Annotated in this window: 53 protein-coding genes and 2 pseudogenes (2 of these 55 cut by a window edge); 31 read left to right on the plus strand and 24 right to left on the minus strand. The window is 73.1% G+C overall.

The window, feature by feature from the left end:
• From pta to ACFYPS_RS19745, 3 genes are all read right to left on the minus strand, one after another.
• Positions 1-229: the beginning of a phosphate acetyltransferase gene (gene pta, locus ACFYPS_RS19735; protein ID WP_354963774.1), read on the minus strand. The gene continues 1,841 nt to the left of window position 1, outside the view; only the first 229 of its 2,070 coding nucleotides appear in the window; the start codon lies at positions 227-229; its stop codon lies beyond the left edge, outside the window.
• Between the two features lie 81 nt (positions 230-310).
• Positions 311-496 (minus strand): DUF6104 family protein, encoded by a 186-nt coding sequence (locus ACFYPS_RS19740; protein ID WP_088987811.1) that lies wholly within the window; start codon positions 494-496, stop codon positions 311-313.
• 106 nt (positions 497-602) lie between these two features.
• A complete protein-coding gene (locus ACFYPS_RS19745; RefSeq protein WP_387325985.1) occupies positions 603-4,358 on the minus strand; it encodes a multifunctional oxoglutarate decarboxylase/oxoglutarate dehydrogenase thiamine pyrophosphate-binding subunit/dihydrolipoyllysine-residue succinyltransferase subunit in 3,756 nt (1,251 codons plus the stop codon).
• Between the two features lie 265 nt (positions 4,359-4,623).
• On the opposite strand from ACFYPS_RS19745, the gene ACFYPS_RS19750 reads away from it, so the two are divergent.
• Entirely contained in the window at positions 4,624-4,971 is a 348-nt protein-coding gene (locus tag ACFYPS_RS19750) for a hypothetical protein (protein ID WP_354963776.1), read from the plus strand.
• Entirely contained in the window at positions 4,968-5,375 is a 408-nt protein-coding gene (locus ACFYPS_RS19755; RefSeq protein ID WP_354963777.1) for a hypothetical protein, read from the plus strand. Before ACFYPS_RS19750 ends, ACFYPS_RS19755 begins: the two co-directional genes overlap by 4 nt.
• Positions 5,376-5,461: 86 nt before the next feature.
• Here ACFYPS_RS19755 and ACFYPS_RS19760 read toward each other — a convergent pair whose 3' ends face one another.
• The 3 genes from ACFYPS_RS19760 to ACFYPS_RS19770 form a co-directional block, all read right to left on the minus strand.
• Positions 5,462-6,286, minus strand: coding sequence for an ABC transporter permease (locus ACFYPS_RS19760; RefSeq protein WP_354963778.1), 825 nt, complete (start codon positions 6,284-6,286; stop codon positions 5,462-5,464).
• Positions 6,283-7,218 (minus strand): ATP-binding cassette domain-containing protein, encoded by a 936-nt coding sequence (locus ACFYPS_RS19765; RefSeq protein WP_354963779.1) that lies wholly within the window; start codon positions 7,216-7,218, stop codon positions 6,283-6,285. Before ACFYPS_RS19765 ends, ACFYPS_RS19760 begins: the two co-directional genes overlap by 4 nt.
• A 141-nt stretch (positions 7,219-7,359) precedes the next feature.
• Complete coding sequence (locus tag ACFYPS_RS19770; protein WP_354963780.1) at positions 7,360-8,007, minus strand: hypothetical protein; 648 nt, start codon at positions 8,005-8,007, stop codon at positions 7,360-7,362.
• A gap of 154 nt (positions 8,008-8,161) precedes the next feature.
• Between ACFYPS_RS19770 and ACFYPS_RS19775 the strand changes: the two genes are divergently transcribed.
• The 9 genes from ACFYPS_RS19775 (at position 8,162) to ACFYPS_RS19815 (ending at position 17,491) form a co-directional block, all read left to right on the plus strand.
• The gene (locus ACFYPS_RS19775; RefSeq protein ID WP_354963781.1) at positions 8,162-8,941 is read left to right on the plus strand and encodes a GNAT family N-acyltransferase; all 780 of its coding nucleotides are present in this window, start codon (positions 8,162-8,164) and stop codon (positions 8,939-8,941) included.
• Positions 8,938-9,864, plus strand: a complete 927-nt coding sequence (locus ACFYPS_RS19780; RefSeq protein WP_354963782.1) for a lysophospholipid acyltransferase family protein — start codon at positions 8,938-8,940, stop codon at positions 9,862-9,864. Before ACFYPS_RS19775 ends, ACFYPS_RS19780 begins: the two co-directional genes overlap by 4 nt.
• A gap of 141 nt (positions 9,865-10,005) precedes the next feature.
• Positions 10,006-10,830 (plus strand): DUF4097 family beta strand repeat-containing protein, encoded by an 825-nt coding sequence (locus ACFYPS_RS19785; RefSeq protein WP_354963783.1) that lies wholly within the window; start codon positions 10,006-10,008, stop codon positions 10,828-10,830.
• On the plus strand, positions 10,827-11,438 hold the full coding sequence (locus ACFYPS_RS19790; protein WP_354963784.1) for a PadR family transcriptional regulator: 612 nt from the start codon (positions 10,827-10,829) through the stop codon (positions 11,436-11,438). The genes ACFYPS_RS19785 and ACFYPS_RS19790 overlap by 4 nt, the downstream gene beginning before the upstream one ends.
• A gap of 97 nt (positions 11,439-11,535) precedes the next feature.
• A complete protein-coding gene (locus ACFYPS_RS19795; RefSeq protein WP_030336721.1) occupies positions 11,536-12,237 on the plus strand; it encodes a response regulator transcription factor in 702 nt (233 codons plus the stop codon).
• Positions 12,234-13,793 (plus strand): HAMP domain-containing sensor histidine kinase, encoded by a 1,560-nt coding sequence (locus ACFYPS_RS19800; protein WP_354963785.1) that lies wholly within the window; start codon positions 12,234-12,236, stop codon positions 13,791-13,793. Before ACFYPS_RS19795 ends, ACFYPS_RS19800 begins: the two co-directional genes overlap by 4 nt.
• Positions 13,794-13,856: 63 nt before the next feature.
• Positions 13,857-15,431 carry a trypsin-like peptidase domain-containing protein gene (locus ACFYPS_RS19805; protein ID WP_354963786.1) on the plus strand — a complete coding sequence of 525 codons (1,575 nt, stop codon included), beginning with the start codon at positions 13,857-13,859 and terminating at the stop codon, positions 15,429-15,431.
• Between the two features lie 178 nt (positions 15,432-15,609).
• Positions 15,610-16,281 carry a BON domain-containing protein gene (locus ACFYPS_RS19810; RefSeq protein WP_354963787.1) on the plus strand — a complete coding sequence of 224 codons (672 nt, stop codon included), beginning with the start codon at positions 15,610-15,612 and terminating at the stop codon, positions 16,279-16,281.
• A gap of 100 nt (positions 16,282-16,381) precedes the next feature.
• Positions 16,382-17,491, plus strand: a complete 1,110-nt coding sequence (locus ACFYPS_RS19815) for a glycosyltransferase family 4 protein (RefSeq protein WP_387325995.1) — start codon at positions 16,382-16,384, stop codon at positions 17,489-17,491.
• A gap of 31 nt (positions 17,492-17,522) precedes the next feature.
• On the opposite strand, the gene ACFYPS_RS19820 is transcribed toward ACFYPS_RS19815, so the two are convergent.
• Positions 17,523-17,891, minus strand: a complete 369-nt coding sequence (locus tag ACFYPS_RS19820) for a hypothetical protein (protein WP_387325997.1) — start codon at positions 17,889-17,891, stop codon at positions 17,523-17,525.
• 62 nt (positions 17,892-17,953) lie between these two features.
• A complete protein-coding gene (locus tag ACFYPS_RS19825; protein WP_354963789.1) occupies positions 17,954-18,856 on the minus strand; it encodes a serine/threonine-protein kinase in 903 nt (300 codons plus the stop codon).
• A 165-nt stretch (positions 18,857-19,021) separates the two neighbouring features.
• On the opposite strand from ACFYPS_RS19825, the gene ACFYPS_RS19830 reads away from it, so the two are divergent.
• The 6 genes from ACFYPS_RS19830 to ACFYPS_RS19855 all read left to right on the plus strand — a co-directional run bounded on the left by ACFYPS_RS19830 (position 19,022) and on the right by ACFYPS_RS19855 (position 27,198).
• Positions 19,022-19,855 carry a patatin-like phospholipase family protein gene (locus ACFYPS_RS19830; RefSeq protein WP_354963790.1) on the plus strand — a complete coding sequence of 278 codons (834 nt, stop codon included), beginning with the start codon at positions 19,022-19,024 and terminating at the stop codon, positions 19,853-19,855.
• On the plus strand, positions 19,855-20,871 hold the full coding sequence (locus ACFYPS_RS19835; RefSeq protein WP_354963791.1) for a 1-acyl-sn-glycerol-3-phosphate acyltransferase: 1,017 nt from the start codon (positions 19,855-19,857) through the stop codon (positions 20,869-20,871). Before ACFYPS_RS19830 ends, ACFYPS_RS19835 begins: the two co-directional genes overlap by 1 nt.
• Before the next feature lie 9 nt (positions 20,872-20,880).
• Entirely contained in the window at positions 20,881-21,201 is a 321-nt protein-coding gene (gene cutA, locus ACFYPS_RS19840) for a divalent-cation tolerance protein CutA (RefSeq protein WP_354963792.1), read from the plus strand.
• A gap of 48 nt (positions 21,202-21,249) precedes the next feature.
• Entirely contained in the window at positions 21,250-24,678 is a 3,429-nt protein-coding gene (locus tag ACFYPS_RS19845; RefSeq protein WP_387326002.1) for an SCO7613 C-terminal domain-containing membrane protein, read from the plus strand.
• 131 nt (positions 24,679-24,809) lie between these two features.
• Positions 24,810-25,862, plus strand: coding sequence for an acyl-CoA desaturase (locus ACFYPS_RS19850; protein ID WP_354963794.1), 1,053 nt, complete (start codon positions 24,810-24,812; stop codon positions 25,860-25,862).
• A gap of 184 nt (positions 25,863-26,046) precedes the next feature.
• The gene (locus tag ACFYPS_RS19855) at positions 26,047-27,198 is read left to right on the plus strand and encodes an FHA domain-containing protein (RefSeq protein ID WP_354963795.1); all 1,152 of its coding nucleotides are present in this window, start codon (positions 26,047-26,049) and stop codon (positions 27,196-27,198) included.
• Positions 27,199-27,248: 50 nt separating this feature from the next.
• Here ACFYPS_RS19855 and rocD read toward each other — a convergent pair whose 3' ends face one another.
• The 3 genes from rocD to ACFYPS_RS19870 all read right to left on the minus strand — a co-directional run bounded on the left by rocD (position 27,249) and on the right by ACFYPS_RS19870 (position 30,655).
• A complete protein-coding gene (gene rocD / locus ACFYPS_RS19860; RefSeq protein ID WP_354964008.1) occupies positions 27,249-28,463 on the minus strand; it encodes an ornithine--oxo-acid transaminase in 1,215 nt (404 codons plus the stop codon).
• The gene (gene ddaH / locus ACFYPS_RS19865) at positions 28,463-29,278 is read right to left on the minus strand and encodes a dimethylargininase (protein WP_354964009.1); all 816 of its coding nucleotides are present in this window, start codon (positions 29,276-29,278) and stop codon (positions 28,463-28,465) included. The genes rocD and ddaH overlap by 1 nt, the downstream gene beginning before the upstream one ends.
• Positions 29,279-29,827: 549 nt before the next feature.
• Complete coding sequence (locus tag ACFYPS_RS19870; protein ID WP_387326006.1) at positions 29,828-30,655, minus strand: thrombospondin; 828 nt, start codon at positions 30,653-30,655, stop codon at positions 29,828-29,830.
• Between the two features lie 131 nt (positions 30,656-30,786).
• Here ACFYPS_RS19870 and ACFYPS_RS19875 point away from each other — a divergent pair, with 131 nt between their 5' ends.
• Positions 30,787-31,596, plus strand: a complete 810-nt coding sequence (locus ACFYPS_RS19875) for a DNA-formamidopyrimidine glycosylase family protein (protein ID WP_354963797.1) — start codon at positions 30,787-30,789, stop codon at positions 31,594-31,596.
• A 12-nt stretch (positions 31,597-31,608) separates the two neighbouring features.
• Here the strand turns inward: ACFYPS_RS19875 and ACFYPS_RS19880 are convergent, their stop codons facing one another.
• Positions 31,609-32,475 carry an aminoglycoside phosphotransferase family protein gene (locus tag ACFYPS_RS19880; protein ID WP_354963798.1) on the minus strand — a complete coding sequence of 289 codons (867 nt, stop codon included), beginning with the start codon at positions 32,473-32,475 and terminating at the stop codon, positions 31,609-31,611.
• A gap of 81 nt (positions 32,476-32,556) precedes the next feature.
• Between ACFYPS_RS19880 and ACFYPS_RS19885 the strand changes: the two genes are divergently transcribed.
• From ACFYPS_RS19885 to ACFYPS_RS19900, 4 genes are all read left to right on the plus strand, one after another.
• Positions 32,557-33,408 (plus strand): LLM class flavin-dependent oxidoreductase, encoded by an 852-nt coding sequence (locus ACFYPS_RS19885; protein WP_354963799.1) that lies wholly within the window; start codon positions 32,557-32,559, stop codon positions 33,406-33,408.
• On the plus strand, positions 33,405-33,830 hold the full coding sequence (locus tag ACFYPS_RS19890; RefSeq protein WP_354963800.1) for a nucleoside deaminase: 426 nt from the start codon (positions 33,405-33,407) through the stop codon (positions 33,828-33,830). The genes ACFYPS_RS19885 and ACFYPS_RS19890 overlap by 4 nt, the downstream gene beginning before the upstream one ends.
• A gap of 253 nt (positions 33,831-34,083) precedes the next feature.
• Complete coding sequence (locus ACFYPS_RS19895) at positions 34,084-35,349, plus strand: AGE family epimerase/isomerase (RefSeq protein WP_354963801.1); 1,266 nt, start codon at positions 34,084-34,086, stop codon at positions 35,347-35,349.
• Positions 35,346-36,299 carry a carbohydrate kinase gene (locus ACFYPS_RS19900; protein ID WP_354963802.1) on the plus strand — a complete coding sequence of 318 codons (954 nt, stop codon included), beginning with the start codon at positions 35,346-35,348 and terminating at the stop codon, positions 36,297-36,299. The genes ACFYPS_RS19895 and ACFYPS_RS19900 overlap by 4 nt, the downstream gene beginning before the upstream one ends.
• Positions 36,300-36,351: 52 nt before the next feature.
• Here the strand turns inward: ACFYPS_RS19900 and ACFYPS_RS19905 are convergent, their stop codons facing one another.
• The 3 genes from ACFYPS_RS19905 to ACFYPS_RS19915 all read right to left on the minus strand — a co-directional run bounded on the left by ACFYPS_RS19905 (position 36,352) and on the right by ACFYPS_RS19915 (position 39,944).
• Entirely contained in the window at positions 36,352-37,332 is a 981-nt protein-coding gene (locus ACFYPS_RS19905) for a LacI family DNA-binding transcriptional regulator (RefSeq protein WP_354964010.1), read from the minus strand.
• 72 nt (positions 37,333-37,404) lie between these two features.
• Positions 37,405-38,784 (minus strand): FAD-dependent oxidoreductase, encoded by a 1,380-nt coding sequence (locus ACFYPS_RS19910; RefSeq protein ID WP_354963803.1) that lies wholly within the window; start codon positions 38,782-38,784, stop codon positions 37,405-37,407.
• Between the two features lie 23 nt (positions 38,785-38,807).
• On the minus strand, positions 38,808-39,944 hold the full coding sequence (locus ACFYPS_RS19915) for a glutamate--cysteine ligase (protein ID WP_354963804.1): 1,137 nt from the start codon (positions 39,942-39,944) through the stop codon (positions 38,808-38,810).
• A gap of 229 nt (positions 39,945-40,173) precedes the next feature.
• Here ACFYPS_RS19915 and ACFYPS_RS19920 point away from each other — a divergent pair, with 229 nt between their 5' ends.
• From ACFYPS_RS19920 to ACFYPS_RS19930, 3 genes are all read left to right on the plus strand, one after another.
• Entirely contained in the window at positions 40,174-40,467 is a 294-nt protein-coding gene (locus ACFYPS_RS19920) for a DUF6412 domain-containing protein (RefSeq protein WP_354963805.1), read from the plus strand.
• A 99-nt stretch (positions 40,468-40,566) separates the two neighbouring features.
• Complete coding sequence (locus ACFYPS_RS19925) at positions 40,567-41,322, plus strand: membrane protein insertase YidC (protein WP_354963806.1); 756 nt, start codon at positions 40,567-40,569, stop codon at positions 41,320-41,322.
• A 71-nt stretch (positions 41,323-41,393) separates the two neighbouring features.
• Positions 41,394-42,800 (plus strand): carbohydrate-binding protein, encoded by a 1,407-nt coding sequence (locus ACFYPS_RS19930; RefSeq protein ID WP_387326013.1) that lies wholly within the window; start codon positions 41,394-41,396, stop codon positions 42,798-42,800.
• Between the two features lie 30 nt (positions 42,801-42,830).
• Here ACFYPS_RS19930 and ACFYPS_RS19935 read toward each other — a convergent pair whose 3' ends face one another.
• Together ACFYPS_RS19935 and ACFYPS_RS19940 are read right to left on the minus strand one after the other, a co-directional pair.
• Entirely contained in the window at positions 42,831-43,502 is a 672-nt protein-coding gene (locus ACFYPS_RS19935) for a DedA family protein (protein WP_354963808.1), read from the minus strand.
• Between the two features lie 100 nt (positions 43,503-43,602).
• Positions 43,603-44,217 (minus strand): DUF1349 domain-containing protein, encoded by a 615-nt coding sequence (locus ACFYPS_RS19940; RefSeq protein WP_354963809.1) that lies wholly within the window; start codon positions 44,215-44,217, stop codon positions 43,603-43,605.
• Positions 44,218-44,310: 93 nt separating this feature from the next.
• On the opposite strand from ACFYPS_RS19940, the gene ACFYPS_RS19945 reads away from it, so the two are divergent.
• Positions 44,311-45,969: an alpha-amylase family protein gene (locus ACFYPS_RS19945; RefSeq protein WP_354963810.1), complete on the plus strand. Its 1,659-nt coding sequence runs from the start codon at positions 44,311-44,313 to the stop codon at positions 45,967-45,969.
• Positions 45,970-46,005: 36 nt separating this feature from the next.
• Entirely contained in the window at positions 46,006-46,764 is a 759-nt protein-coding gene (gene fabG, locus ACFYPS_RS19950; RefSeq protein WP_354963811.1) for a 3-oxoacyl-ACP reductase FabG, read from the plus strand.
• Positions 46,765-46,825: 61 nt separating this feature from the next.
• Here fabG and ACFYPS_RS19955 read toward each other — a convergent pair whose 3' ends face one another.
• Together ACFYPS_RS19955 and ACFYPS_RS19960 are read right to left on the minus strand one after the other, a co-directional pair.
• The gene (locus ACFYPS_RS19955; RefSeq protein WP_121657381.1) at positions 46,826-47,242 is read right to left on the minus strand and encodes a hypothetical protein; all 417 of its coding nucleotides are present in this window, start codon (positions 47,240-47,242) and stop codon (positions 46,826-46,828) included.
• Positions 47,235-47,630: a hypothetical protein gene (locus tag ACFYPS_RS19960; RefSeq protein ID WP_354963812.1), complete on the minus strand. Its 396-nt coding sequence runs from the start codon at positions 47,628-47,630 to the stop codon at positions 47,235-47,237. The genes ACFYPS_RS19955 and ACFYPS_RS19960 overlap by 8 nt, the downstream gene beginning before the upstream one ends.
• 242 nt (positions 47,631-47,872) lie before the next feature.
• Between ACFYPS_RS19960 and ACFYPS_RS19965 the strand changes: the two genes are divergently transcribed.
• Positions 47,873-48,775: a Gfo/Idh/MocA family oxidoreductase gene (locus ACFYPS_RS19965; RefSeq protein ID WP_354963813.1), complete on the plus strand. Its 903-nt coding sequence runs from the start codon at positions 47,873-47,875 to the stop codon at positions 48,773-48,775.
• Positions 48,776-49,266: 491 nt separating this feature from the next.
• Complete coding sequence (erm, locus tag ACFYPS_RS19970; RefSeq protein WP_354963814.1) at positions 49,267-50,064, plus strand: ErmE/ErmH/ErmO/ErmR family 23S rRNA (adenine(2058)-N(6))-methyltransferase; 798 nt, start codon at positions 49,267-49,269, stop codon at positions 50,062-50,064.
• Between the two features lie 11 nt (positions 50,065-50,075).
• Here the strand turns inward: erm and ACFYPS_RS19975 are convergent, their stop codons facing one another.
• On the minus strand, positions 50,076-50,267 hold the full coding sequence (locus ACFYPS_RS19975; protein WP_354963815.1) for a DUF2795 domain-containing protein: 192 nt from the start codon (positions 50,265-50,267) through the stop codon (positions 50,076-50,078).
• A gap of 118 nt (positions 50,268-50,385) precedes the next feature.
• Here ACFYPS_RS19975 and ACFYPS_RS19980 point away from each other — a divergent pair, with 118 nt between their 5' ends.
• Complete coding sequence (locus ACFYPS_RS19980; protein ID WP_354963816.1) at positions 50,386-51,642, plus strand: erythromycin esterase family protein; 1,257 nt, start codon at positions 50,386-50,388, stop codon at positions 51,640-51,642.
• 21 nt (positions 51,643-51,663) lie between these two features.
• Here the strand turns inward: ACFYPS_RS19980 and ACFYPS_RS19985 are convergent.
• The 4 genes and pseudogenes from ACFYPS_RS19985 to ACFYPS_RS20000 form a co-directional block, all read right to left on the minus strand.
• Positions 51,664-52,806, minus strand: a pseudogene (locus tag ACFYPS_RS19985) (MMPL family transporter); the annotation flags it as partial.
• A gap of 6 nt (positions 52,807-52,812) precedes the next feature.
• Positions 52,813-53,880 (minus strand): annotated as a pseudogene (locus ACFYPS_RS19990) (MMPL family transporter); the annotation flags it as partial.
• Complete coding sequence (locus tag ACFYPS_RS19995; protein WP_354963818.1) at positions 53,880-54,467, minus strand: helix-turn-helix domain-containing protein; 588 nt, start codon at positions 54,465-54,467, stop codon at positions 53,880-53,882. The pseudogene ACFYPS_RS19990 and the gene ACFYPS_RS19995, both read right to left, overlap by 1 nt.
• A 101-nt stretch (positions 54,468-54,568) precedes the next feature.
• The gene (locus ACFYPS_RS20000; RefSeq protein WP_354963819.1) at positions 54,569-54,997 is read right to left on the minus strand and encodes a helix-turn-helix domain-containing protein; all 429 of its coding nucleotides are present in this window, start codon (positions 54,995-54,997) and stop codon (positions 54,569-54,571) included.
• Positions 54,998-55,073: 76 nt separating this feature from the next.
• Here ACFYPS_RS20000 and ACFYPS_RS20005 point away from each other — a divergent pair, with 76 nt between their 5' ends.
• Positions 55,074-55,516: the beginning of an MFS transporter gene (locus ACFYPS_RS20005; protein ID WP_354963820.1), read on the plus strand. Its footprint extends 1,009 nt past the window's final position; 443 of the gene's 1,452 nt are visible here — the first part of the coding sequence; its start codon is at positions 55,074-55,076; its stop codon lies off the right edge, out of view.

Raw genomic sequence — 55,516 nt, forward strand, 5'->3', positions numbered from 1 at the left:
GTGCGGTGGCCTCGGCGTAGCTCATCCCACTTAGTTCGGTCAGCGGTTGCTCGATCCGGTAGCGCTCGCTGAGCAGGGCGAGGATCGGGTCCGGGCCGGAGCCGGCGACCAGCGGCCGGAACGCGCCGATCCGCCCGACCTGGCGGGACAGCAACTCGGCCAGCCCGAGGGCGACGGTCGACTTACCTCCGCCCGATCCCACACTCGTCAGATACACGCTCCGGGCCACGCCCCAACCCTAGAAGATCGCAAGACCTCCCGCCCGGGTCCTCCGGCCCCTCCAAGCTCGATCACCGGCAGCCGCCGGGGTCTAGGCGTCGTCGTCGTCGGGGTCGTCCAGTCGGGCCAGGTAGGTGGCCAGGCGCTCGATGGGGGTCTCGAAGTCGGGGTTGAGGTCCACGAAGTCGCGCAGGCGTTCGCCGAGCCACTCCAGGGTGACCTGCTCGTCGCCCCGGCGCTCGACCAGCTCCTCAATGCCGCGGTCGGTGAAGTACATGGGTACGTCCTCTTGCTCGTCCCGGCTCGGCCGGGCGGGTGGACCGACGGAGCCGGGGCAGGGCCGTTGTGAACGGTCCTGCCCCGGCTCGCGCGGTGCGGTCAGATCACGGGCGGGGGAGGGCTGCCTCGATCAGGGCGTTCTGCTCGACCTCGTGGGTCTTGGCGGAGCCGACTGCCGGGGCGGCTGCGGCCGGGCGGGAGATCCGCCGCAGCCGGACGTCCGTGAGGTGCTCCAGCAGGTTGAGCGCGACGAACGACCAGGCCCCCTGGTTGGCCGGCTCCTCCTGCACCCAGGCGAAGTCCTCCGCGTTCGGGTACTGCGCCAGGGCGGCCCGGATCTCCTCCACCGGCAGTGGGTACAGCTGCTCGATCCGGAGGATCGCGGTGTCGGTGACCTCGCGCTGCTGCCGGGCCTGGAACAGGTCGTAGTAGATCTTGCCGGAGCAGAGCAGCACCCGCTTCACCGCCTCCGGTGCCGGGGCGGCCGTGTCGCGCAGCACCGGCTGGAAGGTGCCGGTGGTGAAGTCCTCCACCGACGAGACGCAGAGCTTGTGCCGCAGCAGCGACTTCGGCGTGAAGACCACCAGCGGCTTGCGCTTCGGCGACAGAGCCTGACGGCGCAGCAGGTGGAAGTAGTTCGCCGGGGTGGTCGGGATGGAGACCCGCATGTTGTCCTCGGCGCACATCTGCAGGAACCGCTCGGGGCGGCCGGAGGTGTGGTCCGGCCCCTGACCCTCGTGGCCGTGCGGCAGCAGCAGGGTGACCGCGGAGCGCTGACCCCACTTCACCTCACCGGAGGAGATGAACTCGTCGATCACCGACTGGGCACCGTTGACGAAGTCGCCGAACTGGGCCTCCCAGGCGACCAGCGCGTTGATGTTCTCCACCGAGTAGCCGTACTCGAAGCCCATCGCGGCGTACTCGCTGAGCAGCGAGTCGTGCACGAAGAACCGGGAGCGCTCGCCGTCACCGGTGAGCGACTTCAGCGGCAGGTAGTCGTCGCCGGTGCGGGCGTCCACCACCGAGGCGTGCCGCTGGACGAAGGTGCCGCGGCGTGAATCCTGACCGGCGAGCCGGACGGTGATCCCGTCGTGCAGCAGCGCCCCGAGCGCGATGATCTCGCCGAAGCCCCAGTCGATGTTGCCCTCCACGGACATCTTCGCCCGCCGGTCGAGCAACTGCTGGATCCGCTTGTGCGGGGTGAAGCCCTCCGGCAGGTTGATGTGCGCCTCGCCGATCGCCTTCACCACGGCGGCGTCGGTGGCGGTGTCGACCTGCGGCTCCGGCTCCTCCTCACGGCGCGGCCGGTTGAGCTGGCGCGGCGCCGAGGCGGCGTCCCGGGTGGCCTTGAAGACCCGCTCCAGTTGCGCCTGGTAGTCGCGCAGCAGCTCCTCCGCGTCCTCCACGGTGATGTCGCCGCGACCGATCAGCTCCTCGGTGTAGAGCTTGCGGACCGAGCGCTTCGAATCAATGATCTTGTACATCTGCGGGTTGGACATCGACGGGTCGTCGCCCTCGTTGTGCCCGCGCCGGCGGTAGCAGACCATGTCGATCACGACGTCCTTGTTGAACGCCTGCCGGTACTCGAAGGCCAGCCGGGCCACCCGGACCACGGCCTCCGGGTCGTCGCCGTTGACGTGGAAGATCGGCGCCTGGATCATCCGGGCCACGTCGGTGCTGTAGAGGCTGGACCGGCTGTACTCCGGGGCGGTGGTGAAACCGACCTGGTTGTTGACCACCACGTGCACGGTGCCGCCGGTGCGGTAGCCGCGCAGCTGCGAGAGGTTGAGGGTCTCGGCGACCACACCCTGCCCGGCGAACGCGGCGTCACCGTGCACCGCCAGCGGCAGCACGGTGTAGCCCTCCAGCTTGAGGTCGATCCGGTCCTGCTTGGCCCGGACGATGCCCTCCAGCACCGGGTCGACGGCCTCCAGGTGCGACGGGTTGGCCACCACCGACACCTTGACCGCGTGCTCGCCGTCGGGGGTGGTGAACTTGCCGTTCTGGCCCAGGTGGTACTTCACGTCGCCGGAGCCCTGCGTCGAGCGCGGGTCCAGGTGTCCCTCGAACTCGGAGAAGATCTTCTCGTACGGCTTGCCGACGATGTTGGCCAGCACGTTGAGCCGACCCCGGTGGGCCATGCCGATGACGACCTCGTCCAGCCCGCTCTCGGCGGAGGACTCCAGCACCTCGCCGAGCAGCGGGATCAGCGACTCGCCGCCCTCCAGCGAGAAGCGCTTCTGGCCGACGTACTTGGTCTGCAGGAAGGTCTCGAACGCCTCGGCGGCGTTGAGCCGGTTGAGCACGTGCTTCTGCTCGTCCGGGGAGGGCTTCTCGTACTTGCGCTCGATCCGCTCCTGGATCCAGCGCCGCTCCTCCGGGTCCTGGATGTGCATGTACTCGATGCCGACCCGGCGGCAGTACGAGTCGCGCAGCACGCCGAGGATCTCGCGCAGCTTCATCCGCTGCCGACCGGCGAAACCGTTCACCGGGAACTCGCGGTCGAGGTCCCACAGGGTCAGCCCGTGTTGGAGTACGTCGAGATCCGGGTGCTTGCGGATCTTGAACTCGAGCGGGTCGGTGTCGGCCATCAGGTGCCCGCGCACCCGGTAGGCGTGGATCAGCTCGTGCACCCGCGCGGTCTTGTTGATCTGGCCCTCGGAGTTGACCGCGACGTCGCGTACCCAGCGGACCGGCTCGTACGGGATCCGCAGCGAGGTGAAGATCTCGTCGTAGAAACCGTGCTCGCCCAGGATCAGCTCGTGCATCACCTTGAGGAACTCGCCGGACTGCGCGCCCTGGATGATCCGGTGGTCGTACGTGCTGGTCAGCGTGATGATCTTGCTGACCGCCAGCTCGGCCAGGGTGGCCTCGGACATGCCCTGGTAGGGGGCCGGGTACTCCATCGCGCCGACGCCGATGATCGCGCTCTGCCCCTGCATCAGCCGCGGCATCGAGTGCACGGTGCCGATACCGCCGGGGTTGGTCAGCGAGATCGTGGTGCCGGAGTAGTCCTCCATGGTCAGCTCATTGCGCCGCGCCCGCCGGACCACGTCCTCGTACGCCTGCCAGAACTGCCGGAAGTCCATCTGCTCGCAGCCCTTGATGGAGGGGACCACCAGGTTGCGGGTGCCGTCCGGCTTGGCCAGGTCGATGGCGATGCCGAGGTTGACGTGTGCCGGGCGGACCACCGCCGGCTTGCCGTTGGCCTCGGCGAAGGAGTTGTTCATCTCCGGGTGCTGGACCAGCGCCCGGACCATCGCGTAGCCGACCAGGTGGGTGAAGCTGACCTTGCCACCGCGCCCGCGGGCGAGGTGGTTGTTGATCACGATGCGGTTGTCCACCAGCAGCTTGGCCGGGACGGCGCGCACGCTGGTCGCGGTGGGCACGCTCAGCGAGGCGTCCATGTTCTGGACGATCTTCGCGGCGACCCCGCGCAGCGGCGTGGTCTGGGGGCCGTCGGCGCTCGGCGCGGCGGCCTTCTCGGCCGGCTTGGCCGGGGCGGCCTTCGCCGGGGCGGCGGCCTTCGCCGGAGCGGGTGCGGCCTTGGCCGGTGCCGGCTGCGCGGCGGCCGGCTTGCTGGCGGCCGCCGGCTTCGCCGCGGCGCTGGGCTGGCTGACCGAGGCGGCCGCCTCGGGCTGGCCGTCCGGCTCCGGCGCCGCGGCCGGCGTGCCCGTCGACTCACCGCCGCGCGGGGTGGCGGCACCCGGCGCGGGTCGGTAGTCGGCGAAGAAGTCGTGCCAGGCCGAATCGACGCTCGTTGGGTCGGCGAGGTAGCGCTGGTACATGTCCTCGACGATCCACTCGTTCGGGCCGAAACCCGCCAGTGGGTTATCCTGCGAAGTCTGCTGGGTCGACACGGCCGGTAATCGCCTCTTTCACGCGGGTTTATGTGTCACGCGGTGTCCGTCGCGCCCGGTTCGGAGCACGGACAGGACGGCTCCCAGGCTACGCCGTACGGATCCCGCAGGCATTTCCGCCTCGGCCGCGTGGTCCGATTCACAGAAGATGCCAGAAGTTCAGCAAGTGCTGCGGGTCGGCCCGAGGGCTGATAGGTCGGCCGGCGCCGGCGCCTGAGTACCGGTACGGATGTCCGCACGGGCGCTCCTCGGCAGGATCGGCCGCATGGATGACACGGGGGAACGGAAGCGGTACGGCCCGAGCATGGCGGTCGCGTTCGGTTGGTACGCCACCGCGATCGCGGCGGTGGTGGTGGGTGTGAACAGCGTGCCGAGCGCCCCGCGGCGGGACTGTTCGGCGATGTTCAGTTGCCTCTCCCCGATGGAGTCACTGGCGCTGGCCGGGCTGGTCTGGGGCGGGCCGGTGCTCGTCGGGTTGCTGATCGTCACGGCGGTGATCAACGCGCTGTTGGTCCGCCGGATCACCTCGCCGGTGCTGGCCGGCACTCTGTCCGTGGCGGTCAGCCTCGCGGTCTGCGCCGTCGTGGCCGCCGCGTACCTGGGCCGGTCGTGAAGCGGCTCGGGCTCGGCGGGCTCTTCTTCGCCTGGCTCTACGGGGTGCCGTTCCTGCTCGTGGTGGCCCTGATCCGGCGGACGTCCACGCCGTACACGCCGACCCAGGACGTGGCGCGGGCGTTCGGCGCGACGACCGACGCCCTGCTGACCGCCGGGCTCCTGCTGAACGCGGCGCTGCCGCTGGCCGGCCTGCTGCTCGCCGGGTGGGCGGGGGAGCAGGGCTGGCGGCGGCACTTCGGCTGGGCGTTCGGTGGGATGGCGCTGCTCTACGTGGCGGTCGCGCTCGCCGGCAGCATGGCCACCAGCACCCTGGTCGGCCACACCCCGGCCGACCAGGAGCCGGACCCGCCGGTCGGCCACTGCGTCCCGATCAGCGGTGGCCGGGGCTGCCCGGGCGGGTGAGTCGACGGAGCCGGGGCCGGCGGGGTCGGGGGTCCGGGACGCCCCGGGGTGGCGACCGAGCCGCCGCCACCCCGGGACGATCCGGGTCAGGAGATGTCGCGCCGGCGCATCAGCAGGGTGCCGACCAGGCCGGTGATCACCGCGTACCCGATCAGCACGAGGGCGCCGGCCCAGCGCGGCGGGTTGCCGGGGATGTCCGCCCCGGTGACCATCAGCGACGAGGCGAGCGACGGCACCAGCAGTTGCAGGTTGTTGATCCAATCGCCCCAGCGGGCGGCCAGGATGCTGATCACCACGATCGCGCCGATCGAGCCACCCAGGTAGAGCAGGATGCCGGTCACGGTCGCGCCGATCTGGCTGCGGATCAGCACCCCGATGCCGACGCCGAACACCGCCCAGAGCAGGTACGCGAGCAGGTTCAACCCGATCGCGCGCCAGGCCGCGTCGTTGCCCAGTTGCGAGCCCACCCCCACGGCGTTCAGCACCGCCGCACCGGCGAGCAGGTTGAGCGCCGTGGTGACCAGCCAGAACAGCAGCGCCAGCACACCCGCCGCGGCGAGCTTGGCGCTCATCACGGCGGTGCGGTGCGGCGTGGTGAGGAACGTGGTGGTCACCGTCTGGTGGAAGAACTCACTGGTCACCACGATGATGCCGAGCAGCATCACGATCAGCAGACCGAAGAACTGCCCGGTGGTGAACAGGTTCGACGAGAGGGCGTCCGGGCTGGCCGCGGCCGCCAGGGTGTCGACCTGGTCGGGTGGCACGTCGCCGAGGTTCCCGCTCGTCAGGGCATCGGCCTGCAACCAGTTGATGAGCAGGGTGAGCGCCCAGAGCGGCAGGCTGATGAGCGCGAAGATCCACCAGGTGTTGGTGGTACGGATCTTGAGCAGTTCGGCTCGGATCAGGTTCATCGGATGCCCGCCTTTCCGGCCGTCAGCTCCAGGAAGACCCGTTCCAGGTCGGGCCGTTCGGTGGTCAGTTCGTGCAGCTCGACCCCGGCGGCCAGGGCGGCGCGGCCGATCGTCGGGGCGTCCACCCCGCCGACCAGCAGGACACCCTGCTCGTCGGTGTCGACGGTGGCCGACTGCGCCTTCAGCGCGGTGATCAGCGCCTCGGTGTGCGGGGTGCGGACGCGGACCCGAGCGCCCTGCGCCATCGACCCGAGGACCTGGTCGACCGGGCCCTGGCGGACCAGCTGCCCGGCCGCGATGATCACCACGTCGTCGGCGAGCAACTGCATCTCCGACAGCAGGTGGCTGGAGACCAGCACGGTGCGACCCTCGTGGGCGAGGTTCTTGAGGAACCCGCGCATCCACCGGATGCCCTCCGGGTCGAGCCCGTTCGCCGGCTCGTCCAGGATCAGCACCCGGGGGTCACCGAGCATGGCGGCGGCGATGCCGAGCCGCTGCTTCATGCCGAGCGAGTAGCCCTTGAACTTGCGCTTCGCCGCCGGGGTCAACCCGACCAGGGCCAGCGCCTCGTCGGCCCGCTGCCTGGGCAGCCCGGCCGCCGCGCAGATCACCCGCAGGTGGTTGATGCCGGTGCGGCCCTTGTGCGCGCTGGACGCCTCCAGGATCGCGCCGACGTGCCGCAGCGGGTCGGAGAGGTCGGCGTACCGGTGGCCGCTGATGGTGGCCGTACCGGCGGTCGGCGTGACCAGGTTCAGCAACATGCGCAGCGTGGTGGTCTTGCCGGCGCCGTTCGGGCCGAGGAAGCCGGTCACCCGTCCCGGCGCGACGGTGAAGGACAGGTTGTTCACCGCCCGGACGTTCTTGTACTGCTTCGACAGACCGGACACCACGATCTGACCGTCGCTGGTGGGGCTTCGCTGCCCGTCAGTCATCGTTCTCCTCCCGTGTGTGGCGTCGAGGTACGCCGTGGCACAGCGTGACGGCCCCGGGCAACAAGGTCAATCAGGCGCGGTCCGTACGGCGTGGTCCGCCTCGGGGTGGAGGCGGGTCCTCCCTGCGGACGACGGAGCGGTTCAGCGGGAGATCCAGGTGGCACGGGCCAGGCCGAGCAGCGCGCCGTCCGGTCCGTACAGGCTGGTGTGCACGAGGGCCTTGCGCCCATCGGCGCGGATCAGCGCACCGGTCACCACGCACTCGTCGCCCGGCTCCGGCAGCGCGGTGACCACGGCGGCGATCCGGCCCAGCAGGTACGGACGGCCCGGCGCGAGCACCGTCCACCCACCCGGACAGTCCAGCGCCGCCCAGACCGTGGCGTCGCTGACCCTCTCGGGCGCCCGGAACGGCGCGGCGGTCCGACCGTCCGGCAGGCGGCCAGGGAAGATCCGCAGCCCGTCGGCCCGGTGCGGACCGCAGACGTAGCAGTCGGGGAACGGGTGCTCGACCAGCCCGGGGTAGCGGCTCGCGGCGTCGATCGCGGTGTCCCGGTCGACCGGCGGTACGACGGCGTCCACCGCCCCGTCCGGGCGTACCTCGGCCACCAGCTCGCCGGCCGGGTCACGGACCTCGCCGTCGACCATCCTCAGCGCCGTCTCCAACGGTGGTGGCCGGCGCAGCGTCACCTCGACGGGGCCGGGGCCGCCGGCCTCGGCGGCGAAGACTCCGGCGCTCCAGCCGCCGTTGCCGGAGCCGGACGGCCCGTTGTAGCGGGACTCGATGCGCATCGTCGACCTCCGGTGTCGGGGCGTGCCGGCGCCGTCGCCGGGTCCGTCCGGCAGCCTCGCACGGCCGCCGTCGGGCGCATCCGCCGGCCGGCGTTCACCCGAGCGACACCGGTGGTCACCTTGGATGGCAACCCGGGGCACCTACACAGATCCCATGGCTGTTCTGCATGCCGCTGGCGCACCCCTGACGACCAGCGGATACACCCTGCTGATCGCCGACGACCCAACCCAGGTCGCGGCCGCGCAACGCCTGCGTCACGAGGTGTTCGCCACCGAGCTCGGCGCCACCCTCCGCCCGGGTGAGGCCGGGATGGACGTGGACCCCTTCGACGCCCACTGCGACCACCTGATCGTCCGCCAGGAGAGCACCGGCGAGGTGGTCGGTACGTACCGGCTGCTGCCGCCCGGTCGCACCAACCGTCGGTACGCCGAGGGCGAGTTCGACCTCGCCGCGCTCGACCCGCTGCGCGACGACCTGGTCGAGGCTGGGCGGTCCTGCGTGCACCCGGACCACCGCTCGGGCGCGGTGATCAACCTGATGTGGGCCGGCATCACCCGGTACCTGCACCTGCGCGGCTCACGCTGGCTCGGCGGCTGCGCCTCGGTGCCGGTGGCCGACGGCGGTCGGGCGGTGGCCGAGGTGTGGGCGCAGGCCCAGGCCCGGCACCTGGCGCCGCCTCCGCTGCGGGTCCGCCCGCTCCGGCCCTGGTTCGCCGAGCCGGCCGCCGGCGCTGGCCCGGTGGCCGCCGCCGATCCGGTCGGCCGCGCGGCGGTGCCGCCGCTGCTGCGTGGCTACCTGCGGCTCGGCGCGTGGATCTGCGGCGAGCCGTCGTACGACCCCGACTTCGGGGTCGCGGACTTCTACGTGTTGTTCTCGCTGGACCGGATGAACCCGCGCTACCTGCGGCACTTCCTGGGCGGGGAGGAGCGGTGACCGCCGCGCCGCACGACCTCTGGCGGCCCTCGTCCGGCTGTGACGAGGGGTGCCTGCCGGCGGCCGGCGAGGTGCCCACGGTGCCGGTGGCCCGCCGGGTGCTCCGGTTGGTCGCGGCGGCCGGCATGCTGCTGGCCGGGGTGGGCCTGGTGGTGCTGCTGCCCCTGCTGCCGGCACCGGAGCGGCAGGCGGCGGTCCGTGGCTGGGCCCGGGGCACCGCGCGCGCCTTCGGCGTCCGACTGGTGATCCGGGGCCGACCGCCCCGGCGGCGTGCGCTGCTGGTCGCCAACCACGTCTCGTGGCTGGACATCCTCGCGGTGCTGGCGGTCGCGCCGACCCGGATGGTGGCGAAGCGGGAGATCCGCTCCTGGCCGGTGGTGGGCCTGCTCGCGGCGGCGGCGGGCACGGTCTTCGTGGACCGGTCCCGGCCGCGGGCGCTGCCGGCCACCGTGCGCCGGGTCGGCGACGCGCTACGCGCCGGCCGCTCGGTAGCGGTCTTTCCGGAGGGTACGACCTGGTGCGCCGGGGACCGCGCGGTCGACTGCCGTCCCGGCGGCGGGTTCCGGCCCGCGACGTTCCAGGCGGCCATCGACACCGGCAGCCCGGTGGTGCCGCTGCGGCTCGTGCACCGGTGCGAGGCCACCGGGACGGCCACCACGGCCGGCGCCTTCCTCGGCGCGGACACCCTGCTGCGCTCGGTGGCCCGGGTGGTCGCGGCGCGGGAACTGGTGGTGACGGTGACGGTCGGTGCCGCGCTGCATCCGGCCCGCGACGCGGATCGGCGGTTGCTGGCCCGGGCCGCCGAGTCGGCCGTACACCTGCGGCCCCCGCCGGGTGCCGGGGCGCGGGCCCGGAGAACCACGAGCCCGGCGGCTCCCGTGCTGTCGCCAGCCGCCGGCCGGGAGCTGGACCTGGCGGCCTGAGGGGAGCGGCCGCCCGGTCGGCGCATGCCCGGGCCGGACGGCCCGGCAACTCGCGACAGTCTTGTGCTGTCGCGATGTATCGCGTTACTGTTTCTCTCGGCGGACGCGCATCGGCGCGTCGTCGAGGGGGAGGAGGACGCCATGACCGGATGGACGGTCGACAGCCCACAGCGGCTCACCGTGGACGGCCCGGTCAGCCGGCTGGACGTCCGCCTGGTGAGCGGGCGGCTCAACGTGGTCGCCACCGACGGCCCGGCCCGGGTCGACGTCACCCGGGTCGGCCGCCGACCCGTCCTGGTCACCCACTCCGACGGTCGGCTCACCATCCGCCAGGAGCGCGGCCGGGGCTGGGCGGACGCCCTGCGGTGGATCCGGTCGATCACGCGGTACCCGCGAGTGGACGTCTCCGTGGCGGTGCCCGCCGACGTCGTCGCCGACCTGGGGCTGGTCGCAGGCTCGCTGGTCGCCTCCGGGCTGCGCCGGGAAACCACGGTCGACGTGACCGCCGGGCAGATCACCCTGATGGGGTTGCGGGGCAGCACCTTCGCGAAGATCACCTCCGGGCCGGTGGAGGCGCTCGGCGTGGGCGGCGACCTCAGTCTGGAGACGGTCTCCGGTGAGGTGATCCTCGCCGACAGCGCCGCTGACCGGGTGCGGGCGCAGACCGTTTCGGGAGCCATCACCTGCGACCTGGACAACCCCCGCCGCAGCGAGATCCGACTCACCACCATCTCGGGCAGCATCACCGTCCGGATCCGGGAGGACAGCGACCTCGACGTACGCCTGCACACCACCTCGGGCCGGATCACCAGCGGGTTCCCCCAGGTCCGCACATCGACGTTCCCGCTGGCCAACAGTGTGGGGGTGCTCGGCGCCGGCGAGGGTAAGCTCTGGGCGTCCGCGACCTCGGGGAGCATCGCCCTACTTGCCCGGCCGGTGGACGACGACCAGGAGGAGTTGCCGTGACCGCCGTGTTCAGCCACGGCCGGCTCCGGCTCTACCTGCTCAAACTCCTCGACGACGGTCCGAAGCACGGCTACGAGCTGATCCGCCTGCTGGAGGACCGGTTCCTCGGGCTCTACGCGCCCAGCGCCGGCACCATCTACCCCCGCCTGCAACGGCTGGAGGCCGAAGGGCTGGTCACGCACACCGCCGCCGGAGGCCGCAAGACGTACGGCATCACCGACGCCGGCCGCGACGAGCTGCGCCAACGGGCCGGCGAGCTGAGCACCCTGGAGGCGGACATCGCCGCCTCGGTGGCGGACCTCTCCACCCTGGCCGGCGAGATCCGCAGCGAGGTGAGCGGCTCGGTGCGCGACCTCAAGCGGGAGCTGAGCGCGGCAGCCCGGCAGACCCGCCGTACCCGTTGGGAGCCTCCGGCCCCGCCGCCCGGTCCGGCGGCGGCGAACGGCCCCCGCGCGGGACTGCTCGACGAGCTCGACCAGCGGCTGGCCGCGTTCACCGTCGAGGTCGGCCGGCTGGCGCGGGCCCGGCAGTTCAGCGACACCCAGCTGCGTACCGCGATCCGGCTGCTCGACGGCGCGCTGGACGGGCTGCGTCGGCTGCTGCGCTGACCGGCGGTGCCGGCCAGGTCGGGAGCGGCCGACGACTCACAGGATTTTTGCAGGAAGCATCCAGCGCCGGTGCAGTGAGGTCACCGATGATGGGCACATGCCCGCTACCCAGACCGAGGCGCGACTGCTCGTCGTCGAGGACGACCCGAACATCCTCGAACTGCTCTCCGCGAGCCTGCGCTTCGCGGGCTTCGACGTGGCCACCGCGACCAGCGGCAGCGCGGCCCTGAACGCCGCCAAGGACCACCGACCCGACCTGGTCGTGCTCGACGTGATGCTGCCGGACCTCGACGGCTTCGAGGTCATCCGGATGCTCCGCGAGGGCGGTACGCGTACCCCGGTGGTCTTCCTGACCGCCCGGGACGCCACCGACGACAAGATCCGCGGGCTGACCCTGGGCGGCGACGACTACGTCACCAAGCCGTTCAGCCTGGAGGAGCTGACCGCCCGGATCCGCGCCGTGCTGCGCCGCACCACCACCGGCGAGCAGGCCCCGTCCCGGCTCACCTTCGCCGATCTGGAGCTGGACGAGGAGACCCACGAGGTGCACCGGGCCGGGCAGCGGGTGCAGCTGTCGCCGACCGAGTTCAAACTGCTGCGCTACCTGATGCTCAACGCCAACCGGGTGCTGTCCAAGGCGCAGATCCTCGACCACGTCTGGAACTACGACTTCCGCGGCGACGACAACATCGTCGAGTCCTACATCTCCTACCTGCGGCGCAAGGTCGACACCACCCAGCCCCGGCTCATCCACACCCTGCGCGGCGTCGGGTACGTGCTGCGCAAGCCGGCGGCGTGAACGGGGTCCAGCAGGCGAAGGGGCGGCTGCGGGCCGTACCACTGCGGATCAAACTGGTCGCCTCGGTGCTGGCGTTGGTCGCCGGCGCCCTGGTGGTGATCAGCGTCTCGACCGCGTACTTCCTGCACAACTACCTGGTCGACCAGATCGACCTCGAACTGCGCAACTCGGCGGACCGGATCCAGTTGCCGTCGTCGAAGGAGGTCTACCTGCCCAGCGACTACGTTGTCGTGGTGACCAGCCCGACCACTGGCAAGGTGCAGGACTACGCGTACGACACGTCCCGCTTCACGCTGGCGGATCTACCGCCGTGGCCGAGCGACGCGGCCGGGTTCGAAGCGCAGGAGGCGGCACAGAAGGACAGCCCGCGCACCGTCCGCGCCCGGGACAGCTCGGTGCGCTGGCGGATGCTCTACACCGAGCTGCCCAACGGCCAGAGGGCGGCGATCGGCGAGCACCTGACCGACGTCGACCTCGCCGTCAAGCGGTTGGCCTGGATCGACCTGCTGGTCGGCGGGTCGGTGCTGATCATGCTGGCCTCGGTGGGCGCGGCGATCGTGCGGACCAGCCTCAAGCCGCTGGTGGAGATCGAACGGACCGCCGCCGCCATCGCCGGCGGTGACCTGACCCGCCGGGTGCCCGACCCGGAGCAGGGACAGGAGCATCCCACCTCCGAGCTGGGCCGGCTCTCCCGGGCGCTGAACGCGATGCTCACCCAGATCGAGGCGGCGTTCACCGCCCGGGCCGCTTCGGAGACCGCCGCGCGCTCGGCCGAGAGCGCCGCCCGGGACGCGGCGGTCGCCGCGCAGGCGTCCGAGGCGCGGGCCCGGCGGTCCGAGGAGCGGATGCGGCAGTTCGTCGCGGACGCCTCACACGAGTTGCGGACCCCGCTGACCACCATCCGGGGCTTCGCCGAGCTGTACCGGCAGGGCGCGGCCCGGGCACCCGAGCAGACCGCCGGCCTGCTGCGCCGGATCGAGGACGAGGCGGCCCGGATGGGGCTGCTGGTGGAGGACCTGCTGCTGCTCGCACGGCTGGACCGGGAACGGCCGCTCTCGCTCGCCCCGGTGGAGCTGCCGGTGCTGGCGTCCGACGCGGTGCAGGCCGCCCGCGCGATGGCCCCGGACCGGCGGATCGAGCTGGAGATCGAGCCCGGCTCGGGCCCCCTGGTCGTCTTCGCCGACGACGCGCGGCTGCGTCAGGTGATCGGCAACTTGGTCACCAACGCGCTGACCCACACCCCAGCGGACGCCAAGGTCAGCCTGCGGCTGCGCGCCGAGCCGGGGAACCTCGCCGTCGTGGAGGTGGCCGACACCGGCCCCGGGCTCTCCCCGGAGCAGGCGGAACGGGTCTTCGAGCGGTTCTACCGGGCCGACGCGGCGCGGACCCGGCGGGCCGACGGCAACACCGGCACCGGCCTGGGCCTGGCCATCGTGGCGGCGTTGGTCGCCGCCCACCACGGCGCGGTCGAGGTGGTGGAGACCCCGGGCGGCGGCGCCACCTTCCGGGTCCGGCTGCCGCAGGTGCCACAGGACGACGGCGGTGCCGGCGAATGACTTTTCAGGCAACTTTCAGGACGGTTCCAGGTTGGTCGCAGTGGCCGGGGAGAAGGTAGTTCCATGACCGAGTTCGAGTCCGACCCGCAGCGCCGGCCGGCCCCCACCGACGCCGACCCCACCGCCGAGCTGCCGCGCGACGAGCGCGCGCAGTCCGACTCCCCGACCACCCCTGTTCCGGTCGTCCCGACCACCGGCGACACGGTGACCGCCGCGAACCCGCCCGTGCCGGCCGAGCCCGCAGCGCCCGCGGGATACGCCGGCCAGCAGGCCAGCGCACCGCCGGCCGCCGGGCAGCCGACCGGGTACGAGCCTCCCGCCGGCACCCACTCCGCGCCGCCGTACCCGGTCTCCGGCCAGCCGGGCTACCCGCAGCCGACCGCCGCCCGGTACCCCGGCGCCCCGTGGTACCCCGGCCAGCAGTCCGGCTGGGCCGGCGGGGGCCAGCCGGGCATGGCGTACCAGCAGCAGCACCAGCAGCACCAGCAGCACCCGGGGCAGCACCAGCAGTACCAGCAGCACCCGGGGCAGCCTGTGCCGCCCTGGGGCCCGCAGGCCACGCCGCCCGGCACCGGGCCCCGGCCCGGCCGGATCGCCAAGTTCGCCGGCGCGGGCGTCGCCGTGTTCGCCCTCATGCTCGGCTCCGGCGTGGCCGGTGGCGCGCTCGCGCTCGCCCTCGACGGCGACGGTGGTGGCGTCACCCGCACCTACTCCGCGGCCCCGGTGCTCAACAGCGCCGACCTGCCGAAGATCGCCGCCGCCGTGCAGGACAGCGTCGTCTCCATCGCCACCACCAGCGGCGAGGGCTCCGGCGTGGTGCTCAGCGCCGACGGCTACGTGCTCACCAACAACCACGTGGTCGCCTCCGCCGCCGGTGACACCGTGCAGGTGGTCTTCGCCGACGGCAAGAACGCGCAAGCGAAGATCGTCGGTACCGACCCGAAGACCGACCTGGCCGTGGTGAAGGCCGACGGGGTGAGCAACCTCAAGCCGGCCACCTTCGGCGACAGCGACGGCATGCAGGTTGGCGACCAGGTGCTCGCCCTGGGCAGCCCGCTCGGCCTGCAGGGGTCGGTGACCGCGGGCATCCTCAGCGCCCGGGACCGCACCATCCGGGCCGGTGAGGGCCAGCCCCAGGACCCGAACCAGCAGGGCCAGGCGGTCAGCTCGATCTCCGGCCTGCTCCAGACCGATGCCCCGATCAACCCCGGCAACTCCGGTGGCGCCCTGGTCAACACCCGTGGCGAGGTGATCGGCGTCAACACCGCCATCGCCACCTCCGGGCAGAGCACCGGCAACATCGGCGTCGGGTTCGCGATCCCCAGCAACAAGGCCAAGGACGTCGCGGGCAAGCTCCAGCGCGGCGAGAAGGTCAGCCACCCGTCGCTCGGGGTCGGCGTCAACCAGGCCGAGGGCGGCGGTGCCCTGGTCGCGTCGGTCACCCCGGGCAGCGCTGCCGACAAGGCCGGCTTCCAGCGGGGCGACGTGATCTCCCGGTTCGGCGACAAGGCCGTCAACGACTCCGACGACCTGGTCGGCGCGGTGCAGGCCGGCAAGGTCGGCGACCGCGTCCAGGTGCAGTTCAAGCGCAACGGCACCGAGAAGACCGTGACCGTGACGCTCGCCGAGACGTCCTGACCGATATCTGAACCTGCCTCCTCCCTCCGGCGGCGGGTGGCGGGGCCAAGGGGGTTGGCTCCGTCACCCGCCGCTCTTTTCCGCCCTGACGGCGGTTCACCCGATCCGGGTGAACCGCCGTCACCCGTACGCCGGGCACGGTCGGCAGGCGATCCGGCGACGTACGGGGGTGGATGCCATGAGCACGGCGACGGATGTCCGCGACGACCAGCGGATCCAGCGCGACGTCCTGGCCGAGCTGGCCTGGGACGCGCGGCTGCAACCGAACGAGATCGGCGTGACCGTCGACCAGGGTGTGGTCACCCTGACCGGATTCGTGGACGGGGCCGCCCGCGGCTGGGCGGCGATCCGCTGCGCGCAGCGGGTCCGCGGGGTGCGGGTGGTCGCCGACGAGATCGAGGTGCGGCTGCCGGGCACACCGGGGCGTACCGACGCCGAGATCGCCATCGCCGCCAGCCGGGCGCTGGAGTGGGACAGCTTCGTGCCGGCCGAACGGCTGGACGTGACCGTGGCCAACGGCTGGCTGATGCTCCGCGGCGAGGTCGAGTTCGGCTGGCAGCGCCGCACCGCGGAGGGGGAGCTGCGCCGGTTGGACGGCGTACGGGGGATCACCAACCTGGTCGAGGTGCGTCCGCCGGCGCCACCGGCCGGTGACCGGCTGCGCCGGGACGTCCAGCGCGCGCTGCTGCGGACGCTCGGCGGCGACCGGGTGACGGTCGAGGTGGACGGCGACACGCTGGTCCTCGCCGGGGTGGTCCGCTCGTGGTGGGAACGCGACCAGGTCGAGCGGGTGGCCTGGTCCGCGCCCGGGGTGCGGGTCGTGCACGACCAGCTCCTGGTCGGCGGGTGATCGTCCGTCTTGTCCGGTTTACCGGCGACGACATGGGGAAACCGCCGCGGACCATTCCGACCGGCGGCGACACCGGGCCGGGGAGCGACGGGGAGGACTCGTGGCCGTGAACCACCCGCCCGCCCGTGCCTCGGAGCGGCCGTTGCGCATCGCGATGGTGGTGCCGCCGTGGCTGTCCGTGCCGCCGCCCGGCTACGGCGGCCTCGAGCAGGTGGTCGCCGGGCTGGTGGACGCGCTGACCGGGCACGGGCACGCGGTGACGCTGTTCGGTGCCGGTGTACACCACGGCACCGCCGCCGGTGACTTCGTCTCCACCGTTCCGGAGGTCCAGTACCCGCGACTCGGCGAGTCGTTGCCCGAACTGGCCCACCTGGCCCGGGTGAATCGGATGATCACGGCCGGCGATTTCGACGTGATCCACGACCACACCACCATCGGCCCGCTCGTGGCCGGTCGCCGGGCGGTGCCGACGGTGGCGACGGTGCACGGCAACCCGGTGGGGGAGTACGGCGACGTGCTCGGTGAGGTGGACCGGGGCGTCGCCCTGGTGGCCATCTCGCACGCCCAGCGCCGGCTCAACCCGGTCCTGCCCTGGGCCGGCACGGTGCACAACGCGCTGGACCTGCGCGGGTTTCCGCGCAAGTTCGCGCCCGGTCCCGGGCCGGTGCTGTGGCTGGCCCGGTTCAGCCCGGACAAGGGCCCGGACGTCGCCATCCGGGCGTGCCGGGCGGCCGGGCTGCCGCTGCTGCTGGCCGGCAAGTGCAACGAGCCGGCCGAACGCCGGTACTACGAGCAGGTCGTCGCGCCGCTGGTCGGCGACGACGTGACCGTCGTGTTGAACGCCGACCGCGCGGAGACCCTGCGGATGTTGGTCGACGCCCGCTGTCTGATCATGCCGATCCAGTGGGAGGAACCGTTCGGCATGGTGATGTTGGAGGCGATGGCCACCGGGACTCCGGTGGTCGCCTTCGACCGGGGTGCGGTGCCGGAGCTGGTCCTGCCCGGAGTGACCGGTCTGGTCTGCGAGCAACCGGAGGAGCTACCCGCGGCGTTGCTCGCGGCGAAGGGGCTCGACCCGGCGGCGTGCGTGGCGCACGTCGCGGAGAACTTCTCGGTCGAGCGGTTGGCGTACGGCTACGAGGAGGTCTTCCGACGCGTACTCGCCGGCCGGCACGACGTCCGCGAGTCGGTCCGGGTGGCGGCCCGCTGACCGGCCCGCCCCGCTGCCGTCGGAGCCCGGATCAGACCCGGGCGGCACCCAGCTCGGCGATGGCGGCGTCCAGCCGCTCCGCGTACGCCGGACTGATGCCGCCCTCGCCCAGCCGGACCGTGACCTTCTCGCGCAGCCGGGCCACCGGCGGGGCCAGGTCGTTGCGACCGGAGCCGACCGCGGCGGTCAGGTTACGCAGCTCGTTGCGCAGGTCGAGGCCGACGTCGGCGCGGATCTCCCCGGCGGTCAACCCGGCGCCGATCAACCCGTCGACCCGGTTGGCGGCCTCCACCAGGCTGCCCGGCCCGGCGGAGGGCGAGCCGGTGCTCCGTGGTGCCGGCGGCGCCGCGGCCGGGGCGGACGACTCGGTGACCGGCGGGCCGCTCGACGCGGTCGGCACCGGACCGGTGGTGGGCTGCGTCCGCGGTGTCGCCCGCTGCTCGGGCAGCAGGGCCGCGACGGTCAGCCGCCGGCCGCAGGGGCGGGGGTTGCCGGCGGCCGGGGCGGCGTGGGTGCCGGGGTGGTGTCGGTCGGCAGCAGGTGCTCACGCAGCACCGTGGCGACCTGCCGGGCGGTCGACCGCTCGGCCGGATCCCGGGCAAGGCTGCGCAGGCAGACCCGGGCCACCTCAGGGGGCAGCTCCGGCAGCCCGGCCAGCGTCGGCGGCGGGCCGCTGGCCAGCGCGTCGCTGAGCTGCTCCCAGGTGTCCGCCAGGTAGGGGACGCGGCCGGTCAGCGCCTCGTGCAGCAGTACGCCGAGTGAGTACACGTCGGTCGCCGGCTGGGCGGGCGCGCCGTCGAGCCGTTCCGGGGCCACGTACGCCGGGGTGCCGAAGGTGCCGCCGTCCTCGTCCTCGTCGGGAGCGCCGATCCGGGTGGCGATGCCGAAGTCGAGCACCTTGACGCCCACCTCGGTCATCATCACGTTGGCCGGGGTGATGTCCCGGTGCACGATGCCGAGCCGGTGCGCGGCGGCCAGCGCGTCCGCGACCTGCGCGCCCACCCGGACCGCCTCGGCCCACGGCAGCGGGCCCTCGGTGAGCCGCAGCTTCAACTCCTCACCGCTGAGCAGCTCCATCACCACGAAGGAGGTGATGGCGCCGTCCGGGGCGACGGTCTCGCCGTAGTCGTGCACCGAGGTCACGTGCGGGTGCACCAGCTGGGCGGCGGCCCGGGCCTCCTCGCGCACCATGTCCCGGAACCGGGCGTCGGCGGCCAGCGACGGCGCGAGCACCTTGAGCGCGACGACCCGGTCCAGCACCTCGTCCCGTGCGCGCCAGATGACCGACATGCCGCCGGCGCCGATCTGGTCGACAAGCCGGTACCTGCGGGCCAGCAACCGGCCCGCGTGCAGTGCTGCCTTCACGGATCGCACCTGCCTCGGGGTGGGAGCGGTATCAGGTTGCGCGAATGCGTCCGGGCTGTCAACGGTCGTCACTGTCCGCCCCTCGATCCGCGCCGGTCGGGTGCGCCCGCCACCGCGCGGCGGTGGCCGACCGGTCGGCGGCACGCCCGTGCCAGGATGGGTGGCATGGCGGGGGGACCGGTGGCGTTCGTACTCGGGGGCGGGGGAGTGCTCGGCGCGGTCGAGGTGGGCATGTTGCGTGCCCTGTTCCGCGCCGGGATCCAACCCGACATGGTGCTCGGCACCTCGATCGGCGCGGTCAACGGCGCGCTGGTCGCGGCCGACCCGTCGGAGGCGGTGACCGACCGGCTGGTCCGGCTCTGGGCCTCGCCGGAGGCCAGCGAGGTGTACGGCGACTCGGTCGCCCGGCAGCTGCGCCGCTTCGCCGCCCGGACCCACCTGCACTCGCCCCGGCCACTGCGCCGCGTGCTCGAAGCCGAGCTGGGTGTGGACACCACCTTCGCCGACCTGCGGGTGCCGTTCCGCTGCTGTGCCGCGCACATCGAGCGGGCCGCCGAGCACTGGTTCGACAGTGGCCCCGTGGTGCCGGCCGTGCTCGCGTCGGCCTCGGTGCCGGGGCTGCTCCCACCCACCGAGATCGACGGTGCGCACTACGTGGACGGTGGCATCGTCAACTCCATACCGATCGGCGAGGCGGTGGCCGTCGGCGCGAAGCAGATCTTCGTCCTTCAGGTGGGCCGGATCGAACGGGAGCTGACGCCGCCCCGGCGGCCGTGGGAGATCGCGCAGGTGGCGTTCGAGATCTCCCGCCGGCACCGGTTCTTCCGTGAGTTGGCGGCGCTGCCCGAGGGGGTGGAGGTGCACGTCCTGCCGACCGGTGGGCTGAACCCGCGCGACGACACCCCGTGGGCGTACCGCGACATGGCGGCGGTGGGGCGGCGGATCAGCCGCGCGTACACCGCCTCCCGACGCTACCTCGCGACCCACGTGGTGCGGTGATGCCGCTGCCGCCCAGGTGGCTGCGCCGGTTGCTGTTCGCCCCCGTTGTGGTGCTGCTCGCGGTCACCGTGGTGACCACCCTGCCGGTCTGGGCGCTGCTCGCCGCGGCCGCCTCCCCGCTGGTCCCGGGCCGGTTGCGCCCACTGCGGCTGTTCTGGATCGGTTGCGTCTATCTGGTCTGGGACGCCGCCGCGCTGCTCGCGCTCTTCGCGCTCTGGGTCGCCTCCGGCTTCGGCTGGCGGAGCCGGTCGCCGGCCTTCCAGCGCGCGCACTACCTGCTGGCCGGCTGGTTCCTGCGGGCCCTGTTCTGGCAGGCCCGTTGGACACTGCGGCTGCGTATCGACGTGGTGGGCACCGACCCGGACACCGCGCTGCCGGGCCGGCCCGAGTTGGTGCTCTGCCGGCACGCCGGGCCGGGCGACTCGTTCATCCTGATCCACGGGCTGGTCAACTGGTTCAACCGGGAGCCCCGGATCGTGCTCAAGGACAGCCTCCAGTGGGACCCGGCGATCGACGTGCTGCTCAACCGGCTGCCCAACCGGTTCATCGCGCCGACACCGGAGCGCGGCGAGGAGACGGTGCGCCAGGTCGGGCACCTGGCCACCGGCCTGGACGACAACGACGCGTTCGTGATCTTCCCGGAGGGCGGCAACTTCACCCCCAAACGGAGGCTGCGTGCCATCGCCCGGCTGCGCTCCCTCGGGCTGGAGCGGATGGCGTTGCGCGCGGAGCGGATGCGGCACGTGCTCGCCCCGCAGCCCGGCGGGATGCTCGCCGCGCTGGACGCCGCCCCGGACGCCGGGGTCATCTTCGTCGCCCACACCGGGCTGGACCGGATGCTCACCGTCGCCGACGTGTGGCGGGAACTGCCGATGGACAAGCGGATCGTGATGCGGTTCTGGTCGGTGCCGCCGGAGGACGTACCGACCGGACGGCAGGAACGCATCGACTGGCTCTACGACTGGTGGGCGAAGATCGACACCTGGATCGCGGCCAACCGGGACGGCGCCGCGTAGGGTGCGGTCGTGGACCAGATCTGCGTGGTGACGACGGTGGTGGATGCCCGTTCGGTCGCCGACCTGCTGGCGGCCGCAGCCGTCGCAGGACGGCTCGCCGCCTGCGCCCAGGTCAGCGGCCAGGTGGACAGCACCTACTGGTGGCGGTCCGGGGTGGAGACCAGTACCGAGTGGTCGGTGCAGTTCAAGACCGCGCCCGACCGGCTCTCCGCGCTCGTGGACCAGATCCGGACCAGCCACCCATACGAGGTTCCGGAGATCCTGGTGTCCAGGGTGGAGAGTGGCGACCCCGGTTACGCCACCTGGGTGCACGAGCACACCCGCCCCTGAGTACGCGCACTCTGGGCTCGCCCCCGGTGGCGCTTCGAGAATGACCGCGTGGATGACACCGGCTACCCCTGCCCCGCCTGCGGCGCCCCGGCCGACCTGAGCGCCGGCTGCGGCGGCTGTCGCCGCCCGCCTGACCCGACCGCCGCCGAGGTGGTCCGGCTGGGCCGGGAGGTCGCGCGGCTCGGGCCCGAGGTGGAGCGGGCCCGCCGGACGTACGCCGAGCTGGCCGGGCGGCTGGCGGCCAGTTCCCGGCGCCGGGACGAGCTGGCCGCGATCGTTCGTGCCGGGGTGGCCGCGTCCGTCCCGGCGCGTCCGGTGTCCTCCACGGGGGCGGAGACGCCCAACGGGCCGGGGGTGGCGGCCTCGGCCGCCGCGGGGGCCCCGGCGCCGGGAGCGGCGGAGACGTCGACCCGGACGGTCCAGGGCCTGCTCTTCGTCCTCGGTGGACTCCTGCTGGGCACGGCGGCGGTGGTCTTCACCGCGGTGGCCTGGGCGGCGGTGGGGGTCGGTGGACGGGCGCTGATCCTGGCGGCGGTCACGGCGCTCGCCCTGGCCGTCCCGCTGGTGGCGGTCCGTCGGGGGCTGCGCGGCACGGCGGAGACGTTCGCCGCGGTGGGGCTGCTGCTGGTGGTGCTGGACGGCTACGCGGCCTGGTCGGTGGACCTGGCAGGGGTGGCCGGCTGGCCGGGCAGCAGGTACGCCGCGCTGGTCGGGGGGGCCAGCGCGGCGGTCGCCGCGGCGTACGCCCGGTGGAGCCGGTTGACCGGGCCCTGGTTCGCCGCCCTGCTGGCCGCCCAGCCGGTGCTGCCGTTGCTCGCCGTGGAGGCGCGGCCGGGCCCGGCCGGTTGGGCGCTGGTCCTGCTCGGGGTGGCGCTGCTGAACCTGGCCGTGCTGGCCGGGTTGCGCGACGGGGGAGGGCGGGCGCGGCTGGCCGGCCGGGTGCTGTCCGGGGTCGGGCACGTCGCCGCGTTGGTCGGTGCCGCCGGGTGTGCCCTGGTGCCGCTGCTGCTCGGCCGGGCGGCCGGTGCGCCGCTGCTGGCCGGGGGGCCGCTGCTGCTGGTGGCGCTGACCGGGCTCGGCTCGGCCGGGCTGGTCGGGGGACGGGTGCTGCGCGCGGTGGCCGCCGGGCTGCTGGTGCCGGTGCTCGCTGCCGCGCTCCTGCGCCCGGTGGCCGAACTACGGCCGTCGTCGCTGCTGATCGCGGCGGCCACGGTGGCTCTCGGGCTGGCCGGCGCGGTACGGCTGCTGCCGCCCGGCTGGCGGACCGGCCCGCGGGCCGGGGCGCTTCTGGTCGCGGCGGGCACGGTGCAGATCGCGGCGCTGATCACCGGCGGGCTGGCGGTCGCCGCCGTCGGGCGGTCGCTGCCGCCGTGGCACGGTGCCGGGACGGGGCCGGAGCTGGACTGGGGCTGGCAGGTGGCACCCGCCCTGGCGCTGGCGCTCGGCGCGTCGACGCTGCTGCTGCCCCGCGGCGCGCGGGTGGTGGTCGCCACGGCCGGCGCGGTGGTCGTGCTGCTCGCCCTGCCCGTCGGCTGGGCGGTCGCCTGGCCGGCCGTGGTGGCCGTGGACCTGGTCGGTGGGGCCGTGCTGCTGCTCGCCGTGCTGGCCCGACCGGCGCTCCGGCCGACCACACTGCTCACCGGGGCGCTCGGCGGCGCCGTCCTGCTCGGGCACGGCCTGCTGGTGGCCCTGGCCGCTCCGGCCGGTGCCCTGGTGGCACTCGGGACGATCACCGTGCTCGGCCTGGCGCTGGCCGTGCGACGGGCCGCCGGCCCGTACCGGCGGGTGGCCGGCACCGGCCTGCTGGTCGCGCAGGTCGCGCTGCCCGGGGTCGCCGCGCTGGCGCTGTTCGCCGCGGACGCGCCGCCCTGGTGGCAGGCACGGGTCGCGCTGGTCGCCGCCGGGCTTCCGCTGGTCGCGGTGCTCGCGACGCATCGGCACCGGGTGGAGCTGACGGGGTACGCGGTGAGCGGTGCCGTGGTCGCGGTGAGCCTGCCCGGGCTGGCGCCGCTCGTCGTGGCGGGAAACGAGCCGTTCGCGCCGTACGCCGCGCTGGCGGCGTTGGGCGTCGCGCTCGTCGCCCGCTGGGACCGGCCGGCGAACGGCCGGTCGGGCCTGCTGGCGGTGGCCGGCGTCGTTCTGGTGGCGGTCGCGGTGCTGGCCGCGCTGCCGGCGCTGCTGACCGCGCTCACGGCACCGTACGGCAACCGGGGTCCGGTCTGGTCGGGAGTCCCTGCGGTCGTCGCCGACCCGACGGCGCTACCGGCCGCGCTGGCGCTGGTCGTGCTGGCGGTGGCCGCCGTGCTGACGGTTCGGGCGGTCGACCCGCCGCTGCTGCGCGCGCTGCCGTTTGGCGCGGCCGCGCTGCCGGTACTGCTCGTCGCGGTCGGCGCGCCCTGGCCGCTGCTGCCGGCCGCAGTCCTGCTCGCCGGGTTGGCCGCGCTGCTGCTCGCCGCGCTGGCCGTGCCCCGCCCGGCGCTCGTGCCGATCGCCGTGCCGGCGGGGATGGTGCTGGCCGCCTCCGGCGTGGTGGGGCTGCTGGTCACCCGGGCCGGCACCCTCGCCGCCGAGGGTGCGCTGCTGGTGGCTGCGGTGGTGGTCGCCGTCGGAGCGCGAAACGTCGAGGTACGCCTCGTTGGTTGCCTCGCCGCGGTGGGGGCGGCGTCGGCGCTGGCAGTGACCGCCCCGCTCGCCGGTGGGCTGCCGCTCCGGGCAGCGGCGTACCCGTTGCTGGCGGTGGCCGCGCTGGTCCTGGCGGTCGCCGCCGCGTCGAGCCCGCCGGGGGCGGCCCGTGGAGATTCGTCGGCGCGGGCCCGGGCCGGGCGGGTGCTGGATGCCGCCGCGCAGGCCGTGGCGCTGGTGGCGGTGCTGTTCGCCGTCGAGGTGGCGCGGCACCTCGCCACCATCTGCGTGCTCTGGGGTGTCGCCGTCGCGCTGCGGCTGCTGCGCCCGGGCGAGCCGGCGGCACGGCGGTGGTCGTTCGCCGCCATCGCCGCCGGCAGCGAGCTGCTCGGGGCGTGGGTGCTGATGGCAGCCGGCGGGGTGACCGTGCTGGAGGCGTACACCCTGCCGGCTGCGGCGCTCGCCCTCGGCGCGGGCCTGCTGGCACTGCGCACCCGGCCCGATCTGACCAGCTGGCCGGCGCTCGGCCCGGGGCTGGTCGCGGCGTTGCTGCCGAGCCTGGTGTCGGTGTTGGCCGGGCCGGACCCGCAGCCGTGGAGGCGGCTGCTGCTCGGCGCGGCAGCGCTGGGCGCGGTGCTGGCCGGCGCCACCCGCCGGTGGCAGGCTCCGGTGCTGCTCGGCGGCGGGGTGCTGGCGGTGCTGGCGCTGCACGAGCTCGCCCGCGGCTGGGACCTGCTGCCCCGGTGGATCTACCTGGGTGCCGGCGGGCTGGCGTTGATCGGGCTCGCCGCGAGCTACGAGCGGCGGCGGCGCGACCTGGCCCGGCTGCGCGACGCGGTGGCGCGGCTCGGCTGAGCGAATGGGGGGTAGGGCTCGCCCTACCCCCCATTCGGGGGTTGTCAGGGTTACTCAGAGCAACTGATCCCGGGAGACTTGAGTCGGCCCGGTCCACCCCGGTACGGGCGTGAGCGGGAACGGGAGCAGCAATGGCGCTCGGAGCGGTGGCGGAACCGCCGGTACGACGGCGAGGCAGTGACTATGCACAGTTGTCCCGACGGATCAGCCAGGCGGGCCTGCTGGAGCGGCGGCCCGGCTGGTACGTCGCCCGCATCCTGCTCACCCTCGGCGCCTTCGTGGCCGGCTGGGTCGCCGTGTTCCTCGTCGGCGACTCCTGGTGGCAGCTGCCGCTCGCGGCCGTGATGGCGGTGGCCACGACCCAGGTCGCGTTCCTCGGTCACGACGCCGGGCACCGCCAGATGTTCCGTCGACGGGGTCCCAGCGAGCTGGTGGGGTTGTTCGCCGGCAACGCGGCGGTGGGACTGAGCTACGGCTGGTGGGTCGACAAGCACAACCGGCACCACGCGAACCCGAACCACGAGGACGAGGACCCGGACGTCGGCGCGGGCGCCCTGGTCTGGACGCCGGAGCAGGCGCTGGAGACCCGAGGTTTCGGTCGCTGGATGGCCAAGCGGCAGGCGTACTTCTTCTTCCCGATGCTGTTCCTCGAGGGCCTGAACCTGCACGTGGCGAGCATCCGGGCGATCGTCGGCCGGGGCCCGGACGGCCGGTACGCCACGCCGATGCGGCACCGGGCGGTCGAGGCCGGCCTGCTCCTCGCGCACACCGCCGGTTACGTGGCGCTGCTGCTGGCTGTCATGTCGCCCGGGAAGGCACTGGTCTTCGCCGCCGTGCACCAGGGGCTGTGGGGCCTCTACATGGGCTGCGCGTTCGCGCCGAACCACAAGGGCATGCCGATGCCGACCGCTGAGGACGAGCTGGACTTCCTGCGCAAGCAGGTGCTGACCTCCCGCAACGTGCGGGGCAGCCGGTTCGTGGACACCGCGCTCGGTGGGCTCAACTACCAGATCGAGCACCACCTGTTCCCGAACATGCCCCGGGCCAACCTGCGCCGGGCCCAGCCGATCGTCCGCGCCTACTGCGCCGAGCAGGGCATCTCGTACGCCGAGACCGGGCTGGTCGAGTCGTACCGGCAGGCGCTCGGCCACCTGCACGAGGTGGGCCAGCCGCTGCGCGGCTGAGCACGGAGGCCGCTGAGCCGCCCGACACCCCGCCACCGCTGGTCGATGCCGCTCGCCGACCCCGGTAGGGTCGGCGCATGGCAGACCTGCTCACCGCGGAAGCGGTCCGAGACGACCTCGGCGGGGTCACCCACCGCGACATCGACCTCGCCCGCCGGATCGACGAGTTCATCCGGAGCGCCCGATGAGGTTCGAGATCAGCAAGGTGCTGGACGCCATCGAGGGTCGCGTCTGCACCGACCCGTCGCTGGTCCGGGCGGTGCTCGACCTGGCCGAGGTGATTCGCTACCAGGACATCGACGGCGGCCGGCCGGCCAGCCTGCTGCGGCTCGGCATGGTCATCGACGCGCTCTCCCGTGAGCTGGAGGAGGACAGCGTCCAGGTCTACGCGGTGGTGCACCGGGCACTGCTCTCCGACGCCGATCTCACCTCCAACGAGCGGATGGTGGTCCGGCGCTGGGCCGACGACGGGCTCGTCGAGGTGCTCGACAACCCGGGCGACCGGATGCTGGAAGTCGCCGACCTGCTTGGGCTGCCGGTGCTCAGCCGGGTCCGCTTCGACGGGCTGCGCGGGCGGTTCCCGTGGCTGGTCGAGCAGCCCGGTCGGTTGCTCGCCCCGGTGCCCGGTGCCGGCGGACCGGCGTTCATCGCGCACGTCGGGGGCGGGCACTCGCCGGTTGCCGGCACCCGCTCGCCAACCGGGGCGAAGCTGCTGGCCCGCCAGTGGCGCTGCCCCGAGCCGGGCTGCGCGCTGTTCGGTGGCGGTGGTGGAGGCGGCGCGTTCGCCGACCTCGCCCGGGTGGAGCGCAGCCCGGCCGGGCAGCCGCCGCCCGCGCTGCGCGGTGGCGTACCGACCTGCCCCCGGCACGGCGCACGGCTCGGCGACGGCGGGCCCCGGCCGCGTACGGAGGTGCTCGCGGTACGCGTCGGCGGCCTGGTCCGGCGGCGGTTCGTGCTCAGCGAGGAGCAGCCGGTGCTGGCCGGCCGGGCCCCGGAGCAGGACGGCGGGATCATGCTCGGGCAGTGGCTCAACGACGAGGCCCGACGGTGGATCAGTCGTGGCCACGTCCGCTTCGAGCTGCGGGTCGGCGAGGTCGTGGTGACCGACGTCAGCACCAACGGCTCGGGCATCCGGCCGGCCGGCTCGATGGCCGAGGCGGACCGCATCGCCCTGGCGCCACAGCAGTCCCGGGTGCTGGGTGAGGGCGACATGGTGGAGCTCTACCCCGGGGTGCAGATCGGCCGGGCCGAGGAACTGCCCGCCGGCGCCCCGTTCACCCCCACCTCGGTGATGGCCGAGGCCCCCACCATGGCGATGCGCCTACCTCGCCCCTGACGCGAAAGGCGGGCGTCGGTCCCGACGCCCGCCTTTCATCACGTTCCGGGTCAGCCGGCCAGCACGGCCGCGAGCTGAGCGACCGCGAGGTCGATCTCCTCCTCGGTGATCACCAGCGGCGGGGCGAGCCGGATGGTGGAGCCGTGCGTGTCCTTGGCGAGCACGCCGCGCTCGGCGAGCCGCTCACACGCCTCGCGCCCGCTCATCAGCGCGGGGTCGATGTCCAGACCGGCCCAGAGACCGCGGACGCGTACCCCGACCAGGCCCTTGCCGACCAGCCCCTCCAGACCAGCCCGCAGCCGCTCGCCCAGCTCGGCCGAGCGGCGCTGGAACTCGCCGGTGGCCAGCAGCCGGACCACCTCGATCGCCACCGCGCAGGCCAGCGGGTTGCCACCGAAGGTGGAGCCGTGCTGGCCGGGCTTGAGCACGCCGAGCACGTCGGCGTTCGCGGCCACCGCGGAGACCGGCACGATGCCGCCGCCGAGCGCCTTGCCCAGCAGGTACATGTCGGGCACGACGCCCTCGTGGTCACAGGCGAAGGTCGCACCGGTACGCCCCAGCCCGGACTGGATCTCGTCGGCGATGAAGAGCACGTTGCGCTCGGTGCACACCTCGCGTACGCCCGGCAGGTAGCCGTCCGGCGGCACCACCACGCCCTGCTCGCCCTGGATCGGCTCCAGCAGAACGGCCACGGTGTTCTCGTCGATGGCGGCGGCCAGCGCGTCCAGGTCGCCGTACGGGACCACGGTGAAGCCCGGGGTGTACGGCCCGAAGTCGGCGCGGGCGTCCTCGTCGGTCGAGAAGCTCACGATGGTGGTGGTCCGGCCGTGGAAGTTGCCCTCGGCCACCACGATGTTGGCCTGACCGGCGGGCACGCCCTTGACCTGGTAGCCCCACTTGCGGGCCACCTTGATCCCGGTCTCCACCGCCTCGGCGCCGGTGTTCATCGGCAGCACCAGGTCCTTGCCGCACAGCTCGGCCAGCTCCCGGCAGAAGTCGGCGAACTGGTCGTGGATGAAGGCCCGGCTGGTCAGCGTCAGCCGGTCGAGCTGCGCGTGCGCGGCGGCGATCAGCTGCGGGTGCCGGTGGCCGAAGTTGAGCGCCGAGTAGCCGGCCAGGCAGTCCAGGTAGCGCCGGCCGTCCACGTCGGTGAGCCAGGCGCCCTCGGCGGAGGAGATCACCACCGGCAGGGGGTGGTAGTTGTGCGCCGTCCAGCGCTCGGCGTCCCGGACCGCTCCCGGCGTCCGCAGGATGTCATCCACGATCACTTGCTTGCCTTTCCCTGACGGAGTCGCAGCGTGCAACACTTCGGTCCGCCGCCGGCCTTACGCAGCTCGGACAGGTCGACACCGATGGTCTCGTAGCCCCGGTCGCGCAGCTTGGCGGCCAGGTCGGTGGCCTGCGCGGGCAGCACCACGTGCCGCCCGTCGCTGACCGCGTTCAGCCCCAGCACCTCGGCGTCGGCCATGGTGGCGTGCACGGCGTCGGGGAAGAGCCGGCGCAGCACGGCCTGGCTGCCGGGGGAGAACGCCTCGGGCAGGTACGCCACGGTCCGCTCGTCGAGCACGGTCAGCGCGGTGTCCAGGTGGTAGAAACGCGGGTCGACCAGCTGCATGGTGATCACCGGGTAGCCGAAGACCTCCTGCAACTGGGCGTGCGAGGCGTGCGCGGTGCGGAAGCCGGTGCCGGCCAGCAGGTGGTCGCCGGCCAGCAGGACGTCGCCCTCGCCCTCGTTGACGTGCTTCGGGTCGTACATCTCGAAGCCGGCGGCCTCGAACCAGGCCCGGTAGGCCGGGGCTTCGTCGGCGCGCTGCGGGTCGCGGAACTGCACGGCCATCGCCTTGCCGTCGATCACGGTGCCGCCGTTGGCGGCGAAGACCATGTCGGGCAGGCCGGGCACCGGAGTGATCTCCTCGACGGTGTGGCCCAGGTCGCGGTACGTCTGGCGCAGCTGCTCCCACTGCCGGACGGCCAGGTCGGCGTCGACCGGCGCGCTCGGGTCCATCCAGGGGTTGATCGCATAGTCGACGGCGAAGTACGTCGGCCGGCACATCAACAGGCGCTGGCTGGTGGCGTCCATCGTCATTGTGGTGCTCCCAGGTGTCGGGCGCGCCCGGCCACCGTGGCCAACGGGCTGGCGCCGTTGCTCAACGTTATGCGGCGTCAGCGGCAGGATCCACCACTGAGAGTTGCGCGGACCGAACATTCGTTGCGTATGGATGGTCCGCGACTGCGATTCGTTGCGTCAGAGCTTGGCGAGGCGGGATTCGTGTTTCCGGCCACTGGTTGTCGCCGTGCTCGAGGTCGTCTGGCGCGTCGACCAGCGGGTCGGGTGAGCCTTCGTGCGGCCTTTGCTCTGCTTCAACGGGCGCAACACGCGACGTCCGTTTACCGGACGTGCGGTGTTGCGTGGGGTGAAGCAGAGCAAAGGACACCGTGCACGTGGTCCTCCGCGCTGCGGGACTCCTCGTGACGGGCCTGGCGAGCTGGGCCGGAAAACACTTCAGGGGCGGCGAACCCGCCGCCCCTGAAAGGGTGTCGCCCGGCCGGTGAACCACCGGGGTGTTCGGGCTGCCGGCGAACCACCGGCTTTTCGCCGGTGCATCACCGGCGAGCGGAACAGTGCCCGCTAGAAACGGTCGACAAACTGTGAGTCGAGCCACTCGCGGAAGCGCTGCACCCAGTCGCCGTCGGTGGTCGGCCAGTCGAACTGGCCGGTCGTCGCCAGCACGCCGATCACCACCGCGGCCAGCCCGATCAGTACGCCGAACAGCGCGTCGGTCTTGCCGGCGACGTGCCGGCGGCGGGTGGCCATCAGGCCGAGCACCGAGAGCACCGCGCCGAGGGCGCCGAGCCCGATGCCGTACCCGGCCAGGGTGCCGGTCAGCACGAAGAGCGCACCGGCGACGGAGACGATCAGGCCGAGGGTGGCGAGCAGGCTGGCCCGTGGCCTCGGGCCGCGCGTCACCGTCGGCTCGGGCGCGGTCCGGTCGGGGGTCGGGTCGAATGGGCGGTCGGTCGAGACCCGGTCCGTCGTGTCGGGTCGCCGGGTCGTGCTGGCGAGGTCGGCGTCCCGGTCGGCGGTGCGCTCGGTGGTCGGGTCGGTGCCGGGCCGGGGCTCGGTCTCCACGGGCCGGGCGGTGGCGGGCCGTGGATCGGTCTCCGCCGGTCGGCCGGTGGCGGCTCGTGCAACCGCCGCCCGCTCGCTCGCCCGCCGCTCGGCCTCACCGGCCTGGTCACCGGTCGCCGTGGGGCTGCGGTACGTCGTCTGGTCGGCGTCCCGCTCGGTGACCACGGGGCGGCCCGCAGTCTCGTCGTCGGGTCGGCTCACGCGGGCCGCCGATTCGTCCCGGCCCTCGACGACCGGGGTGTCGCGGCCGTCAATGCGGCCGTCGAGGTTCTCGTCCCGCGTCGGTGCCGGCTCGGACCGGCGGGACAGCGAAGGAATCCTGACCACAACACACCTCCTGATGAATGCGTGGTGGCCGACGGAACGGGTGGCACCCACGCGGTACCGCCCTGAAATACCCACCTGGGCGTTTCCTGACACCAATCCCGGGTACGGCCGACTCGCTATCCTTGGCACCCGTGCCAGAGGGACACACCATCCACCGCCTGGCGGCCCGGCACGCCGAGTTGTTCGCCGGGGACAAGCTGCACGCCGCCAGCCCGCAGGGCCGCTTCGCCGAGGGCGCCGCCCGGCTCTCCGGCACCGTCCTGGAGAGCACCGAGGCGTACGGCAAGCACCTGCTGCACCACTACGCCGGTGAGCTGACGCTGCACGTGCACCTCGGGCTGTACGGGAAGTTCACCGACGGGTCGGGGGAGCCGCCGGAGCCGGTCGGCCAGGTGCGGCTGCGGCTGGCCAGCGACCGGCACTGGCTGGACCTGCGCGGGCCCACCGCCTGTGAGCTGCTCACCCCGCCCGAGGTGGTCGCACTGCGAGACCGCCTCGGGCCGGATCCGCTGCGCGCCGATGCCGATCCCGAGCGGGCGTACGCCCGGATCTCCCGCAGCCCGACGCCGCTGGCCGCGCTGCTGCTGGACCAGTCGGTGGTGGCCGGTACCGGGCTGATCTTCGTGACCGAGGCGCTGTTCCGGGCCGGGCTGCCGCCGACGATGCCCGGTCGAGGGCTGACCCGTGCCGGTTGGGACGCGCTCTGGGTCGACCTGGTCGGGTTGATGCGGCTCGCGGTCGAGCACGGCCGGATCGACACCGTGCGCGACGCGCACCTGCCGGAGGCGATGGGGCGGCCGGACCGGGTGGACCGGCACGGTGGCGAGGTCTACGTCTACCGCCGCCCCGGCGCGCCCTGCCACGTCTGCGGCACCGAGGTCAGCCGCGGCGAGCTGGCCGGGCGCAACCTCTACTGGTGCCGTACCTGCCAGCCCGCCTGATCGGCCGGTCGGTCACTGCTCGTCGAGCAGCCACCGGACCACCTCGACGTTGTGCGCGAGAAGCGCGTCGCCGTCGAGACTCCAGGCCAGCGTGTGCCCGATCGTCCAACCCCGGACCCGCTCCCGGTCCAGCCCGAGCTCGGTGCTGAGCCGGTCCAGCCGGTGCTGGACGGCGGCCGGCGAGTGGCCGAGCTCCCGACCGCGCACCATCGGCACGACCGAGAAATCCCGCTCGCCGGTCAGCGGCTTCGGGTCGATCACCAGCCACGGCTCCCGGTCGGCGGCAAGCACGTTGCCGGCGTGCAGGTCCTGGTTGACCAGCACCTGCTCGCCCTGGCTCGACGCCAGATCGGTGAGCAGGGCGAGCGCCGCGTCGAGCAGCCGCCGCTCGTACGGCCGGCCGGCCCGTTCCCACTTGCGGGGCATCCGGTCGATCCAGCCGGCGGCCTCCTCGGCCAACGGGGTGAACGGCGCGCCGGCCGGCCGCCAGAGCCGGGGCAGCAGCCCGGTCACCGCGTCCAGCGCCCGGTCCACGGGCAGCTCGTGCAGCGGAGTGCCGGGTTGGCAGCGCTCCACCAGAAGGGCGCGTCGTTCCGGGTCGTGTGCGAGCGGCCGGATCGCCCCGTCGCCGTCCCAGTGGGCCAGCGCGTCGGCCTCGTGCCGGCTGTCCTCGTCGGGGTACTGGAGCTTCAGAACCGCCGGAGTGCCGTCGGGCAGGTCGGCGGGGAGCGCCAGGGAGGCGTAGGCGTACCGAAAGGGCGAGCCGAGTCGTAGCGACCATCGCTCGGTGCACTCCGTCAGCCATGTCGGGAGTGTGGCGAGCCAGGCCCGGCCCGCCGGTGACGCACGTACCCAGTCAAGTCCCTCGGGTAGATCCATCCGGCCATCCTGGGGCATCCACCGCGCTGTTGTGGGATCACGATGTTCACACGCCGGTCCACACTGGCTACCGTGGGACCCGTGCACATTGGCGTGAACGTACCGAACTTCGCCCCGGGCACCGACCCTGACATGTTGCGACAGTGGGCGCAGACGGTCGAGGGTCTCGGCTTCGACCTGCTGATGGTCTCCGATCACATCGCGGTGACCCCGGACGTGGCCGAGCAGTATCCGGCGCCGTTCTACGAGCCGTTCACCACGCTGTCCTGGCTGGCCGGGGTGACCCGCCGGATTCGGCTGGGCACCACGGTGCTCATCGTCCCGTACCGGCACCCGCTGCTCACCGCCCGGATGGCGGCGAACCTCAACCGGCTCAGCGGCGGCCGGCTCGTCCTCGGTGTCGGCGTCGGCTGGGCCCGGCAGGAGTTCGAGGCGCTCGGCGTGCCGTTCCGGCGGCGCGGCGCGCTGACCGACGATTACCTGCGTGCCATGCGCGACGCCTGGCAGAACACCGACGACTACGACACGGGTGCGATCCCGATCTGGGTCGGCGGCAACAGCGAAGCCGGCATGCGTCGCGCGGCACTGCTCGGTGATGCCTGGCACCCGCTGCGGGTCACGCCCGGATGGCTGGCCGAGGCAGCCGGACAGCTGAAGGCCGTCGCCGACGAACTGGGTCGCCCGGTGCCCGCGTTGATGCCGCGTATCGCGCTGCGGGAGACCCCTGATCCGGTCACCGACCCGGGCCGGCTCGCCGGGGTCGGCGCCATCGACCAGATCATCGCCGACATCGACCAGGTCCGTCTGCTCGGCGCGGAGACGGTGGTGCTCGACCCGTTCAACGGCGACCTGACCGAGATCCGCCAGCCCGAACGCGCCTGGCGGACCCTTGCGGCCGTGGCCGCCCACCACAGATCCCAGGAGGGTCGATGACACCCGACGACGAGACGTTTCTCCGCCGCGCCGTGGAACTCGCCAGGCAGGCAGGGGCTTCCGGCGAACGACCGTTCGGCTCGTTGCTGGTCGGTGCGGACGGCGTCGTCCTGATCGAGGACCACAACACCGTGGTCTCCGACTCGGACATCACCGCTCATCCGGAACTGAAGCTGGCCCGCTGGGCCGCTCGGGAACTCTCCCCCGACGTGGCCGCCGGCGCCACCATGTTCACCAGTTGCCAGCCCTGCCCGATGTGCGCGACCGCGATCAACCGGTCCGGCCTCGGACGGGTGGTGTACGCCCTGTCCAGCGAGCAGTTCGAGACGGTCAAGCCGGCCACCCCGCCGCTGCCCCCGGTCCGGTACGAGGGGCCGGCGCTGTTCGATGAGGCGCGCCAGCCGATCGACAACTATTACTGACCACAGCTGTGGCTGGTCCGGTGCGGTGTGACGAACCGGAATTGACAGTCGGCCGGCTGCCGGAGCAGGGTTGAGCGGTGACAACGATGTCAACGGGCAAAAGGGAGGAATCGTGCGTCATGATCCTCCCCGCTGTGCATCCGGCGCGGCCAGCCGGTTCGCGGCGTCCCGTTGGCGGTTTCCCGGCGCGGACCCGGTCCGCCCGCCGATCCTGGCCGTATGTTCCTTCCCTACCCGACGGTGACCAGCTGAGATGACCGACGTGCCCCGATCCGACGCCGAAAAGACCCCTGCTCCGGCAGGATCACCCGACCTGCCCGACCTCGATCTGTTCCTCGCCGGCCAGACCCACACGCTGCTCGACACGGCGCGGCGGGCGGTCCGGCCCGAGGGCGGCTTCTGGTGGCTGACCGACGACCGCACCCCGGACCGCGGCGAGCCGCTGCACACCTGGATCACCTGCCGGATGACCCACGTGTCCGCCCTCGCCCACCGCAACGGCGACCCGGACGCGGCCGCTCTGGTCGACCACGGAATCGCCGCGCTCAGCACGCTGCTGCGCGACGACCGGTACGGCGGCTGGTTCGCTGCCGTCGACCAGCAGGGCGCGCCCACCAACGAGCGCAAGGCCGGGTACGACCACGCGTTCGTGCTGCTCGCCGCGTCCGGCGCGGCGCGCGCCGGGCGGCCCGGCGCGGACCGGCTCCTCGACGACGCCCTGGCCGTGGTGCGGGACCGGTTCTGGGACGCCGAGGTTGGCGCGGTCCGCGAGTCCTGGAACCGCGACTGGACGGTCACCGAGGACTACCGGGGCGCGAACAGCAGCATGCACATGGTCGAGGCGTTCCTCGCCGCCGCGGCCGCCACCGGCGACGCGAGCTGGACCGACCGGGCGCTGCGGATCGGCACCCATCTGGTGCACGGCGAGGGCGCCCGGCACGACTGGCGGCTGCCCGAGCACTTCACCGCCGACTGGGCACCGCTGCCCGACTACAACCGGGACCGGCCCGCCGACCCGTTCCGGCCGTACGGCTCGACGATCGGGCACTGGCTGGAGTGGGCCCGCCTGCTGCTGGAGCTGGAGGCGGTTCTGCCGCAGCCGCCGAGCTGGCTGCTCGCCGACGCCCGCGCCCTGTTCGCCGCCGCCGTACGACGGGGCTGGGCGGTCGATGGCGCCGACGGCTTCGTCTACACCATCGACTGGGACGACCGGCCCGTCGTCCGCTCCCGGATGCACTGGGTGCTGGCCGAGGCGATCGGGGCGGCGATCACCCTGCACCGGCGCACCGGGGACGCGGTCTACGCCGACTGGTACCGGGTGTTCTGGACCTACGCGCGCCACCACCTGATCGACGACGCCGGGTGGCGGCACGAACTGGACCCGCGGAACCAGCCCGCCGGCACGGTCTGGCACGGCCGGCCGGACGTTTATCACGCGTACCAGGCCGTGCTGCTGTCCCGCTCGGCCGACGCGCTCGGCGGCCCCGGCCCGCTCGCCCCGGGCGAGGTGCCCGCGTGATCGTGGTGGCGGGTGAGGCGCTCATCGACCTGGTGGTCACCGCCGAGGGGCAGCGGGCGGTGCCGGGCGGATCGCCGGCGAACGTGGCGGTCACGCTGGCCCGGCTCGACCAGCCGGTGCGGCTGCTGGCCCGGCTCGGCGCCGACGAGTACGGCCGTCAGCTCGCCGAGCACCTGAGCGCCAATCAGGTGGACCTGGACTGGGCGATCCGCGCCGAGCAGCCGACTTCGGTGGCGGTGGCCACCCTGAACGCCACCGGGCAGGCCAGCTACGAGTTCCGGCTGGCCGGCACGGCGGACTGGCAGTGGACGCCGCAGGAGTTGCCCGAACTTGCGGGTTCGCCGGCGACCGCCCTGCACACCGGGTCACTCGCGCTGGCGCTGGCACCGGGCGCGCAGGTACTGGAGGACCTGCTTGCCCGCGAACGCCGCCGGGACGGGCTCACCGTGTCGATCGACCTCAACCTGCGTCCGAGCATCGTCACCGACCGGGCGGCGGAGCAGGCGAGGGTGCGGCGTCAGGTGAGCCTCGCCCACCTGGTCAAGGCCAGCGACGAGGACCTGGCCTGGCTCTACCCGGATCGGACGGTGTCCGACGTGATGGCCGAGTGGCGCGAGGCCGGGGTGTGCTGCGCGGTGGTGACCCGGGGTGCCGACGGCGCCTGGCTGCTCGCCCCGGACGGCTCGCTGCACGAGGAGCCGGCGGTGCCCACGACCGTGGTCGACACCGTCGGGGCCGGTGACGCGTTCACCGGCGGCCTGCTGGCCGCGCTGGCCGACCTCGACGCCCTCGGTGACCGGCCGGCCGACCGGCTCGCCGCGCTGACCCCGGCGCAGTGGGCCCGGGTGCTCCGGCAGGCCGCGCTGGTGGCCGCGCTGACCTGCGCCCGTCGCGGCGCGGACCCGCCCCGCCGGGCCGAGGTGGAGGCCCTGCTCGGTGCCGTGAGCTGAGCACCGCGCCGGCCCGACCCTCGCTCGGGTCTCGGGTCGGCGCGATCGGCCGTCAGGCGGCCGGCGGGGTCAGGCCCCGACGCAGCAGCCGGGTGGGGAGCACGGTGGTCGACGGTGGGGAGTCGTCACCGGCGATCCGCTGGAACAGCCGTTCGCTGGCGATCCGGGCCAGCTCCCGGGTGTCGTACCCGACGACGGTGAGCGGCCTGGGCATCAGGTGGGCCAACTCGAAGTCGTCGAAGCCGACCAACGCGGCGTCGCTGCCCCGCCGGTGCAGCTCCTGCAGGGCGCCGACGGTGATCCGGTTGTTGCCGCAGAAGAACGCGGTGGGCGGGTCCGGCAGGTCGAGCAGCGCGGCGACGGCCCGTCCGGCCTCCTCCGGCGCGATGAGCCGGTCGCGGACCAGCGACTCGTCGGGCTCGATCCCCGCGGCGGCCAGCGCCGCCCGGGCGCCGGCCAGCCGCTCACGAATGGTGGGCACGCTCGGCGCGCCGAGCAGGACACCCACCCGGCGGTGCCCCTCGTCGAGCAGGGCGCCGACCCCGGCACGGCTGCCGCCCTGGTTGTCCAGCAGCACGGCGTCCGCGAGCAGACCCTGCGGCGGCCGGTCCAGGAAGACCACCGGCATGCCCAGCTCGACCTCGCGGCGCAGGAACGAGTGGTCCGGGCCGGCCGGCACCACCAGCAGCCCGTCGACCCTGCGCTGGGTGAAATCCTGGAGCAGGGCGCGTTCCCGCTCCGGGTCCTCCTCGGAGGAGGCGGTGATCAGCATCGTCCCGTGCGCGGCGGCGATCTCGGCGGCCACACTGGCGATGGTGGCGTAGAACGGGTTGGCGATCTCCTCGATGAGCAGCCCGACGGTGGCGTTGAGCTGTCGGGAACGCAGGTTGCGGGCGATGTCGTTGCGCCGGAAGCCCAGCTCGGCGATGGCGGCCAGCACCCGACCGACCAGTTCCTGCCCCACCGGCTCGTCGTTCACCACCCGGGAGACGGTCTTCAGGCTGACCCCGGCGTGCCGGGCCACGTCGACCATGGTCGGGCGTCGGCGCGCGGTCGGCCGGGTCGGGGTCTGCGTCACGGGGGGGTCCTCCACGGGCGGCGCGGGTCAGCGGTCGACGGCGGCGAGCACGTCGACGGCTTTTCGGGCGGCGATCAGCACCGGGTCCCACACCGGCGCGTACGGCGGAGCGTAGCCCAGGTCGAGCGCCGTCATATCGTCCACCGTCATGCCGTTCCACAGCGCCACGGCCAGCGTGTCGATCCGTTTGGCCGCCTCGGACCAGCCGACGATCTGCGCGCCGAGCAGTCGACCGCTGGGTCGCTCGGCGATCAGTTTGACGGTCATCCGCCGGGCGCCGGGGTAGTAGCCGGCCCGGTTGGTCGAGTCGGCGACCACGGAGATGAAGTCGAAGCCGGCCGCGGTGGCGTCCCGCTCGCGCAGGCCGGTCCGGCCCACCTCCAGGTCGCAGACCTTCGTGACGGCCGTGCCGATCACGCCCATGAAGGTGGCGTACCCGCCGCCGATGTTGATCCCGGCCACCCGGCCCTGCTTGTTGGCGTGCGTGCCCAGCGGTATGTGCACCGGCATCCCGCTGACCCGGTGCAGCGTCTCCACGCAGTCGCCGGCCGCCCAGATACCGGGCATGCCGGGGACCCGCATCCGGCGGTCCACCCGGATCGCGCCGGTCGGCCCGATGGGCAGCCCGGCCGCCTCGGCGAGGGCGGCGTTGGGGCGTACGCCCAGGCCCAGGACCACGACGTCGGTCGGGATCGGCCCCTCCGCGGTGACCACCGCGGAGACCCGGCCGTCGCGCTGCTCCAGGCCGGTCACCCGCAGGCCGGTGCGGATCGTGAGGCCCAGGCCGCGCATCGCGTCGGCGACCAGCTCGGCCATGTCGCCGTCCACGGTCGCCATGGGCTGGTCGGCCGCCTCGACCAGGGTGACGGAGAGGCCGCGCTGGATCAGGGCCTCGGCCATCTCGACGCCGATGTACCCGCCACCGACCACCACCGCCCGGCGCGGCTGCGGCTCGCTGTCCAGCCAGTCGCGCAGCGCGGCCCCGTCGTCGAGGGTCTGCATGCCGAACACGCCGCCCGCGTCGGTGTCCGCCCACGGCGGCTTCACCGGCATCGCGCCGGCGGCGTACATCAGCTCGTCGAAGCGCTCGCGGACCTCGCCGCCCTGTTCCAGGTCCCGGGCGACAACCTCGCGGCGCTCCAGGTCGATGGCGGTCACCTCGTGGCGTATCCGCACGTCGATGGCGTACTCGGTGCGGAACGTCTCCGGGGACCGGGCGATCAGATGCTCCGGGCCGGGCACCAGGCCACTGATCCAGTACGGGATGCCGCACGCCGAGTAGGAGGTGAAGTGGCCGCGTTCGAAGACCACGATCTCCAGGTCGTCACGGACGCGGCGGCGTCGGGCCTGGGACGCCGCCGACATGCCGGCGGCGTCCCCGCCGATGACGATCAGTCGTTGCGCCACGGGACCATCCTGTCACGCGGTGATCAGCCGCGGGTCTGTCGCGCCACGTCCTGCACCACGTCAATCAGCCGTCCGGTGCGGGCGAACACCGCCCGCTGCCGCCCCGCGCCGCTGCCGTGCCGGCGCAGCACGCTCAGCAGGTCGGTCACCTCGGCCCAGTCGCCGTGCTGCTCCAACGCCGGTCGCATGCGTTCCACGAACCGGTCCAGCAGCTCCCACGCCGGGCGCAGCTCGCCGGTGGTGACGTCGACGGCGTCGCCCTCCAGGCCGTCGTGGGCGGCCCGCCAGTGTGCGCCGACCAGCAGGTGGTGGTCGGTGGGCAGCGCGGGTCGGTCGGCCTCGACGTCCGACATGGCGGTGGCCACCAGGGCCCGGACCAGCGCGGCGACCAGCACGGCGTCGTCCACCGACGGGCAGACGTCGCCGATCCGCAGCTCCACGGTCGGGTACTTCGCCGACAGCCGGGCGTACCAGTAGAGCATCCCCTCGTCGAGCATCACCCCGCTGGCGATCAACTGGCGGATCAGCCGCTCGTAGTGCTCGTGCGACTCCAGCCAGGGCGTCGGCGCCACCGACGGCCAGCGTTCCCACTCCACCGAGCGCCAGCTGGCGTAGCCGGTGTCCTCGCCGCGGGCGAACGGGGAGTTGGTGGTCACGGCGTGCAGCATCGGCAGCCAGGGCCGGACGTGATTGAGCACCTGCACGCCGGTCTCCGGGTCGGGGACACCCACGTGCACGTGCATGCCGTTGTTGCCGGGACCCGGGACGAGCAGCCGGAACCGTTCGATCATCCGGTCGAAGCGGGGCTTGTCGACCACCGGCGGCACCGGACCGTCGACCGGCCCGGTGCCGATGGCCAGCAGCCGTACGCCGGCCCGCTCGGCGGCGTCGGCGAGCGCCCCGCGCAGCACGGTCAGGGAGTGCCGGATCGAGGAGAGCTCAAGGCCGGGCGGGCTGCCAATCTCGATCTGGCTGGTTTGGAACTCCCGCTCCACCTGCCCGCGCAGCTCCGCCGGCACCTGTTCGAGGACCAGGTCGACGGCGGGTACCGCGGCCCCGGTGTGCGGGTCGACGAGCAGGAACTCCTCCTCGACACCCACGGTGAGCAATTCGGTCCCCGCGGTCGTCCCGCTGGGCACCTCCGCCACCTGGCCGGTCATCGCCACCACCGTCCGTTCCTGCCGGTCGCGGTCCGTCCGCGTCGGTCGGTCGTTTGGTTACCCACCGTGGCGATGGCGGGAAACGTGGTGACGGCGCGTCGGACCGCGTGTCGGGCGGACACCGCGCGTCGCGCACCGCGTGTCGGCCGCCGCCGGGTTCGCCCCCCACGTGCCGACGGGTGGCCGCGATTCGATCGGCTGGCGTGACACCGGGCCCTAGGCTGAACCCGTGCCGGTACCGGTGGGGCTTCTCGGGGTTGCGTGGATTTCCACGTTCGCGCAGCTCACCCTGCTCGCGCTGCGCCCGGCTGACCTGCTCGCCGGCGTCGCGTTGACCGCCCTGGTGCTGCTCGCCGTGCTGCTCGCGGCGCGCGTGCCCGGTCGCTCGGGAGTGCCGGGCGTCGCCCGGCGCTGGACCGGGCTGCGGGCCCGCTCCCGTGGTCGCCGGGTGCCCCGGCAGGTCGACCCCGACGCGGCCGGCCGGCCCCGCCCCCGCGCACCCGGGCACCCCTCGGCCGCGTAGCGCGACGCCGCCGCGCGGCCGATCCCGCCGTCATCGGTTCTCCCGTCGGGCGGACGCCGCCGGGGGAGGACCCACCGGAATCGGACCGAGGGGTTTCCCATGCTCGCCTTCGCACCTCTGACCGGCGTGGTCGGCGCCGCCGGCACCGCGCTGTCCTGGCTCACCGATCTGCTCGAACCGTTGGCCGGCGGCATGGCGACCGCCGCCGCCATCGTGCTGCTCACCATCGCCGTGCGGTTGCTGATCTCGCCGCTCACCGTCGCCCAGGTCCGCGGGGAGCGGCGCCGCGCGGCGCTCGCCCCGCAGGTCCGTGATCTTCAGCGGCGGTACGCCGACGACCCGACGAAGCTCCAGAGCGAACTGTTCGGGCTGTACCGCTCGGCCGGCGCCAACCCGATCGCCGGCTGCCTGCCGTTGCTGCTCCAGGCACCGTTCCTGCTGGTGCTGTACCGGCTGTTCACCACGAGTGAGGGCGGCACCGGGCTGCTCCAGGAGCGGCTGGCCGGGGTGCCGCTGGGCCACCACCTCGGCGACGGGCTGGCCGGGGCGGCCGGTCCGCTCTTCGCCGTACTGCTGGCGGCGCTGCTGGTGTTGGCCTGGTGGTCGTCGCGGCGGGCCCGCCGGGCGTCGGCGGCGGTCGGCACGGTGGCCGGTACGCCCACCGAGGGCCCGGGTGCGGCGACGCTCGGTCGGCTGCTGCCCCTGCTGCCGTTCACGACGGTGCTGGTGGCGCTGGTGCTGCCACTCGCGGCGGTCATCTACCTGGTGACCACGACCGCCTGGTCGGCACTGGAGCAGGTGGTGCTCCGCCGGCCGCAGGCCACTCCGGCGCGCGCCGATATAGATCGACGTTGACAACTGTTTCGTTGGGACGTACAACTCTGAGAGAGCGCTCTCTCGACCCGTCCCCGCAGAGAGGCACATCCATGTCACCTCCTCCGGCGGCCATCGCCGCCCCGCCCGTCCGACGCCGGATGCTGGCGTCCGTCCTGCTCGTCGCCACCACCACCGCCCTGGCCGGGATCACCGTGACCGCGCAGGCCGCCGTGCCGCCCCCCGCCGCCGGTTGGAGCACCGTCTGGAGCGACGACTTCACCGGCGCCGTCGGCACCCTGCCGTCGCCGGCCAACTGGATCATCGACACCGGCCACAACTACCCCGGCGGCCCGGCCAACTGGGGCACCGGAGAGATCCAGAACTACACCGCCAGCACCGCCAACGTCAGCCACGACGGTGGTGGCAACCTGCGGATCACGCCGCTGCGCGATGGTGGGGGCGGCTGGACCTCCGCCCGGATCGAGACCGTGCGCAGCGACTTCAAGGCCCTGGCCGGCGGTGTGCTGGCCATCGAGGGCCGGATCCAGATGCCGAACGTCACCGGCGCCGCGGCGGCCGGCTACTGGCCGGCGTTCTGGGCGCTCGGCGCACCCTACCGGGGCAACTATCAGAATTGGCCGGGCATCGGCGAGTTCGACGTGATGGAGAACGTCAACGGCATCAACTCGGTCTGGGGAGTGCTGCACTGCGGCGTCGCGCCGGGCGGACCGTGCGACGAGTTCAACGGCATCGGCGCTTCCCGGGCCTGCCCGGGCGCGAGCTGCCAGTCCGCGTTCCACACCTACCGGTTCGAGTGGGACGTCTCCATCAGCCCGCAGCAACTGCGCTGGTACGTCGACGGGCAGCTCTACCACACCGTCACGCAGAGCCGGGTCGGCGAGCCGGCCTGGTCGCAGATGACCTCGCACGCCGGCTACTTCCTGCTGCTCAACGTGGCGATGGGCGGGACGTTCCCGAACGGGGTGGCGGGCAGCGGCACGCCGACCGCGGCGACCGTCCCCGGTCGGCCGATGCTGGTCGACTACGTGGCGGTGTACCGCCGCGGCGGCGGGACCACCCCGCCGCCCACCACCCCGCCGCCCGGCGGCAGCAGGGACGCGTACGGGCAGATCCAGGCCGAGGCGTTCAACGGGCAGAACGGGGTGCTCGTCGAGGCGTGCGCCGAGGGCGGGCAGAACATCGCCGCGCTCCGCAACGGGGACTGGGCGCGCTACGACGGCGTCGAGTTCGGCTCCGCAGTGCCCCGGGACTTCGTGGCCCGGGTGGCCTCCGGGGCCGGCGGTGGGGTGAGCGGTCTGGTCGAGGTGCGGTTGGACAGCCCGACCGCCGCGCTGATCGGCAGCTTCGCGATCGGCAACACCGGCGGCTGGCAGAGCTGGCGCTCGGTGCCCGGCAACGTCAGCGGCGTGACCGGCCGGCACACCGTCTACCTCACCTTCACCAGTGGGCAGCCCAACGACTTCGTCAACGTCAACTGGTTCACTTTCCGCCGCTGAACGCCCAGTTCGGCTGAGCGGGCACGCGGATCAGCGACCGGCGGTCACCGACCGCCGGTCGTCGCGCGTCCGGCGACGGCGGACCTTGCGGATCACCCAGCCGACCACCATGACGACGAAGACCGCGACGATCGCGTAGTTGAACCAGTCGCTGTACCGCTCGACGTCCTGCCAGCGGCTGCCGAGCGCGTAACCGGCGCCGACGATGAGGGCGTTCCACACCCCGCTGCCGATCGTGGTGAGCAGGATGAACTCGCCCAGCGGCATCCGGTTCGCCCCGGCCGGGACGGAGACCAGGCTGCGGACCACCGGCACGACGCGGCCGATCAGCACCGCCCACCGGCCGTGCCGCTCGAACCAGCGGTCGGCCCTCTCCAGGTCGTCGGCGTCCACCAGCGGGATGCGGTCCAGCCAGCGCTTGAGCCGCTCCTCACCCAGCGCCGCGCCGAGCCAGTAGAGCACCAGCGCGCCGGCCAGCGAGCCGACCGTCGCGGCCACCACCACGAGCACCACGTTGAACCGGCCCTCGCTGGCCAGGTAGCCGGCGAGCGCCAGCACGATCTCGCTGGGAATGGGCGGGACGATGCTCTCCAGCGCCACCAGCAGCGCGACACCGACCGGCCCCATCCCCTCGATCACGGTGGCCACCCAGCCGGTCAACCCGGTGAACCTGGTCGGGTCGACATTCTGGGCGAGCGCCATGGTCGGTCCTTCCGGGTCGGCGGCCGGGGGGATCGGATGGTCATACCCGATCGGTGCCCGGCCACACCTGCCGGTGAGCCGGGCCACCTCGCCGTGCCGGTCAGTGCTCCGGGTGCAGCGCGGTGTCGGCCGGCCCCTGCCGCCAGCCGGTGAACACCACGGTGAGGCCGGCGCGGACCGGCGCGCAGCAGAACGGCCCGGCCGTGGCCTCGGCCGTCGGGTCCAGCGGGGCGAGCCGGACCAGCCGCCACGGTTCGTCGTCGATCCGCGCCCGGACGGTCAGCGCGTCGCCGGCCCGGCTGACCCGGACCGTCACCTCCCGGCCCGCCCACTCCGGCACCGGTGCCACCGACCAGTCGGAGAACTCCCGGGTCACCACCGCGCCGAGCTGGAGTTCGACGTCGCTCACCTCGACACCGGCCTTGATCCAGTTGCGCTCGTCCACCCGGACCAGCGCACCGGCCTGGTCGAACTGCCCGGTGAGGTCGAGCCGGAAGCTCACCTCCATGGCGCTGCCGACCGGCAGCGGGGCGAGCAGGGCGGGGCCGTTGTCGTGCACGAACCCGTAGCTGGTCCGCCGCCAGAGGTCGCTCTCCGCCGCCGGTTCGACGACCAACTCGCCGGCCGGGCTCTCCTCGGCGCGGACCGGCGGATACAGCCAGCCGCCCCGGGCCCAGTCCAACGGTTCGCTCGGCGGTACGAGGTCGATCTCCATGACCGGCACGGTACCGGCCGGAAGCGACCGTCCCGGCTCCGCCGCCCGTCGGCCGGGTTTGCCGCGCCGATCCACGGGAGAAGTTCCTCCGGCATGGGTGACCGTTGGTATTCCGAAGCCGTCGTCTACTGCCTCGACATCGACACGTACGCCGATTCCGACGGCGACGGGGTTGGTGACATCCGTGGGCTGATCGGCCGGCTGGACTACCTGGCCCGGCTGGGCGTGACCTGCCTGTGGCTGCACCCGATCCACCCGTCACCCAACCGCGACGACGGCTACGACGCCACGGACTTCTACAACGTGGACCCGCGCTTCGGCACCCTCGGCGACTTCGCGGAGCTGCTGCACCAGGCGCAGAACCGTGGCATCCGCGTGATCATCGACCTGGTCGTCAACCACACCTCCGACGAGCACCCGTGGTTCCAGTCCGCCCGCTCGTCGCCGGACTCGCCGTACCGCGACTGGTTCGTCTGGTCCGACACCGAGCCGGCCGACCGGCACCAGGGCATGGTCTTCCCCGGTGAGCAGAACGAGACCTGGAGCTACGACCGCACCGCCAAGGCGTGGTTCTACCACCGGTTCTACAAGTTCCAGCCGGACCTCAACTTCGCCAACCCGGAGGTCCGGGCGGAGATCAAGAAGGTCATGTCGTTCTGGCTCCAGCTCGGCGTCTCCGGCTTCCGGATGGACGCGGTGCCGTTCATCATCGAGCTGACCGAGCCGGGCAACCCGAACTCGCCGAAGGACTTCGAGTTCCTCACCGAGATGCGCCAGCACGTGCAGTGGCGGCGCGGCGACGCGGTCCTGCTGGCCGAGGCGAACGTCGAGCCGGACCAGCTGCCGACGTTCTTCGGTGACGCCGGCGGCTCCGGCAACCGGATCCACATGCTCTTCGACTTCATGCTCAACGGTCGACTCATGCTGGCCCTCGCCCGACAGGATCCGGAGTCGCTGATCGAGGCGCTGCGGGACACCCCGACGCTGCCCGTCGGTGGGCAGTGGGCCACCTTCCTGCGTAACCACGACGAGATCGACCTGTCCCGGCTCACCACCGAACAGCGCAACCAGGTGTACGCGCAGTTCGGCCCGGACGAGAACATGCGCATCTACGACCGGGGCATCCGCCGCCGACTTGCCCCGATGCTCGGCAACGACCGGCGTCGCATCGAGCTGGCGTACGCCCTCCAGTTCTCGCTGCGCGGCACGCCGGTGCTGCGCTACGGCGAGGAAATCGGGATGGGGGAGGACCTGTCGCTGCCCGGCCGGGAGGCGATCCGTACCCCGATGCAGTGGTCGTACCAGCCGAACGCCGGCTTCTCCACAGCGGACCCGGAGAAGCTGGTCCGCCCGGTGATCGACAAGGGTGAGTTCGGCTACCAGAGGGTCAACGTCACGGCCCAGCGCGGTGACTCGAAGTCGCTGCTCGCCTGGTTCGAACGCATGATGCGGACGCTGCGTGAGGCACCGGAGGTCGGCTCCGGCTCGACCACCCACATCGACGTGCCCGCGCCGGCCGGGGTGCTGGCGCACCGGGCGGACGGGCCGACCGGGACGATGGTCTTCCTGCACAACCTGGGCGCCGACGACGTCGAGGTGGACCTGAGCACCCTGGAGGCGGAGGCCGACCTGCCGAACGACGTGCTCGCCGACCGCGGCTACGGAGAGCTGGGCAAGCTCGGCGCGGTCAAGCTCTCCGGCTACGGCTACCGCTGGATCCGGCTCTGTCGGGGCTCGGTGGGGACGGGTTAAGCTCCACCGACCGAGCCAAGTTACCCGGAGGTAATCATGTCGGAGGAGCCCCGCGTCGCCATCGTCACCGGAGCCGCACGCGGTATCGGTGCGGCCACCGCCCGCCGGCTGGCCGCCGACGGCATGGCCGTCGCCGTGGTCGACATCGAGGAGGCGGCCACCAAGGAGACCGTGGACGCCGTCGCCGGTGCCGGCGGCCGGGCCCTCGGCGTCGGCGCCGACGTCTCCGACCGGGCCCAGGTCGAAGCCGCCGTGGAGCGGATCGCCGCCGAGCTGGGCGCGCCCACCGTGCTGGTCAACAACGCCGGGGTGCTCCGCGACAACCTGCTGTTCAAGATGACCAACGCCGACTGGGACACGGTCATGGGGGTGCACCTGCGTGGCGCGTTTCTGTTCAGCCAGGCCGCCCAGAAGCACATGGTGGACCGCAGGTGGGGGCGGATCGTCAACCTGTCCAGCACCTCCGCGCTGGGCAACCGGGGCCAGGCGAACTACGCCGCCGCCAAGGCCGGTCTCCAGGGCTTCACCAAGACCCTCGCCATCGAGCTGGGACCGTTCGGGGTGACCGTGAACGCGGTGGCGCCCGGCTTCATCGTCACCGACATGACCGCCGCCACCGCCGCCCGGATGAAGGTGGACTTCGAGGACCTCCAGAAGCACGCCGCCGCCGAGATCCCGGTACGTCGCCCGGGCCGGCCGGAGGACGTCGCGCACACCATCTCGTTCCTGGCCAGCGAGGGGGCGGGATTCGTCTCCGGCCAGGTCATCTACGTGGCCGGCGGCCCGCGGAACTGACCCGTACCCGTCGAGGGCGCTCCATGCACGAGGGAGCGCCCTCGACGTGTGCGCGGGTCGTTCAGGCGGGGTCGCGGCGGGTGCGCCAGAGCCAGAACAGGCCGAGCACCGGCAGCACCAGCGGGATGTAGCCGTACCCGCTGCCGAACTGCGACCAGACCGTCTCGTCGGGGAAGAGTTCCTTGTCGGCCAGGCTCAGGATGCCGACCGCGACCACCCCGACCAGCTCCAGTGAACAGCAGGCCAGCGCGACCCGTCGGCCGGTGTGCCCGGCACGGGCCAACCCCACCGCGGCGACGATGTAGATGAGCGCGGCCAGCGCGGAGAGCAGGTACGCCACCGGCGCCTCGTCGAACCTCGTGGCGATCTGCAGGCCTGCCCGGCTGGTCGCCGCGATGGCGAAGAGCAGGTAGACCGCGATCAGCAGCCGGCCCGGACCGGTGTTCGTCGCGCGCCGGGCCGGTCGTGTCTCAACCACCGATGACCTCCCAGGTCTGCTGCAATCGGACGACCACCACCGGGGCCACCAGGCAGACCGCGCAGACGATCGCCGAACCCCAGCGGGTCGGCTCCATCCGGGCCAGCACCCAGGCCAGCGGCGGCAGGCAGACCAGCGTGACGAGGTAGCCGAAGAAGGCGCCGGGCTCGCCGGGCCGATCCCCGCCGCCGACCGCGACCAGCGCCAGCACGCTCAACGCGAGCAGTGCCAGTTCCAGGACGGCCAGGCCGGCGAACTGCACCCGGTCCGGTGGCCGGTGGCGTACCGCCGCCACCAGTGCCCACACCGCGACGAGCAACGACAGCACGATCGACGCCGTCGCGAGAATCCCGTCCACCGGCGAGTTGGCCGCTGCCGCACTGGTCATCGGCCCCACCCGGTCGTTGCCTCGGTCACCGGCACAGCCTACTAACCGTCGTAGTACGTCGGCGACCCTGCCTCGCTGTCCTCCGCCACCGCTGTCGAGCGGCCGGGCCATGGCCGGCCGGGCGGAGACCGGAACCTGCGGGCTCGGGGTTGGTCGACCCGCCGCCGTCACGGCTGGTGGGGCGACTAGCGTGGATCACGCCCGTGGCGTCGTCGCGGTGCGGGGAAACGGCGGAGGTACACGTGCTGCGGTTCGGCTTGTTCGGCACCGGTCACTGGGCGATCGAGACGCACGGGAAGGCGCTGCACGCACACCCGGACGCGGAGTTGGTCGGCGTCTGGGGGCGCAACCCGGAGCGGGCCGCCGCGCTGGCCGAGCGGTACGGGGTGCCGGCGTACGCCGACGTCGACGCGTTGCTCGAGGTGTGCGACGCGGTCGCGGTCGCGCTGCCGCCGAACATCCAGGCCGACATCGCGACCCGGGCGGCCGCCGCCGGCCGGCACCTGCTGCTGGACAAGCCGCTGGCGCTGACCGTCGAGGACGCCGACCGGGTGGTCGCGGCGGCGGAGGCGTCGGGGGTCGCCTCGGTCGTCTTCTTCACCCAGCGGTTCCAGCCGAACGTGACCGCGTTCCTCGCCGCCACCGCAGCCGCCGGGGGCTGGCAGCACGGGCGGACCGTCGCGTTCGCCTCGATCTTCCAGGAGGGCAGCCCGTACGGCGGTTCGCTGTGGCGCCGGGAGCACGGCGCGCTCTGGGACATCGCCCCGCACGCGCTCTCCATCATCCTGCCGGTGCTGGGTCGGGTGACCCGGGTGGCCGCGATGGACGGACCGAGCGGGATGGTGCACCTGCTGCTCACCCACGACGGTGGCGCCACCAGCAGCGCCTCGCTCTCCCTGGACGCCCCGAGCGAGTCGATGACCCGCGAGTTCGTGTTCTACGGCGAGAACGGCATCGAGACCGTCCCGGTCGGCGACAACGACCCGGCCACGGCGTTCGGTGTGGCGATCGACCAGCTCGTGGAGCAGGTGCGGGCGGGCACCCGCGACCACCGCTGCGACGTCCGGTTCGGCCGTGAGGTCGTCGCCATTCTCGCCGCCGCCGAAACCGCCCGCGCCGAATCCCGCACCATCCCCCTCCCGTAACCCCCCATCCGCACCCCGCCCCCGCCGCCTGTTGATCAAGAGGTTTGCGTCAACCGGCGCGGCGTGTCGTGACGCAAACCTCTTGATCACCGGGCGGCGGGGGCGGGTGGGCGTTAATCGGTGGGGTTGACGTGGGGGGTTGGTTAGGGTGGCGGGATGTTTACGCATGCCCTGATCGAGGGGGTCGGTACGCCGGCCGCCTGGGGCCCGATGCTGGTGTCCCGCCCGCGAGTCCGGCGTCCGGCCCTGGCCGGCCGGGACGCGACCCGCCGCTGATCGGTCCATCTCCGCGGTGCGCCGGGGTTGAGCCCCGCCGCTGCTGATCGGCTCATTCCTGCCGCCGCACGGGGCTGCCGCCCCGTCGCCGCCGCACCTTCGCGTACCCGTGTCATCGTCCAGGGCCGTCCGAGTCCCGATCCACTCGGACAGGCCCGGAATCCCGGCTGCCTGTCCAGCCCGTCGCCGAACGGCGACAGACAGGACGACGACCCGTGGCGCCCCGCAACTTCCGACCAACCGAACGCGACCGGTCCCGTCGCGTACTCAGCCAGAACTTTCTCGTCGACCGGGCCGCGGTGGCACGGCTCGTCCGCGCGGCCGACCCCGATCCGGACGGGCTCCTGCTGGAGGTCGGCGCCGGTCGCGGCCAGCTGACCCGACCGCTCGCCGCCCGCTGCGGGCGACTGACGGCGTACGAGGTGGACCCGGCCGCCGGCCGGGAGCTGGTTGCCGTCTGCGCGGCCCTGCCCAACGTCGAGCACCGGCAGGCCGACTTCCTCGCCGCCGAGCCGCCACCGGAGCCGTTCGCGGTGGTCGGCAACATCCCGTGGTCGCTGACGTCCGCGGTGGTGTGGTGGTGCCTGGCCGCGCCCCGGTTGCGCTCGGCCACCCTGCTCACCCAGCTGGAGTACGCCCGTCGCCGCAGTGGCGACTACGGCCGGTGGACCCGGCTCACCGTGTCGACCTGGCCGGAGGTCGACTGGCGGCTTGCCGGGCGGGTGCCGCGTACCGCGTTCCGGCCGGTGCCTGCGGTGGATGCCGGGATCCTGCGGATCGACCGACGGGCGGAGCCGCTGCTGCCCCGGGCCGCCCTGCCGGCGTACCGAAGGCTGGTGGCGGTGGGCTTCGAGGGCGTCGGCGGTTCGCTGGCGGCGACCCTGCGCCGGCACCACCCGCCGGCCCGGGTGGCCGCGGCGCTGCGCGCCACCCGGACGGCGCCGGACACCCCGGTCGGGTACGTCTGGCCGGAGCAGTGGCTGGTCCTCTTCCGACTGCTGCACGCCCGCTGACCGCAGCGGGGTCAGGAGAGGGTTGTCAGCGCCGCGTTCAGCTCGTCCGGGGACTCGAACTGCTCCATCGGCAACGCCTGGAACATCTGCAACATCGCCGTGCTGGCCCCGTTCTCCTGGCCCCAGCGGACCAGGTCCTCGCGGGAGACCGGGTAGTCGAGCCCGGCCAGGTACTCCTGCAACTGAATCCCGGTGACGGTCATGCCGGCCGGCTACCCGCTCGTCGTACGCGTACACCGGTCGGCCGGGCGGCCGGCGGACGGCGTGTCGCCCGGCGGCGCGCCGACGGTTTGTCGGAGCGGCCGCCGGGTAGCCGCGGACATGCTGGTTCAGCGGCTCGGCGCGCCGAGCGACTTCGACCCGTTGCTGGAGCGCGTCCGGGACGCCCGGGTGGTGATGATCGGCGAGTCCACCCACGGCAGCTACGACTACTACCGGCTGCGCGAGCAGCTCACCCGCCGGCTGATCGCGGAGTGCGGCTTCTCGTTCGTGGCCGTCGAAGGCGACTGGCCGGACTGTGACCGGGTGCACCGCTCGGTCACCGGTGCGCCGGGCGGCGCTCTCGACCCGCAGGCGGCGCTCGAGCGGTTCGAGCGGTGGCCGACCTGGATGTGGGCCAACGCCGAGGTGGCTCGGTTCTGCCGCTGGCTGCGGGCGTGGAACCTGGAGCGCGCGGAGGGCCAACGGGCTGGATTCCACGGGCTCGACGTGTACAGCCTCTGGGAGTCGATGCAGGCGATCTTCGACTATCTGGGGGAGGAGGATCCGACCTCGCTGGAGGCGGCGCAGGACGCGTACCGGTGCTTCGAGCCGTACGGCAAGCGGGTCGAGGAGTACGGCGCGGCCAGCCGGTTCGTCTCCGCCCGGTGCGAGGAGGAGGTGGTGCGACTGCTGGCCAGGACCCGGGAGCAGGCACTCTCCGACGGCCCGGACCGCTTCTCGGCGTGGCAGAACGCGGAGGTGGTGGCCGGCGCGGAGCGTTACTACCGGGCGATGGTGACCGGCGGACCGGATTCGTGGAACATCCGCGACATCCACATGCAGGACACCCTGGACCGGCTGCTGGACCGGTACGGCCCGGACGCCCGCGGGATCGTCTGGGCGCACAACACCCACGTCGGGGACGCCCGGGCCACCGACATGGTCACCGACGGGATGATCAACATCGGCCAGTTGGCCCGGGAGCGGCACGGCGACGACGCCGTGGCGCTGATCGGCTTCGGCAGCTACCGGGGTACGGCGATCGCCGCCCCCCGATGGGGGTCACCGGCCGAGGCGATGGTCGTCCCGCCGGCCCGGGAGGGATCGGTGGAGCGGCGGCTGCACCAGCTGATGCCGGAGCGGGCGGTGCTGGTCTTCGGCGGCGACGACCAGCCGGGCTGGGTCACCGGCACCGCGGACCACCGGGCGATCGGAGTGGTCTACGACCCGTCCTTCGAGTCCTGGGGCAACTACGTGCCCACCCGACTCGGCGAACGCTACGACGCCTTCATCTGGTGCGACGAGACCACCGCCCTGCACCCGCTGCCCGTCCCGGCCGTCTCCGGCGAGATGGAGACCTACCCCGCCGGCGTCTGACCGGGCCGGGCAGCGGGAGGGTCAGACGCCGGCCGGGGTGCGGTCCGTGAGCTTCGCGCGCAGGCCTTCACCCTCGATGTCGACGTTCGGTAGGGCGCGGTTGAGCCAGCGCGGGAGCCACCAGGCGCGGTCGCCGAGCAGCGACATTATTGCGGGAACGATGGTCATCCGCACCACGAAGGCGTCGATGGCCACACCCACGGCGAGCGCGAAGCCCATCGACTTGATCACCGGATCCTCCAGGAAGGCGAAGCCTCCGAAGACCGAGATCATGATGAGTGCGGCGGCGGTGACCACCCGGGCGCCGTGCCCCATGCCGCTGATGGTGGCCTGCCGGGCCGACTCGCCGTTCACGAAGTCCTCCCGCATGCGGGACACCAGGAACACCTCGTAGTCCATCGCGAGCCCGAACAGGATCCCGATGAGCAGGATCGGCAGGAAGCTGATCAGCGGGCCCGGGGTGTCCAGGCCGACGAGGTCGGCGAGGTGCCCCTGCTGGAAGACCGCCACCGTGATGCCGAACGTGGCGGCGACGGTCAGCAGGAAGCCCAGCGCGGCCTTGACCGGCACCAGCAGCGAACGGAACACCAGCATCAGCAGCAGCACCGAGAGCCCGACCACCAGCAGCAGATAGACCGGCAGCGCGTCGGAGAGCTTCTCGGAGACGTCGATGCCGATCGCGGTGACGCCGGTGAGCAGCACGTCCGCGTCGCGGATCCCGCCCACGGAGGCACGGATGTCGTGCACCAGGGTTTCGGTGGCCTCGTCGGTCGGGCCGGTCTTCGGCACCACCCCGAGCAGGGCGGTCCGGCCGTCCGGGCTGAGCTGCGCCGGCGCCACCGCGAGCACGTTGTCGGTGCGCTGGAGCAGCGCGGTGACCTGCGGCACCGCGGCCGAGGTGGCCTGTGGCGTGTCGCCCGCGACCACCACCGCGAGGCGGCCGGTGAAGCCCGCACCGAAGCCCTCGGTGGTCAGGTCGTTCGACACCCGGGCGGGCGAGCCGGCGGCCGCCGTGGAGGCGTCCGGCAGGGCCAGCCGCATGTCCGGCGTGGGCAGCGCGAGGACTCCGAGGCCGAGCAGGCCGACGAGGATGACCGGTACGCGGAACCGGGTGACCAGCCGCGCCCAGCGGAAGCCGAAGCCGGACCGGTCCTCGGACCGCGCGGTGGCGGTAGCCGGGCGGTCGGCGTCCGTGTCGTCGGCCGGGATGCTGTCGGCGGTGACCGAGCGCAGCCGGCGGGGAAGCACCCGGCGACCGGCGAAGCCGAGCAGCGCGGGCTGGAGGGTGATGGCGACGAGCACCGCGACGGTGACCGTGCCGGCGGCGGCGAGACCCATCACGGTGAGGAACGGAATGTCCACCACGGCGAGCCCGGCCAGGGCGATGACGACGGTGGCGCCCGCGAAGACCACGGCGGAGCCGGCCGTACCCACGGCCCGGCCGACCGCCTCCTCGGGGGACAGGCCGTCGAGCAGGTTCTGCCGGTGCCGGGAGGTGATGAACAGCGAGTAGTCGATGCCGACCGCGAGGCCGAGCATCAGCGCCAGGATCGGCGCGGTGCTGGTCAACTGCACGACGCTGCTCAGCGCGAACAGGCCGGCCATGCCGACGCCCACGCCGATGAGGGCGTTGAGCATCGTCATGCCGGCGGCCACCAGCGAGCCGAACGTGATGATCAGTACGATCGCGGCGACCAGCACACCGAGCGCCTCGGTGGAGCCGATCTCCGGCTCACCGCCCAGCACCTCGCCGCCCGGGGCGACCTGCCAGCCCTGCGCCTCGGCCGCCGCGCCGACCTGCTCGTACGCGGTCTTCTGCTCGTCGGTCACCTCGTCCGCTCCGGTGGCGAACTGGACCTGGACCAGCGCGTACCGGCCGTTGGGCGAGACGGCGCCGACCTGGAACGGGTCGACGGCGCCGACCACGCCGGGCAGTGTCGATGCCTGCTGGACGATCTCCTGCACCACGGCCTGGCCCTGCGGGCTGGCCAACTGGCCGTCACCCGGTGCCTTGACCGCGATGGTGCCGGTGGCGCCACTGGCTGCGGGGAACTGCTGCGCGAGCAGGTCGAGCGCCCGCTGGCTCTCGGTGCCGGGCATGGTGAAGTTGCTCGCCGTCGGGCCGCGCAGGGTCGCCGCGGCCAGGCCGGCGACGACGAGTACGACGAGCCAGAGCGCGACGACGAGCCGTCGCCGACGCAGCGCGCCCCGGCCGAGCCGGTAGAGCAGGGTGGCCATCAGGATTCCTTGTCCTCGGTCGTGGGTGGTTGGGGCAGGGGGGACTCGACGGGCTCGACGGCCCGCCGGACGAGGGCGAGCAGGGCGGGGCGCAACTCGTCGTCGGGAACGTCGACGAACTCGGCGCACGCCTCGGAAATGCCGGCGAGCAGCACCAGCGCGGCGATCCGGGCGCCTGGCCGGTCGGAGTGCCCGGCGAAGGCGTCCCGCAGGCGCTCGGAGATCTGCTGGATGTGCGCGAAGGCCGGCTGGGCCAGCAGCTCCGGGAACTCGCCGCGGAGCAGCGCGATCTCCCGCCGGAAGCGCACCGCGAGGTCGACGAAGCCCGCGGCGGCGACCTGCTGGGCGGCCCCGCCGGTCAGGCCGGTGAGCCGGTCGTCGAGCTCCTGCAGGACGGCGATGGCCGGGGCCATCAGCTCGGCGAGCAGGGCTTCCTTGTTGGCGAAGTGGTAGAGCACGGTGGCCTTGGAGCAGCCGACCTCGCGGGCGATGTCCTGCAACGAGGTGCCCCGGTAGCCGGTCACCGCGAACCGTCGCGCCGCCGCGGCGAGGATCTCGCCGTGCGTCTCGGACACCGCTCTGGCCATCACCGGTCCACCTCCCGCAGACCAGCATGCCTGACCGATCGGTCAGACCCTGACCGATCGGTCAGATTGCCACGGTGGCGTTCCCCACACCCCGGCCCGGTTTAACCGGCGTGCTCCGCGTCGTACCTGGTCCGCGCCTCGGCGATGCCCCGGCGGTGCCGCTCGGCCCAGCTGGTCAGCGCCACCAGCGACTCGTAGAGCTCCAACGCCATCGGGGTCGCCGTGTACTCGACCTTGGGTGGGACGGTCGGATAGACCGTGCGGTGCAGCAGGCCGTCGCGTTCCAGGTTGCGCAGGGTCAGCGTGAGCATCCGGCGGCTGATCCCCTCGATGTGCCGCTCCAGTTCGGTGAAGCGCACCGGGCCATTCGAGGCGGACACCAGGATGCTGATGCTCCACTTGCCGCCGACCCGGTCGAGCACCTCGCGGACGGTGCACGCCCGGGCCTGACCTGTGGTGAACGGCACGTTCCCCGGCGCGCAGGTCAGCTCGACCAGCGCGGACACATCGCTGTTCCTCTGGGACATCACAGTGCCTCCTTCCGCCCTCACTCATGGTCACAGACGATGGCGTCGGTAACAAACCATGCACCAAGGAGGCGTTCCGATGGACCGTTCGGTCCCGTCCCGCTGGCCGGCGCTGCTCGTGCTCTGCGCCGGCAGCCTGATGATCATCCTGGACGGCAGCGTCGTCGCGGTGGCGCTGCCCGCCGTGCAACGCGACCTGGGCTTCACCGCCGCCGGCCTGGCCTGGGTGGTCAACGCCTACCTGGTCGCTTTCGGCGGGCTGCTGCTGCTCTCCGGCCGCCTCGGCGACCTGCTCGGCCGGCGGCGGATCTTCCTGGCCGGCATCGCGCTGTTCACCCTGGCCTCGCTGGCCTGCGCGCTGGCCACCGGGCCGGCCGTCCTGGTCGGCGCCCGCTTCGGCCAGGGTGTCGGCGGCGCGCTGGCCATGGCGGTCAGCCTCGGCATGATCGTCCGGCTCTATCCCGAGCCGGCCGAGCGGGCCCGCGCGATCGCCGTCTTCAGTTTCACCGGGGCGGCGGGGGC

It is taken from the genome of Micromonospora sp. NPDC005087 (assembly GCF_042872965.1).
Classification (GTDB): Bacteria; Actinomycetota; Actinomycetes; order Mycobacteriales; family Micromonosporaceae; genus Micromonospora.

Excerpts from the sequence above, each read along its gene's own strand:
- ACFYPS_RS19995 (WP_354963818.1), bottom strand. The coding sequence starts at position 54,467 with ATGGCCAGAGCGGTGTCCGAGACGCACGGCGAGATCCTCGCCGCGGCG.
- ACFYPS_RS19880 (WP_354963798.1), bottom strand. The coding sequence starts at position 32,475 with ATGGATCTACCCGAGGGACTTGACTGGGTACGTGCGTCACCGGCGGGC.
- ACFYPS_RS19835 (WP_354963791.1), top strand. The coding sequence starts at position 19,855 with ATGCCGCTGCCGCCCAGGTGGCTGCGCCGGTTGCTGTTCGCCCCCGTT.
- ACFYPS_RS19785 (WP_354963783.1), top strand. The coding sequence starts at position 10,006 with ATGACCGGATGGACGGTCGACAGCCCACAGCGGCTCACCGTGGACGGC.
- ACFYPS_RS19830 (WP_354963790.1), top strand. The coding sequence starts at position 19,022 with ATGGCGGGGGGACCGGTGGCGTTCGTACTCGGGGGCGGGGGAGTGCTC.
- ACFYPS_RS19925 (WP_354963806.1), top strand. The coding sequence starts at position 40,567 with ATGCTCGCCTTCGCACCTCTGACCGGCGTGGTCGGCGCCGCCGGCACC.
- ACFYPS_RS19775 (WP_354963781.1), top strand. The coding sequence starts at position 8,162 with ATGGCTGTTCTGCATGCCGCTGGCGCACCCCTGACGACCAGCGGATAC.
- ACFYPS_RS19890 (WP_354963800.1), top strand. The coding sequence starts at position 33,405 with ATGACACCCGACGACGAGACGTTTCTCCGCCGCGCCGTGGAACTCGCC.
- fabG (WP_354963811.1), top strand. The coding sequence starts at position 46,006 with ATGTCGGAGGAGCCCCGCGTCGCCATCGTCACCGGAGCCGCACGCGGT.
- ACFYPS_RS19975 (WP_354963815.1), bottom strand. The coding sequence starts at position 50,267 with ATGACCGTCACCGGGATTCAGTTGCAGGAGTACCTGGCCGGGCTCGAC.
- ACFYPS_RS19905 (WP_354964010.1), bottom strand. The coding sequence starts at position 37,332 with ATGGTCGACGTGGCCCGGCACGCCGGGGTCAGCCTGAAGACCGTCTCC.
- ACFYPS_RS19980 (WP_354963816.1), top strand. The coding sequence starts at position 50,386 with ATGCTGGTTCAGCGGCTCGGCGCGCCGAGCGACTTCGACCCGTTGCTG.
- ACFYPS_RS19940 (WP_354963809.1), bottom strand. The coding sequence starts at position 44,217 with ATGGAGATCGACCTCGTACCGCCGAGCGAACCGTTGGACTGGGCCCGG.
- ACFYPS_RS19770 (WP_354963780.1), bottom strand. The coding sequence starts at position 8,007 with ATGCGCATCGAGTCCCGCTACAACGGGCCGTCCGGCTCCGGCAACGGC.
- ACFYPS_RS19740 (WP_088987811.1), bottom strand. The coding sequence starts at position 496 with ATGTACTTCACCGACCGCGGCATTGAGGAGCTGGTCGAGCGCCGGGGC.
- ACFYPS_RS19760 (WP_354963778.1), bottom strand. The coding sequence starts at position 6,286 with ATGAACCTGATCCGAGCCGAACTGCTCAAGATCCGTACCACCAACACC.
- ACFYPS_RS19795 (WP_030336721.1), top strand. The coding sequence starts at position 11,536 with ATGCCCGCTACCCAGACCGAGGCGCGACTGCTCGTCGTCGAGGACGAC.
- ACFYPS_RS19895 (WP_354963801.1), top strand. The coding sequence starts at position 34,084 with ATGACCGACGTGCCCCGATCCGACGCCGAAAAGACCCCTGCTCCGGCA.
- ACFYPS_RS19765 (WP_354963779.1), bottom strand. The coding sequence starts at position 7,218 with ATGACTGACGGGCAGCGAAGCCCCACCAGCGACGGTCAGATCGTGGTG.
- ACFYPS_RS19945 (WP_354963810.1), top strand. The coding sequence starts at position 44,311 with ATGGGTGACCGTTGGTATTCCGAAGCCGTCGTCTACTGCCTCGACATC.
- ACFYPS_RS19805 (WP_354963786.1), top strand. The coding sequence starts at position 13,857 with ATGACCGAGTTCGAGTCCGACCCGCAGCGCCGGCCGGCCCCCACCGAC.
- ACFYPS_RS19930 (WP_387326013.1), top strand. The coding sequence starts at position 41,394 with ATGTCACCTCCTCCGGCGGCCATCGCCGCCCCGCCCGTCCGACGCCGG.
- ACFYPS_RS19810 (WP_354963787.1), top strand. The coding sequence starts at position 15,610 with ATGAGCACGGCGACGGATGTCCGCGACGACCAGCGGATCCAGCGCGAC.
- ACFYPS_RS19855 (WP_354963795.1), top strand. The coding sequence starts at position 26,047 with ATGAGGTTCGAGATCAGCAAGGTGCTGGACGCCATCGAGGGTCGCGTC.
- ACFYPS_RS19750 (WP_354963776.1), top strand. The coding sequence starts at position 4,624 with ATGGATGACACGGGGGAACGGAAGCGGTACGGCCCGAGCATGGCGGTC.
- ddaH (WP_354964009.1), bottom strand. The coding sequence starts at position 29,278 with ATGGACGCCACCAGCCAGCGCCTGTTGATGTGCCGGCCGACGTACTTC.
- ACFYPS_RS19850 (WP_354963794.1), top strand. The coding sequence starts at position 24,810 with ATGGCGCTCGGAGCGGTGGCGGAACCGCCGGTACGACGGCGAGGCAGT.
- ACFYPS_RS19935 (WP_354963808.1), bottom strand. The coding sequence starts at position 43,502 with ATGGCGCTCGCCCAGAATGTCGACCCGACCAGGTTCACCGGGTTGACC.
- ACFYPS_RS19960 (WP_354963812.1), bottom strand. The coding sequence starts at position 47,630 with ATGACCAGTGCGGCAGCGGCCAACTCGCCGGTGGACGGGATTCTCGCG.
- ACFYPS_RS19915 (WP_354963804.1), bottom strand. The coding sequence starts at position 39,944 with ATGACCGGCCAGGTGGCGGAGGTGCCCAGCGGGACGACCGCGGGGACC.